This is a genomic window from Mesorhizobium amorphae (assembly GCF_014843845.1).
GTDB lineage: Bacteria > Pseudomonadota > Alphaproteobacteria > Rhizobiales > Rhizobiaceae > Mesorhizobium > Mesorhizobium amorphae_A.
Window position 1 is genome coordinate 1 of sequence record NZ_JHQS01000002.1, and the last position, 46,029, is coordinate 46,029.

At 57.9% G+C, this 46,029-nt stretch carries 38 protein-coding genes and 3 pseudogenes; 14 read left to right on the top strand and 27 right to left on the bottom strand.

Translation table 11 applies throughout. The features are described 5' to 3' along the window. The 4 genes and pseudogenes from DH08_RS00235 to DH08_RS00250 form a co-directional block, all read left to right on the top strand. A partial coding sequence (locus DH08_RS00235) for a GGDEF domain-containing protein (RefSeq protein ID WP_192177347.1) occupies positions 1-592 on the top strand: 592 nt, incomplete at its 5' end. A gap of 156 nt (positions 593-748) precedes the next feature. Continuing rightward, positions 749-937, top strand: a complete 189-nt coding sequence (locus DH08_RS00240; protein ID WP_192177348.1) for a hypothetical protein — start codon at positions 749-751, stop codon at positions 935-937. 40 nt (positions 938-977) lie between these two features. Beyond that, on the top strand, positions 978-1,439 hold the full coding sequence (locus tag DH08_RS00245) for a phasin (protein WP_192177349.1): 462 nt from the start codon (positions 978-980) through the stop codon (positions 1,437-1,439). A gap of 881 nt (positions 1,440-2,320) precedes the next feature. Next, positions 2,321-2,581, top strand: a pseudogene (locus DH08_RS00250) (SLOG family protein); the annotation flags it as partial. A 338-nt stretch (positions 2,582-2,919) separates the two neighbouring features. Here DH08_RS00250 and DH08_RS00255 read toward each other — a convergent pair. Beyond that, complete coding sequence (locus tag DH08_RS00255) at positions 2,920-3,084, bottom strand: hypothetical protein (protein ID WP_192177350.1); 165 nt, start codon at positions 3,082-3,084, stop codon at positions 2,920-2,922. A 126-nt stretch (positions 3,085-3,210) separates the two neighbouring features. Here DH08_RS00255 and DH08_RS00260 point away from each other — a divergent pair, with 126 nt between their 5' ends. Continuing rightward, the gene (locus DH08_RS00260; protein WP_192177351.1) at positions 3,211-3,366 is read left to right on the top strand and encodes a YjiS-like domain-containing protein; all 156 of its coding nucleotides are present in this window, start codon (positions 3,211-3,213) and stop codon (positions 3,364-3,366) included. Positions 3,367-3,576: 210 nt separating this feature from the next. Then, positions 3,577-3,831 (top strand): DUF982 domain-containing protein, encoded by a 255-nt coding sequence (locus DH08_RS00265; protein WP_192177352.1) that lies wholly within the window; start codon positions 3,577-3,579, stop codon positions 3,829-3,831. Between the two features lie 1,378 nt (positions 3,832-5,209). Here DH08_RS00265 and DH08_RS00270 read toward each other — a convergent pair. Beyond that, the gene (locus tag DH08_RS00270; protein ID WP_192177353.1) at positions 5,210-5,398 is read right to left on the bottom strand and encodes a DUF3606 domain-containing protein; all 189 of its coding nucleotides are present in this window, start codon (positions 5,396-5,398) and stop codon (positions 5,210-5,212) included. A gap of 301 nt (positions 5,399-5,699) precedes the next feature. On the opposite strand from DH08_RS00270, the gene DH08_RS00275 reads away from it, so the two are divergent. The 3 genes from DH08_RS00275 to DH08_RS00285 are packed head-to-tail and all read left to right on the top strand — an operon-like array spanning position 5,700 to position 8,870. Continuing rightward, positions 5,700-6,578 carry an ABC transporter permease gene (locus tag DH08_RS00275; protein ID WP_192177354.1) on the top strand — a complete coding sequence of 293 codons (879 nt, stop codon included), beginning with the start codon at positions 5,700-5,702 and terminating at the stop codon, positions 6,576-6,578. Positions 6,579-6,581: 3 nt separating this feature from the next. Further along, positions 6,582-7,814 carry an ABC transporter ATP-binding protein gene (locus DH08_RS00280; protein ID WP_192177355.1) on the top strand — a complete coding sequence of 411 codons (1,233 nt, stop codon included), beginning with the start codon at positions 6,582-6,584 and terminating at the stop codon, positions 7,812-7,814. 12 nt (positions 7,815-7,826) lie between these two features. Continuing rightward, positions 7,827-8,870, top strand: coding sequence for a polysaccharide pyruvyl transferase family protein (locus tag DH08_RS00285; protein WP_192177356.1), 1,044 nt, complete (start codon positions 7,827-7,829; stop codon positions 8,868-8,870). 41 nt (positions 8,871-8,911) lie between these two features. On the opposite strand, the gene DH08_RS00290 is transcribed toward DH08_RS00285, so the two are convergent. From DH08_RS00290 to DH08_RS00335, 11 genes are all read right to left on the bottom strand, one after another. Next, a complete protein-coding gene (locus DH08_RS00290; protein WP_246800625.1) occupies positions 8,912-9,877 on the bottom strand; it encodes a glycosyltransferase family 2 protein in 966 nt (321 codons plus the stop codon). After that, positions 9,874-10,752, bottom strand: coding sequence for a glycosyltransferase family 2 protein (locus DH08_RS35930; protein ID WP_246800622.1), 879 nt, complete (start codon positions 10,750-10,752; stop codon positions 9,874-9,876). The genes DH08_RS00290 and DH08_RS35930 overlap by 4 nt, the downstream gene beginning before the upstream one ends. Then, the gene (locus tag DH08_RS00295) at positions 10,745-11,746 is read right to left on the bottom strand and encodes a polysaccharide deacetylase family protein (protein WP_192177358.1); all 1,002 of its coding nucleotides are present in this window, start codon (positions 11,744-11,746) and stop codon (positions 10,745-10,747) included. The genes DH08_RS35930 and DH08_RS00295 overlap by 8 nt, the downstream gene beginning before the upstream one ends. Further along, positions 11,743-13,305: a glycosyltransferase gene (locus DH08_RS00300; protein ID WP_192177359.1), complete on the bottom strand. Its 1,563-nt coding sequence runs from the start codon at positions 13,303-13,305 to the stop codon at positions 11,743-11,745. Before DH08_RS00300 ends, DH08_RS00295 begins: the two co-directional genes overlap by 4 nt. Beyond that, positions 13,302-14,399 (bottom strand): NAD-dependent epimerase/dehydratase family protein, encoded by a 1,098-nt coding sequence (locus DH08_RS00305; protein ID WP_192177360.1) that lies wholly within the window; start codon positions 14,397-14,399, stop codon positions 13,302-13,304. Before DH08_RS00305 ends, DH08_RS00300 begins: the two co-directional genes overlap by 4 nt. After that, complete coding sequence (locus DH08_RS00310) at positions 14,396-15,496, bottom strand: Gfo/Idh/MocA family protein (protein WP_192177361.1); 1,101 nt, start codon at positions 15,494-15,496, stop codon at positions 14,396-14,398. The genes DH08_RS00305 and DH08_RS00310 overlap by 4 nt, the downstream gene beginning before the upstream one ends. Next, a complete protein-coding gene (locus tag DH08_RS00315; RefSeq protein WP_192177362.1) occupies positions 15,480-16,472 on the bottom strand; it encodes a glycosyltransferase family 2 protein in 993 nt (330 codons plus the stop codon). Before DH08_RS00315 ends, DH08_RS00310 begins: the two co-directional genes overlap by 17 nt. Continuing rightward, on the bottom strand, positions 16,469-17,398 hold the full coding sequence (locus tag DH08_RS00320; RefSeq protein ID WP_192177363.1) for a glycosyltransferase: 930 nt from the start codon (positions 17,396-17,398) through the stop codon (positions 16,469-16,471). The genes DH08_RS00315 and DH08_RS00320 overlap by 4 nt, the downstream gene beginning before the upstream one ends. Positions 17,399-17,445: 47 nt before the next feature. Then, entirely contained in the window at positions 17,446-18,429 is a 984-nt protein-coding gene (locus tag DH08_RS00325) for an NAD-dependent epimerase/dehydratase family protein (protein ID WP_192177364.1), read from the bottom strand. Position 18,430: 1 nt separating this feature from the next. Further along, complete coding sequence (locus DH08_RS00330) at positions 18,431-19,621, bottom strand: glycosyltransferase family 2 protein (protein WP_192177365.1); 1,191 nt, start codon at positions 19,619-19,621, stop codon at positions 18,431-18,433. Positions 19,622-20,273: 652 nt separating this feature from the next. After that, on the bottom strand, positions 20,274-21,572 hold the full coding sequence (locus DH08_RS00335) for a polysaccharide biosynthesis/export family protein (RefSeq protein ID WP_246800623.1): 1,299 nt from the start codon (positions 21,570-21,572) through the stop codon (positions 20,274-20,276). Between the two features lie 625 nt (positions 21,573-22,197). On the opposite strand from DH08_RS00335, the gene DH08_RS00340 reads away from it, so the two are divergent. Next, positions 22,198-23,361, top strand: a complete 1,164-nt coding sequence (locus DH08_RS00340) for a glycosyltransferase (RefSeq protein WP_192177367.1) — start codon at positions 22,198-22,200, stop codon at positions 23,359-23,361. Positions 23,362-23,372: 11 nt separating this feature from the next. On the opposite strand, the pseudogene DH08_RS37265 reads toward DH08_RS00340, so the two are convergent. The 11 genes and pseudogenes from DH08_RS37265 to DH08_RS00390 form a co-directional block, all read right to left on the bottom strand. Beyond that, a pseudogene (locus DH08_RS37265) lies at positions 23,373-23,540 on the bottom strand (IS21 family transposase); the annotation flags it as partial. Positions 23,541-23,584: 44 nt separating this feature from the next. Further along, complete coding sequence (locus DH08_RS00345; protein WP_192177368.1) at positions 23,585-25,456, bottom strand: Wzz/FepE/Etk N-terminal domain-containing protein; 1,872 nt, start codon at positions 25,454-25,456, stop codon at positions 23,585-23,587. 464 nt (positions 25,457-25,920) lie between these two features. Further along, entirely contained in the window at positions 25,921-26,220 is a 300-nt protein-coding gene (locus DH08_RS00350; RefSeq protein WP_192177369.1) for an exopolysaccharide production repressor protein, read from the bottom strand. A 229-nt stretch (positions 26,221-26,449) separates the two neighbouring features. Further along, a complete protein-coding gene (locus DH08_RS00355) occupies positions 26,450-27,406 on the bottom strand; it encodes a glycosyltransferase family 2 protein (RefSeq protein WP_192177370.1) in 957 nt (318 codons plus the stop codon). Beyond that, positions 27,403-28,683 (bottom strand): O-antigen ligase family protein, encoded by a 1,281-nt coding sequence (locus tag DH08_RS00360; RefSeq protein ID WP_192177371.1) that lies wholly within the window; start codon positions 28,681-28,683, stop codon positions 27,403-27,405. Before DH08_RS00360 ends, DH08_RS00355 begins: the two co-directional genes overlap by 4 nt. 265 nt (positions 28,684-28,948) lie before the next feature. Beyond that, a complete protein-coding gene (locus tag DH08_RS00365) occupies positions 28,949-31,069 on the bottom strand; it encodes a LamG domain-containing protein (RefSeq protein ID WP_192177372.1) in 2,121 nt (706 codons plus the stop codon). 54 nt (positions 31,070-31,123) lie between these two features. Beyond that, positions 31,124-32,575: a lipopolysaccharide biosynthesis protein gene (locus DH08_RS00370; RefSeq protein ID WP_192177373.1), complete on the bottom strand. Its 1,452-nt coding sequence runs from the start codon at positions 32,573-32,575 to the stop codon at positions 31,124-31,126. Positions 32,576-32,603: 28 nt separating this feature from the next. Then, positions 32,604-33,818: a glycosyltransferase family protein gene (locus DH08_RS00375; protein ID WP_192177374.1), complete on the bottom strand. Its 1,215-nt coding sequence runs from the start codon at positions 33,816-33,818 to the stop codon at positions 32,604-32,606. A 33-nt stretch (positions 33,819-33,851) separates the two neighbouring features. Beyond that, on the bottom strand, positions 33,852-34,994 hold the full coding sequence (locus tag DH08_RS00380) for a hypothetical protein (RefSeq protein ID WP_192177375.1): 1,143 nt from the start codon (positions 34,992-34,994) through the stop codon (positions 33,852-33,854). Continuing rightward, entirely contained in the window at positions 34,991-36,229 is a 1,239-nt protein-coding gene (locus DH08_RS00385; protein WP_192177376.1) for a glycosyltransferase, read from the bottom strand. Before DH08_RS00385 ends, DH08_RS00380 begins: the two co-directional genes overlap by 4 nt. A 61-nt stretch (positions 36,230-36,290) precedes the next feature. Continuing rightward, positions 36,291-37,643, bottom strand: coding sequence for a glycosyltransferase family 4 protein (locus DH08_RS00390; protein WP_192177377.1), 1,353 nt, complete (start codon positions 37,641-37,643; stop codon positions 36,291-36,293). Positions 37,644-37,940: 297 nt separating this feature from the next. Here DH08_RS00390 and DH08_RS00395 point away from each other — a divergent pair, with 297 nt between their 5' ends. Continuing rightward, a complete protein-coding gene (locus DH08_RS00395; RefSeq protein ID WP_192177378.1) occupies positions 37,941-39,482 on the top strand; it encodes a GMC oxidoreductase in 1,542 nt (513 codons plus the stop codon). 80 nt (positions 39,483-39,562) lie between these two features. After that, a complete protein-coding gene (locus DH08_RS00400) occupies positions 39,563-40,702 on the top strand; it encodes a glycosyltransferase family 4 protein (protein ID WP_246800626.1) in 1,140 nt (379 codons plus the stop codon). Here DH08_RS00400 and DH08_RS00405 read toward each other — a convergent pair. Then, entirely contained in the window at positions 40,673-41,422 is a 750-nt protein-coding gene (locus tag DH08_RS00405; protein WP_192177380.1) for a methyltransferase domain-containing protein, read from the bottom strand. The two genes, DH08_RS00400 and DH08_RS00405, sit on opposite strands and share 30 nt — an antisense overlap. Before the next feature lie 157 nt (positions 41,423-41,579). Next, the gene (locus DH08_RS00410) at positions 41,580-42,947 is read right to left on the bottom strand and encodes an exopolysaccharide biosynthesis polyprenyl glycosylphosphotransferase (protein ID WP_192177381.1); all 1,368 of its coding nucleotides are present in this window, start codon (positions 42,945-42,947) and stop codon (positions 41,580-41,582) included. A 412-nt stretch (positions 42,948-43,359) separates the two neighbouring features. On the opposite strand from DH08_RS00410, the gene DH08_RS00415 reads away from it, so the two are divergent. Beyond that, positions 43,360-44,136, top strand: coding sequence for a Crp/Fnr family transcriptional regulator (locus DH08_RS00415; protein WP_192177382.1), 777 nt, complete (start codon positions 43,360-43,362; stop codon positions 44,134-44,136). A 1,274-nt stretch (positions 44,137-45,410) separates the two neighbouring features. Here DH08_RS00415 and DH08_RS35940 read toward each other — a convergent pair. Beyond that, positions 45,411-45,584 (bottom strand): annotated as a pseudogene (locus DH08_RS35940) (CsbD family protein); the annotation flags it as partial. A gap of 25 nt (positions 45,585-45,609) precedes the next feature. On the opposite strand from DH08_RS35940, the gene DH08_RS35945 reads away from it, so the two are divergent. After that, the gene (locus DH08_RS35945) at positions 45,610-45,801 is read left to right on the top strand and encodes a hypothetical protein (RefSeq protein ID WP_246800624.1); all 192 of its coding nucleotides are present in this window, start codon (positions 45,610-45,612) and stop codon (positions 45,799-45,801) included. Positions 45,802-46,029 lie beyond the last annotated feature (228 nt).

A 46,029-nucleotide genomic window follows, 5' to 3' on the forward strand; every position in this document is an offset into this window, starting at 1 on the left:
CGAAACGATCCAGGAAACATGTGACAAGTTGGAGAAGTCGCATGCTGCCCTGAAAGAGGCGCACGACCGGATCAACTTCGTAACCAGCCACGATCAGATGACGGGGCTCCTTAGCCGCGGTGAATTCATCGCAAGGATGGACAGAAGCCGCGATGAAGGAGAATGCGACACGCTTCTCCTGATCGATCCAGATCACTTCTCCTCGATCAATGACGAGCACGGACATTCCAAGGGTGACGAGGCTCTGGTTCGGATCGCGAAGGCGCTCGTCTATACGACCCGCCCAGGCGACTCAATTGGCCGCCTTGGTGGGGAAGAGTTTGGGGTCTTGCTACGCGACGTGCGCAAAGAGCAGGCGATTACCATAGCGGAGAACATCCGTCGGCTTGTCGAAGGGGGGCCTTGGGTCAAAGGGCAACAAAATGGCGTGAGGGTGACTGTCAGCATCGGCGGTGCGGAAATCCCTCATAATGCAGATCCTCAGGATGTCCTCCGTGCTGCGGGGCGGTGCGTATTTGCAGCGAAACAACGTGGGCGGAACCGCGTTTCGTTCGACCATGAGGCAGCCAAGTTGCGAGTCATAACGCCGTAGCCGATCTGGCTTGGGAACTGATGGAAAAAGCACTCGGTGGTCTGGTTGTGCTGACAGTTTTAGGCGCGGCGGTGGCCGTTGGCGCGATGTTCGCTACTTCAATCGCGGTCCTCTACCATGGGCCTGTACGAGTGCCTTTATTTCACCGAAACAGGCATGGATTTGATTTATTCTAAGACAGGCTACGAGCGGTTTATCACCGTTGGCATGCGGGTGCGCCAGGTTCCGTTTCCGCCAGCGATTGTAGGCGCCGCCCTGCCTTCAGCGCTTGTTACCGTAGGGGAAGAAATTCATGGTGCAACGCACAAAAATGTTGCTATTGGGTTGTGCCAGTTTCATAAATGAACGAGGCGTTTTTGGGGGTGTCCACTGAAGGATGGAAACTATGTCCACCACGGAAAAAACCCCTGATACCATTGAAGGCACCGCCTTACCGGCCTTCGATCCGTCCAAGGCTACGGCCGAGTTCCGCGCTGCCGCTGAAAAGGGCGTAGAACAGTCAAAAGAAGTTCTTGCCAAATTCAAGGCGGGTTCTGAAGACGCCCAGAAGGCTCTCGAGTCGAGCTTCGAAACCGCCAAAGCCGTTGGCAGTGATCTGTCGCTGAAGACAATTGCCGTTCTGCGCGCCAATACTGAAGCCGCCTTCTCGCACTTTGAAGCCCTAGTTGCCGTTAAGTCGCCTTCCGAATTCGTTGAACTGCAGACCGCCTTCGTCCGCAAGCAGGTGGAATCGGCCGTCGAGCAGGCCAAGGAACTCCAGGCCGTCACGACCAAAGCCGTCGAGGACGTATCCAAGCCGATCAAGTCCGCCTTCGATAAGGCGATCAAGGAACTCAAAGTCGCCTAGCTTTTTCTTGGGCGGAGCCTTGGTCGCTAGCCGCACCTGATTTGCCGCACCACCATTTTTCTTCCCTGCTACCTTGCCGCACCACCTCACCCCTAAAGGGGCGGGGTGGTAGTGCGGCAGAATATGCGTGGGTAGTTTGCCGCACTTGCCGCACCACTAGTTTTCAGGGTGCGGCAGAACGGCGGCGATGTACTTTTTGAGCATTCGTTTGCTGTCCGGCCGGGTTTCAATAGTGAAATGGCCGGTGGCAATCCACGCCTTGAGCATTTTCATCGGTATCGATACCGAGAAGTTCTGCCGGCCTTTAGCCCGTCGGAGGCTGTAGTCATTCGTCGCTGAGAAAGCCCGCTTCCATCAAAAGGGAACGCAATTCAGAGTGGTAGCGTTCTATAGGCGACGGCGTTATGTGGGGCTGTGTAATGAACTCTCTTCGTGAAAAGCCTACTCTGGTGTTCCACACAGAGGCGGAACGCCACGCCCGTCTCGAAAAGAACGCCCCATCAAAGCTGGGATCAAACATCTAGCTGGGTCGTTTTGACAGTTTTCGGTGCGCGGGGCCATACGGAACCATGCGGGAAGACTTCTGATTTTTGCCCACGAAAAACACAATTAAATCAAAGATTTGAATATGTCCTCCGGGCCTACCAATTTCATTTTGGGCGGAAAGAAGCAGGATGGTGCGTAGAGTCGACATTGTATGAGGATGTCACTATATAGCGGCGGCTTCGACCGCGTACCTCTGGTTGTGCCCACGAAGCAGCAGTGAATGTGCTACGTATTGTGATACCTAATGTGATACAAATCGGTGGCTACAGCCAGGAAAAAGCGAATAGAAACAATTACGTAGGGCCGCAAGCAATCCCAGCCAACGGTACCATCGACTTCTTCTGCTTCACGGCGGATCGCCCAGGGGTGCGGAGTTGATCGTGGCCAAATGGGCTCACAATCGCAAGGTCCCGCAAATCGCGTTCAAGCCTGACTGGACCAGGCACGCCAAGGCAGCTCCCTCCAAACGCAATGACGCCATGCTCGACACGCTGCCAATCGGCGTCATCCATTTCCCTGACACCGGCATTCGGGACAACCTTGCGGACAAGGCCCGCAGGCTGGGGATCCCGGTCATGAAGTTCGGTGTCGCATAGAGGCGCCGTGGCCAGACGCCAGCATGCTCGTCGACAATTGCATCCGTCCGAGACGCAGATATCGGCCATGGCATTTCGTGATGCGACTGCGATGCATGAGAGCAGGCGAGCTCGTGCTTCATATCTCAGCGACTCCTGGAACCGAACGTGTGATCCGACACCGCGTTCATGAGCGCAATTCCTTGGTCCACCCGAGGGCCTGATGCCATCAACCCGTAAGGGGTCGGACTACGCAAAGCGTGCCGCCGTTGCGGCTTCGCCTTCACGGTGAAAGGAAGCCTGCCCGACCGCATTGTCCGCGTCTCGGCCGGTCCATGGACCTCGGCCTTCGTTTCAGCCTATATCGGCGAGATCTGGACGGTCGATGACGGCACATAAGGGTGGAATTCGTCACCACCACCGACCGGGTCGACATCGGCCGCCGTGCCGCCGACATCGGCATCCGCAGCGAGCGCCCGACTGAGCAGTGGCTGGCCGGCCGTCAGAGCGGCAAGGTCGCTCACGGAGAAGCGCCAAAGCTGGCCAAGAAGCCAGCGCTATACTTTCGATCGGCATGTGCTTCGCGCAGATGCTTTGCGCTTTCGACCAACCCAGGCGCGCGGGCGTTCCGCGCGCCAAAGGAGACGATCATGTTGTATGAACTTCGACACCGTCTTGCCCGCTGGCTTGCCTATCGCCAGACGATTGCGAGCTTGAGGCAGGTCCCGGACAGCACATTGGCGGATGCTGGCATTTCTCGCGAAGAGATCCGCGAGCGTGCCCGCCACGCCAGCCTGCTTCGTTGAAATGATGGAGGCGGGTCACGACCGTCGAAACCGCAATACCGATCCTACGCAAATTCCTCGACGGCGGTGTTGCTGCGGGGCGCGGCGACGCCAAAAGGATAGATAATGCGGCCGCTGTGGCGAGAAGCGACGGCCTGTCAGCGAGCAGACTACGCTAGCTCCGCTCAGAAATTTCTACCCAACATTCCGCTGCTCCATTAGACTTTACTAATGTCTACCCTCTCGTTCAGCCCCAAGGTCCCTGTGAAGACCAATGCCGGTCACCGACTTCTGATCAGCAACGTCCAGGCTGCGTCCAAGGAACTCCTGACATGGACCGAGCGTGGCCCGCACTGGAACCGAGCGGCACGCGTTTGCACCGCCGCCCTGACCGGCAACGCGACTCCGCAGGAGGCCAGGAGGTGCTTCAGGATTGCCGCCATAGAGAATGGTCGCCTCCTTCCCCGCATTGAAGAGGAAAACTGAACACCTGTGCCGCCTCTGCCACCTTCGTCGGTCGCTTTCTGGCACCATGGTTGGTTACGACGTTGGCAGTGCTGACGAACAACTGCGAGGCAAGGGGAGAGCGACATAGCCCTAAAACAGGGGGAAAACTGCGCCGCGGCTTTCTTAAGGAGTTGCTAATATTAGTATTGACGCTTAGCCGGCTTTGCCACCCTAGCCGGTTAGGCCCGGCGTTCACGCAGTTCTACCCCAACAGACTGTCGGGCCGCTGCGGGGACCGTTGTGCCAGCTGGGAACCGCCGACAAGCCCGGTTCGGCTTTCTCCCGCAGGAGGCTGGATCGCGTGGCAGCAAGAGCAAGCCCTCAGACGATCCGGCAGATCGTGTCGACGATCTCATTTCATCCATCCGCAAGCGCCGTGGTGCTCTCAAGAAAACGCAAGCATTGCCGCCGCACAGGCACGTTGACGATTTCAGCAGTAGGTAGTGGGGATTGCAGCATCCTAAACGGGATCCTGCTACATTCCCCCATGGCCGTCCGAATAGTGGTTGTCCTGGCGCATCTTTTTCGCCTTCGCCTACGGATTCGCAAAACTCGTCGAGCGTTATGGCGGCGCTAGGATCAGCCGTCACCCTGTGAACAATGGTCATTGTCCGATTGCGCGAGGCCAGATGCGCCGCCTGCAAAGTAGCGATACGCCCATCTGTTCCACGCCGAAACCGAAGCGCTGTTCGCTCGTAGAAGATGGCCGGCGCCCCGTTGGGCGGGGGGCTTTGGGGTAAAGGGCGCCGGCCAGGCGGGCAATCAGGTCCGCCGCCTGAGCAAGCTAACAGACGAGCCGCCGTCGCGTATAGACGTGATGCGGAGTTGACCGTCGAACGCTTGAGCCTGGGCGGGTAAGCCCGTCGGATTCAGTCCGGCATATCACCAAGTGCCGCTCAGCGGTGCGGCCATTCAAATCCAGTTGCCAAGCGCACCTTAGCCAGATCGACCGTCACAAGTCGGCCCAAGGTTCAAGGTCACTTTGCCAGCGGCATCATCGATGCGCGTGACTTCCTATCAGCTCAATGTTCTGACCCTTCTTGGCCATGCGGTCTGCTACCAAGTGCGGGAAGTCATATGAAGGGACCGCCACGCTGACGCGGTCGTCATCCATGCGCTGCAACACGGCGGCGATTATCGACATGTCGTCGCCAATGCCAATGCCTCGTTTCGATTTGCGTTTGGTTGTGATGCGTCGATTTCCAGCGGCGGCGTGTGTCCCGGCTGCTCGCCTCCGCAGGTCGCGCCAGCCGACGGCCTGGCCACGAACCGGGCAGCAGTGGAAATGTCGCTCTCATGCTTCAAGGGCTCACCATGACGCGTGCCGCCGATCGGCGGCCCAAGATCCGAGAGTTGGTCATGTTCCCGGCAAAGCCTGCGCGGCCTTGGTTAGGGTCGCCCTATTGTTGCCGTGCTGGCGGATCAGCTCGCGCACCTGTTCTGGTGTGATGTTGTTTTGCAGCGCGAAAAATTTCACCTCATACTCGTCATCCGCAGAGATCTGCTTGCGGTCCCGGAAGTCGCGTTTGCTTTTGTCGTCTGCCATGTCGGCTGCTCCTTAAAATTTGCAGAAAATTGCTATGTTCGCTCTGGCTAATATAAGCCAGCGGCCTACACTCGGATCCATGCGCAGGCGGGCAGGCGCCGGCACCAGCCGGCTGGAGTTCATTGAGCCGTTGATGCCGACCCTGGTGGAAAACCACCACAGGGTGGCGACTGGATTCATGAGGTGAAGTTCGACGGCTACCGCTGACGGAGGCTGAAACCAATAGTCCAGGCGTTCGAGCGTTCCGGAGGATAGACTACGGAGAAAGTCCTGATTGCACTGCGCGGAAAAGTAGGCCTCAATGGGCCGTCAAGGAAGGGGCGACGCCATCATAGTGTCGGTTCGGACAGACACGCTACCTGCAACTGTTGAGACGGTGATCGATCCGTCCCGCAAGCGGCGGCTGATCGACCTTCCCGAGCTTTGGCGATATCGGGAAGTTGTATTCTTCTTGGCCTGGCGCGATTTCAAGGTCAAATACCGCCAGACTTATCTAGGCGTGCTTTGGGCAATGTTGCAGCCGCTCGTTGCCATGTCGGTCTTCAGCGTCTTCTTTGGCCGACTCGTAGGCATCTCATCAAACGGCGCGCCATACCCGCTGTTTGTCCTGTGTGGGCTCGTGCCATGGAATTTTTTTTCGCGAGCGGTTGGCAGCATGACGGGCAGTCTTGTCAGCAACCAGGAACTGGTGAAGCGCGTCTATTTTCCGCGTCTGATCATTCCCGTGTCCGCTATAGCCGCGTGCCTGACCGATATGATCGTCGGCTTCGCTCTTTTATTCGCCGCGCTGCTGGCATTCGGAAGCTGGCCGGCACCGCAGGTGCTCTTCCTGCCACTGTTCGTGCTCGTCATGGCAGCGTCGGCGACTGGGCTGGGAGTGGCGCTATCTGCGATCAATGTCCGCTTTCGCGATGTGGGATATCTCGTGCCGTTCAGCCTCCAGATAGTTCTGTTCATGACCCCGGTTGTCTATCCGGGCAATCTCGTGCCCCCCTTCTGGCGGCCGCTCTACAGCCTGAACCCTATGGTCGGGGTAGTCGAAGCCGTGCGCTGGAGCGTACTGGGCACGCCCGCCGATTGGGTTATGATCTCGATATCGACCCTCTCCTCACTGGCCCTTCTCGTTGCCGGACTGGCTATTTTCTCAAAGTCCGAACGCGCGTTTCCGGACCTGATCTGAGCAATGACCGACACAGCCATTCAAGCCACCAATCTCTCCAAGGCCTACAGACTGGGGGTGGCGAACAACAGCTTCCCTACCTTGCGGGACGCGCTGGCCAGCGGCGCAAGGCGAATAATTCACGGGGAGCCAGATTTGGGTCGGCGCAACAGTGGAGACGATCAATTCTGGGCCCTGAGGGACGTCTCCTTCGAGGTGCGCACAGGCGAAGTCCTTGCCGTGATCGGACCCAACGGCGCGGGAAAGAGCACCATTCTCAAGATACTGGCGCAGATTGTGGAGCCGACTTCCGGTCGCGCGAGGATACGCGGACGGCTGGGAGCTTTGCTGGAGGTCGGCACGGGGTTCCATGCGGAGCTCACCGGCCGCGAGAACATCTATCTCAACGGAGCGATACTCGGCATGCGGCGCGCCGAGATCAGATCCAAGCTCGATGAGATCGTCGATTTCTCCGGCGTCGAGCCGTTTCTCGACACGCCCGTCAAGCGTTACTCAAGCGGTATGTACTTGCGGCTCGCCTTTGCCGTGGCGGCGCATGTCGAGCCCGACATCCTTGTCGTAGACGAGGTGTTGGCGGTCGGCGATGCGGCATTCCAGAAGAAGTGCATCGGCAAGGTGGGGCAGATCGCGCAGACTGGCCGCACGGTCATCTTTGTCAGCCACCAGTTGCCCGTGGTCCAGAAACTCTGCAACCGGGCGATCCTTATCGGCGACGGCACGATCAAGGCAGACGGCCCCACTGCAAAAGTGATCGAAACTTACCTTCGGACGATCACGGACCAGGCCGCGGAGGATCTCGCCACTCGCGCGGTCCGCTCCGGTCGCGGGCGGGTTCGCTTGATGGCGATCGAGATCGAAGGCGATACGAGCGTCCCGACCTCCGGCCAGCGCACTCGTTTTCGTTTTCGTGCCGCTGGCGACCAGTCGCTGGTCGATTGTTCTTTCACAATCTACGATGAGTTCGGTGATGCCGTGACCTCATTCGACTCTGCCGAGCATTCTGACAGCGAGCTCGTCGGCGACAGTTTTGTTTGCGAGTTCCAGCCCTTGCTGCTGCGTCCCGGCCGCTATCGCATCAATGCCGCGCTGACATCGCGGGAGGGTGCGCTCGAGGATCACGTCGAGGGTGCGGCGACCTTCGATGTGCAGCCGGGCGTCCTGGGCGGACGGCTGGTCAATGCAGAGCCAGGGTACGGCAGCATGACGATGCCTCACCGCTGGACCAGGGGAACGTAGGCTAGGATATCGATGAAGATACTGGTGGCCGGCTGGTTCAGTTTCGCGCGCGGGCACGCCACGGCCGGCGACCTGTTGTCACGCGACGTTCTTTGCCGATGGCTCGACGAAAGATCCATTGCCTACGATCTGGCGACCGATCCGCCCTTTGCCGGCGGCTTAAACTGGCGACTGCTCCATCCTGGCGACTATTCCCACGTGATCTTCGTTTGCGGTCCGTTTGGCCGCGGCGAATTTGAAGCGGAATTCCTCGGGCATTTCGCGCGATGCCGGCTCATCGGGCTGAACTTGTCGATGGACATCCCGTTGGACGAATGGAACCCGTTCGATCTGCTGATCGAGCGTGACAGTTCAGCCGTATCCAATCCGGATATGGTCTTCGCGGCGCGGCAGGATCTTCCTCCGGTCGTCGGCGTCTGCCTCGTCGAGGTGCATCCGGGCGCGGAAGTCGCGCGCACCAACGCGGCGATCGCGAAACTGATCGAAGCCCGCGAGCTCGCCGTCGTTGGCATCGACACGCGGCTCGACGTCAATGAGGGAGGTCTGCGCACCCCCGGAGAAGTCGAAGCGCTGATCGCGCGAGTCGACGTCCTCATTACGACGCGCCTGCACGGCCTCGTCCTTGCCCTGAAGAACGGCGTGCCGGCGCTTGCAATCGATACGGTGCCGGGCAGCGGCAAGATCGCCAAGCAATGCACCCGGGTTGGCTGGCCGAACGTGCTCACGCTGGACCAGATCGACGAGCGGCAACTAGCGCAGGCGCTGGATTTCGCCTTGAGTCCCGAGGCAAGGCGGTTGGCAGGAGAGTGCGCGTCGGACGCCGAGAAACTCCTGCTTCAAACCCGCGAACGGCTGTTGGACAGCTTGACCGGTGACGAGGTCGAGGCCTCGTTCCGCGCCCGTCAATTGCCCGAGCGAATGGAAGCGTTCAGGGCGGGCCTTCAGCCCGTCGGCGATTTGACAGCCGAACGGAACGATGTGGAGACGCCGCCTGCGGCCAAGTCGTGGAGACGCAAGGTTGTCCGGGGAGCTTTCACCATGCTTCGTCGAGGATGAACGAGCCGGGGCGTATCGCTGACGCACTCGCCAATTGGTGGTCACGATCCGCTGACTCTCCCGGTCATCAACCTGTAAAGGCGAGCAAGTCTTCGCGCAAAGCGATGACGAAGCCGTGCGAGCTGCATTGCGGCTTTCAATGACAGCCGATCGGCCTTGTTTCGAACGGTCGGCTCGCTGGTGTAAGGCGATCGCGCGAGGCGAATTGCGCGATCGAGCTTCGGATCCTTTATCCCGCTTTTGACAACGTATTCGGTGAGCCAGTCGAGAAAGGGTGCGCGGGCCGGATGCGAGCCCATGCGATCATAAAGGCCACGCTTGGCCGCATCCGCCGACACCGAGCCGGAGTGCTGCCGATAACGCGAAAGACAGATTGGTGTGACATAGGCCGGGTAGCGCAAAAACAGCTTAACCCACAGCGCCTGGTCCTCGTAGAGCCGGAAGCGTTCCTCGAAGCCGACGACAAGTTCGATGGCACTCCGGCGCACCAGCACGGAACAGGTGCATGGAACGTGACCATCCTGCATCAGCAGAAGCCGACTTAGAAGCCGCGGAGGTTGATGCAAACGGCCGGCAAGCCCGTCCGTCGGCTCGATCCAGTCGGGGCTCTCACCGTCTGGATACCACCATCTCGTCGGCCCGAAGATCATTGCTGCTTCCGGGTTGGCATCGGCTGCCGCCAGAACCGTCTCGAGCATATGCGGTTCGTACAGATCGTCTGCATCCAGGAAGGCAAGCAAATCGCCGCTGCTGGCCTCTATTCCGGCGTTTCTCGCTGCCGCGGCGCCACGCTTGGATCCGGGAGACCTGCGCAGCACCTTAACTCGGGGATCGGTTGCCGCAACATCATTGGCGATCTTGACACTGTCATCCGTCGAGCCATCGTCGACCAGCAAGAGCTCCCAATCCGTAACCGTCTGGGCTCGGACGCTGGCGATCGCTTCGCCCAGAGTTGCCTCCGCATTGAGGAAGGGGGTTATGATCGTCACCCGCGGCAGGGAAGTCATCGTTGAAGCCGTCTCTTGATACTTCGCTTGTTCGCTTTCCAGGTTTCGCGCGCGAGCACTTTCCAGATTGCGGAACGAATGCGGAAAGAGGCGCCCTGATCCGCCATCACGCCATTCAGCCACTTGAGAAACGCGATACGCGCGGCCTCGTCAGCGCCGGCCCTGGCGGAGGCAACAGAGCAGCTTTCAGCGTGCTGGCGGTATTTTGCCCAGATGCGGCCGGATACGTAGACGGGCGCGAATGCGAGCGCCCTGGCAAAGAATGTCTGATCCTCGAACATCAGGCGAAAGCTGTTCTCGAATCCCCCAAGCGTTGCAAACAAGCTTGAACGCATCAGGGCATTGCAAGTTGTCGGTGTCTGGACCTCATTCTGCAGCAGCAGGTCCAGCAGCACGGGTGGCTCATAACGGGCGTCTGGTTCGACGCCGAGCGGGTAGTGGAAGTCCGCACGATCAGCAGCCTCGTCCCAGCTATACCAGATCAGAGTCCGGCCATAGATCATGCCCAGCGCCGGATCGCCTTCCATGATGGAGACTTGTTCGGAAAGCTTTTCGGGCAGCCATGTATCGTCTGCGTCGAGAAATGCGACATAGTCGCCGCGCGCCTCCGCCAGCCCACGGTTGCGCGAGGCACTGATACCATGATTGCGGTTGTCGTGATGAGACAATAGCCGAACCTTGCCCGGCAGGCGCTGCTCATAGCCGCGTATGATGGCGGACGACTGGTCAGTCGAGCCATCGTCGACAACGAGGAGTTCCCAGTCGACGAAGCTCTGACCTACAATGCTATCAACTGCTTCCCGGAGATACCTCTCACCGTTGAACACGACTATAATTGCCGTGACACGCGGCTGTCCGCCTGAATTGTCAGCCATGGCATAGCACCATGCGCCGAAAGTCAGCCTCATCCCAATTGGCGACCGTAACGCGCGGCAATCGGAATGGGTCGACGCGAGGCCCAGCTTCACGCGGCAGGGTGGTTACTGCATAGTCCATGCCGGCAGACCTTACGGCGTTGGCGGTGCTGCCATCGAAATCTCCAAACGGGTATGCGAATCCCACCACCCGCCGTCCTGTAATCTCCTCGCATTTTTGGCGGCTGCCCGAAATCTCGCGCTTAAGATCGTCCCGTTTCAGTAGCGGCAAGGATGGGTGCGTACAGGTGTGGGCGCCGATCGCAACGCCATCGAAGTCGGCGAGCTGCCGCAGCTCCGAATGCGTCATGGCGCGATCGCGCCCTCGGGGACTAGCGTCGGTTCCTGCCCATCTTGCCAGCCGCTCCAGCGCCTTCTCGCGTTCGTGTGCTCTCAACGGCTTCAGCAGTGCGTGCAAGTCGAAATGGAGCTTCGTGCGGTTGATCGCGTTATTGGAGTCCGCCTGCATTGCGTCCTCCCTCACGCGCCAGTCATAGCTTCGGCCAGCGATCTCGATCTCCAGAGCATTCGGGAGAGCTGGCATTTCCAAAATGATGCGGGATAGAATATCCCACCAGAACACTGACGGATCGGTGCTCGCATGGGTGGTGACGAAGACAGTCGCAGGACAGTTCATACGCCGCAGGATCGGCACGCCGTTTTGGAGGACATCCGCGTAGCCGTCGTCAAACGTGATTGCCACCGCATTTCTCGGTGGTCGTCCCTCGCGAAGCCGTTGCGCCAGCCATTGCAGGGGAACAATGTCACGCGCTTTCGTCAAGACTTCTATCTGGCGTACGAAATTTTGCGGCGAAACCGCGAGTTCCCAAGGATCGACGAGCGGTGCTCCGACGCGGTGATACATCAGCACGATAGGTCGATTGAAGCCGGCAAGCAGGCGCCCCCGCTGCAGCAGTTTGCTGACAGTTTGACGCGCAGTCACGGCGCCGCTCATCGCCTGAAAGCCCGCGCCGCGACTATTACCGGACAGTTGGGGTCATTCACATCAAGTAATGCCGAATTCAGCTCATGTTCTGCCAGGCCGTAGAGGAATCCGGTAGCAGAATACGCGCTTCCATAGTGACTGACTTCGACGTTCTTCGCCCCGAACCTGTCCGACAGAAGTCGCCTCAGGGCAGCCGGAGTAAGCGACCAGTACCAGCTCCCACCCCATTCTCCCCTGTCAATCGGGCTCACCCAAGGCACTGTAATCAGAAGCACGCCTCCCGGCTTCAGGATCCGCCACAGGGTGGCGACCGCAGCGGGTAGATCGAAAACGAGGTGCAGGGTCTGGGTGAGCACGATACAATCGAAGGTCTCGGAGGGCAGATCCTCGCTGTTCGCCAGGTCACCCACGTAGGTTGTCAACGGGTGGCCGTCATAGCGGTTCAGAACATCGCTTGTGGTAACCCGACTGCCTCCGAAACGCATCGTATAGGCGTTGTCGCCAACCTCCAGGACCCTTCCGGATATGTTCAGCGAACAGGACGCGAGGAAAGTCTCGACATAGCGGCGGTCCACTGGCTTGCCGCGATCAAACCCGAACTCCGTGCTGAAGGGTACGGTACGCTCGAGGTCGCCGAACCGGGCGCTCGATCGGTGCCGACTTGAACGGCGCCTGATGCGATGCCGGAGCATCACGGCGGTCTGCAACGGCGCTGCAAGCGCAACGGCGATCGTGCTGCTGAATTGACCGGCGAGCGAAGAACGGGATCGCAGCGCTGTACCAAGCTGTGCCAGTTGCATGTCCGTATAATAAAGCTTCCATTTTTCGACACCCTGACGGTAGGCGGCCGCCCAATCAGGATTGGTCTGCGCGACGTTCCGCTGCCGGCGAAGGACCTTCAGCGCCGCGCGCAACATCATCGGATTGCACTTCGACATATTGCTTGCGTGCCGACGGTAATCTGCGAGGCATTCCGGAGTGCAGGCTACCTTGTTCGCCCGTGATAGGCGAAGGTAGACGTCGTAGTCCTCGCAAGCCCGCAGTGACCGGTCAAATCCGCCGGCGGCTTCCAATGTCCTGCGGCGATAAAGCACTGTCGCATGCATTCCAATCAGGTTGCCTGTCAGGAACCCCGCATACGGGTCCTCGCCCGCCGACCTCAGTGGCACAGTATTCCTGACTGCACCGACCTCGTCGATGTCGCGGTAGGCGCCGTAGACCAACGCGCAATCGGGATTGTCGTGAAACAAGGCAAGATTGGTGGCGAGCGCCACCGGGCGCAGCCTGTCGTCGGCATCCAGGAAGGCAATGAATTCGCCGCGCGCTACCGTCATCCCGGTGTTGCGCGCAGCGGCCAAACCTTGGTTTATTTGGCGGATGTAGTGGACGTCGTCATATCGACGAACAACACTTTCGGGATTGTCCGACGACCCATCGTCCACAATGATGATCTCATCCGGCTTTACGGTCTGGTTGCGGACACTGTCGATCGCTTCGGCAAGGAACCGCGCGTGATTGTAGGTCGTGATGACAACTGAAACGCTGGATGCAGCGGGGCGGGTGGTCATCTCTCACCCGCTCCGTTTCCGCAGGTCGGGTAGCCCGCAAAAGTCAACCAGCCTACCGATCGCCGACATGCTTCCTCGAAGCTGACAGCCGGTTGGTATCCCAGTTCATGCTCGGCCTTGCGCCATGGAAGTTTCGTCTGACACTGGTGCAAAAGTGCGCGCTCTTCCGATACCATGACCGTTGGGGCCATAGTCGCACCGGTCGCATTGCGTCCTGCCTTGCGCCACTCGGCATGGCCTGCCTTCAGTCCGCTGCGAACAGGCCTTGGCAGGCTTCGGGCAAGCCACCGATATCCTTCGCTTTCCTTCAGCCTTTGTTTCCAGCTCGGAGCAAATGACAAGGGCGCTGAAATCGAAATCGTGGCCAGGTCGAACCCCAGTGCCTCGGCGATCGGTCGGCAAAGATCTGCCCAACTGATCTCTTCCAGGTCTCCGATCAGATAGGTTCGCCCAGACGCCTCGGGCACTTCGATGGCAAGCTTGATCGCGTGAATGACGTTGTCGACATAGGCGCTGTTGCAGATACCACGACCGCCATCCACCAAGTAGGCTGAACCGTCAATGAGCTCGTCGGCAAAACCACCCGTCCAACGGGAGCGTGGGCCAAAGACAATTCCAGGCCGCAGCACCACTACCTGCACCGCGCCATCGCGTGACAGCTGCCCAAGTCGGCGTTCGGCATGAACCTTCGCATTGTTGTACTCGATCGTTTGATCGTCATGCAGCGCGCTCGTTTCGTCCGTCCCGGGCGGGGGCGATTGGCCATGAACGGAAGCGCTGCTGAGATAGATCAGACGAAGCACGCCGGCAGCGGCGGCTGCACGATAGACGGGCTCGATAGCATCGACGATCGTGCGGGCATCACCGGCAACTGCATGTACGACGTACTGACAGCCTGCAAAGGCCGCGGTAAGAGCCTGAAGATCACGCGCATCCGCCACCATTGCGTCAATCGCAAAGCGAGACAGACTGGCCAAAGTATCCGGCCTGCGAACGATCGGCCTGACATTCGCCCAGCCGGAAAGTTGCAGCAACTCCACTGTGCGGCAACCTATGAAGCCGTTGGCGCCAAGCACTGCAACTGTGCCGGTCATTGTCTGATCCCGGCGCAAGCGGTGATATGGAGCAATTCTTCCGGACCGAGCCAGGGCATGTCCATCAGTTTCCGTCTGGCATAGCATCCTTCGACCAGATCGAGCACATTGCGCCCAGCGCTGGCCGGCACGGAAAGGGGGGCCCCATTCCGGACCGCATCCACCAAGCCCGAAATCTGATCGCAAAATGCATCGACAAAATCGCGCGACCGGCCGTCGGCATTGGTGAATGAAGCGAAGCCTGTCGTGCGACTTCCATTCAAGGCGACCTCCACAGTCTCGGTCTCATTGACTGTCCAGGAAATCGAGCCGCGTTCGCCCTCAAGGCGGTACAGATTCGGGCGAGCCCAATCCCGGCTCAACCTGACCGTCGCGTCGAAGCCGCCAAAACGCAGCCGGACAAGGCAGTTCGCCTCGACGCCGCCCATTGCGTCATCGGCGTAGTGGATTTCGTCGGGTTCTCCAAACCACCAGGTCAAGAGGTCAAGGCAATGCGTGCCGATATCCTGAAGCACGCCACCCCCGGACTCCGAGAAGCTAAAATAGCTCATTGAAGCCACCGGCCACTGGAAGAAGCCGCCCTCAAAACAACTGACGCTTCGCAGCCGTCCGATCAATCCGCCCTCCAGCATGGCCTTTATCGAACGCGTCGCAGGGAACTGCCTTCTGACGAGCCCTGTTGCCACAAGAAGATTGTTGGCTGCCGCTGCCGCCAGGGTACGATCTGCCTCGGAGCAGTTCGTGGCCATCGGCTTTTCGCACAGAACATGCATGCCGGCTTCCAACGCCTGTATGGACTGATCAGCGTGATATCGAGGTGGCGAAGCAATGATCGCGATACCGGCGTCCATAGCCAAAAGGCTCTCGAAACTGGCCGCAACCTTGGCTGAGGGCAGCAGTGCCTGAACGAGTGCGGCCTGCTTCGCTTCTGGGTCGAATATCCCCGCGACTGCAACTTGGCCTCTGCTTTGCAGGCGTGAAAGCGCTTCCGCATAGTAGAGCTTTGTGACGGCGCCACATCCGGCCAGAACGAGCCGGACCGGTTCATCTTCCCGGTGACCTGCAGGCTGCTGCTCGGTTTCAGCCAGGATGGACAATCCTGCCTCCCTGTCTTGCAACGAGCTGCAGCATACGCCCAATTGTCGTGAGTGAGGGATCGAAGCGGAACGCTTCGCTCATCTGCGCCAGGCATCCAGCCCAATCACCGGCGCCGAGCTGTCGCCGCGCAGTTTCGAGAGCGCTTAGTGCATAGGTCCGCCGGGCCGACGCGGCGACATCGTCCGCAAGCTCGGTTGGAAGATAGCTCTTGAAAATATCGATCGCCATTCGCGTGTAGGCCATGTCCTCGGCACTTCGGATATGGCGCCCTGTGTTCGACTGGGTGTGCATCCGATAAAGTGCAAGGGCCTGCGGTTCGTACCAGACAGGAAACTGAGAAGCGATACGGACCCACATCTCCCAGTCTTCACTGCATTTCAGCCGCCGGTCGAACGCGCCGAGTTCTTCGTAGACCGCGCGCCGCACCACGATTGATGGCGTCATGATTTGCTGTTCCAGCGCCAGTCGAACCGCCGCATTCTCGAGTCGTCCGGGGCTTGACTGCATTGCAGGCGGGGTCGACAGCTCCTGTCCGTGGGCATCCATGAAGATCGCCCGACAGAATGCCGCGCCCGTACTCGGGTCCGCATCGAAGCCTCGTCCGAGCGATTCGTAGAAGCCGGGGCGGACAGCGTCGTCGCCGTGCAGGAGATGTACGAGTTCGCCCTGGGCACGATCCAGGCAGGTATGGAAGTTGCCGATATGCCCTAGATTCTGCGGCTGATGGAAAAAGCCAACGCGGTTCCCACCGATTTTATTCAAGACTTTTTGCGGATCATCGGACGAACAGTCGTCAACCACCTCGATTTGCATCTGAGCCGGGCCGGGGTCCTGCGCCAGCACGCTTTCCAGCGTTGCGGCAAGAAAGCGGGCGCAGTTATAGGCGGGGATCATCACCGACCATTTCGGGCGAGCAGCCTCCCGTGGCAACGGCGAGATCGGATCGCGATACTGGAAGTCGCGGACCGCCGTCATCTCAGCACCGAGGACTTCACAAGGTGCAGCCCCAACCTGGCAATGTCGCGTTTGGGCACGTCACGCGCGATACCACCACAGCGAAGGCTCCGCAGGAAACACGATCTGGCCGATGGCAAATCGCCTTCTACCAGATACCGCATTGACCATTCATAGAAGTAGCGGGAGCAGCCGCCACGCGCAGAATTTGCCCCCTGAGTGTCCATGACCTGCGCCATGCGCCGGTAGAATCCTTCGATCGCATCCAGCTTGCGCCGGTTTGGCAGTGCCGATACGAGTCCGCCCGGATGCAGACGGTAGACACCTGCTACCTCGTCGACGAAAGCGAGATCTGCTGTCTTCGCGCAAAGCACATACAGCGGCCAGTCAGTAATCGGAAAGAAATCAGCATACCACGACGGCACGTTTCGAACGCACGCGGTTCGCATCATGCCGGCGCAAGTTGCGAAAGGATTGCCTTCCCAGATATCCCTTTGCATCACGATGGGTTTCTGGTCCGCCGGCGTCCACCGCGTCGATGTGACCTCATCGCCATCCGCCACGACTGCATTATAGAATATTGCGGAGAGTTCCGGGTGCGCGTCGAGATGGGCCGCCTGATCTTTCAGCTTGGTCCTGGATGTCCACAGGTCGTCGCCATCGAGGATCGAGACGTAGCGCCCACGCGCCACCCGGAGTCCCCTCGCGACGACTTCGTTCGATCTCACATTGCTGCCGGAATAGATCGCCGACAGCCTTTCAGGATGGTTGGAAACATATCGCTCGACAATCTCCCGGGTACCGTCGGTCGAAAAGTCTTCACTGATCAATATCTCGACACCGAAATCGGCCTCTTGCATGAGAGCGCTGTCGATTGCGGCCGCCACGTAGCGTGCGTGATTGTAAGTGACAATAAGGACGGTCACGCGAACCGTTGATTCATTCACCTTCCGCTCCGCAGTACGTGCCGACCGCCTATTTCAGATCATGCCGATCATTGCCGGCTCTGGACCGCATGGGTTGCCCTCATGTCTGCAATTCCACCATTGCCCTCAAACCAGCGCAAGGTGCGCACGAGACCCTCTTCATAGGGCACTTTGCACGACCACCCCGGCAGGATTCTTCGGCACAGGGTCAGGTCAGGACGCCGGTTGGTCGGATCCTGCGGCGCCGGCTCATCATGAACAATTGTCGTTCCGGGAATGAGGCCAGCAACATACTGCGCGATCTCAAGCACCGAAATTTCGCGGTCGTTTCCTACGTTGACTGCTCCCACATGATTGAAGTTCTCCAGCCAGAACAGCCGTTCGAGCCCATCGACAATATCGTCGACATAACCCCAGCTGCGGGTTTGGAGACCATCACCATGAACGACGATCGGCTTGCCGGACAACGCATTGGCGATAAAGTTGGAAACAGCACGCCCATCATCGGCTCGAGTGCGCGGACCGTAGACGTTAAAGATCCTGGCAACCCGCACATCGACGCCACGGACACGGTTGCTCTCGAAGAGGAGCGCCTCGGTGCAGCGCTTGCCTTCGTCGTAGGAAGAGCGCGGGCCCGTACAGTCCACTGACCCCCGATACGTCTCGGGCAGCGGGTTGACCAACGGATTTCCATAAACCTCCGAGGACGACGCAAAGCAGATTCGCCCACCCTTTTTGAGCAGCTTCAAGAGCCGCATAGCGCCAATCAGATTTGCTGAAACGGTACGCTCGGGCTCCCGCATATAGACTGGCGGCGACGCGGGCGACGCAAGATGAAAGATCTCGTCGAATTGGAAATCGGATTTGAAATGCTCCACCTCGCAGCGGACCAGCACCAGGCGTTGATCTCGGATATGATCGACGTTTTCTGCCCTGCCGGTCCATAGGCTGTCGACCACAACCAGCATGTCCAAATCGTTTCTTTTGAGCAGCCGGTCGACCAGGTGCGACCCGATGAATCCTGCTCCTCCAGCCAGCAACAGCTTCTTCATCTCATGTCTCGAGGGGACGTAGTAGGCTGTCGGAATTCGTGTGCTCGTTGGGCATTGCAAGCGTCCCTTGTTCAGGAGGCCGCGTCAAATAGGCTCCGCTTGGTCCAAGTTTCTCGTCCATTACAGCAAGATTGCTGAGCCCCACGCGGTGGTTGGCATGCTCGTCGGAATCCGCAAACTCATGAATAGAGTAGTTCCAAAAATTTCGTCCGATCTCCGAGCTGCGGTCCTGGCTTTCCGGTTGCGGAAGCGCTCGCTTCACCCTGCGCAGGAAAATGGCCGCGAATGCTGCAACGAGTTTCGCGAACTGCACAGGTGACCGCCAGAGCATCTTGGTGCAGTGCCTGGCGACCGCAGCAAATCGGCGCGTCATTAACCCAAGCTTGGCAATCTCGACATCGGTACGGAACATCGCATCCAGCAAGTCCGGCTTCACCGCCTCTGTACAGCGGGCAAGTACGCTTTCGAGCACCAACCGACGCGAGATGAGCATTCGAACGAAATCTGCCGACATATTCCCTGGCGTTCGGCGATATCCGACAAGATGCTCCTCAACGGCGCCGAAGCGGTATTTCGAGGCAATGCTTTGTTGGATGAAGAAGTCCTCGCAACCCTCTGCACCGCTCTCGCGCAGTCGCGAGGAGTAGCCACCCATTTCGAAGAGAACATCGCGCCGAAACATCGCCGAACTGCCGTTGCCGATGAAATTTTGTCCGAGATGCTGCATGAACACCCATCCATTCGGGTGCGTCCGCTTCGGCGTCATGATCACGATATCATCGGCATCAATCGTCCGGTAAAGTGTATAGACAAGCCCTAGGTCATTGCCAGCCGCAGCGAAAACACGCAGTTGCTTTTCGAGCTTGGTCGGGTGCCAGAGGTCATCGGCGTCTACGGGCGCTATAAAGGTGCCTTTGCTAGCCCGCATCCCCGCATTGCGCGCCGACGCGACGCCACCATTCTTCTGTTGGAGCAACTTGATGCGCCCGTCGCCATCAGCCAGTCGTCGAACGATCGATGCTGTTCCATCGGTCGAACCATCGTCAACGACTATTACTTCGATATTCCTATGCGTTTGGGCAAGCACGGACGCCAAGGTACGCTCGATGAATGCTTCCGCGTTGTAGGCAGGGATGATAACCGCCACGAGCGCGTGGGCAGAGTGTTGTGAATTGCTCGGCAACTCCGCCATCCCTAGTCACGCCAGAACGAAGAGCACTGCGATCGTCCCCAGATTGGCCAGAAATGACTTGACGGACAGAGTGTCATCTAAACCCTTCTCCGCTGGTGTGCAGGCGTCCGCAAAAAACCGCTGAATGTCTTTGTTTTTCAGCGTTCTTCGTCTGCTGCTATCCGCCGCAACGCTAGGCACAGAGTTGCTGGGATGGGTCGTTTACTGCACATATTAGCTGAAACTACTATTCGTGCCAAGGAGTTGAAACCGGGCGATAGAGCGACGCGGTGCGTTCTATCTCCGCGTAAGAAAGGCGGAACCAAGTCCTGGGCCGTCGTCCACTTCAAGGGCTCTGGCGCCGGCCGCGTCTGGAAGGAAGCCGGACTCGTCTCCTTAGGCCCGGCGCCAAGACACGAGGGCAGCAGCTTGCAGGCTTCGTCCGAACGCCGTAGCGCGCCTCGCGAACCCGTGGTCGCCCGTTGCGCGTCAATTCGAGACCGGCGAGGGGTTCGGTATAGAACCCTGGCGCTGCCTGCTGACGATCTAACGCGGCGTACCAGGCATGCGGCAATCACGTCTTTGCCCCCACCCTGAGCGGCCACTCTTTTGGCCCGGATCACATCTCGATAGAACACCGCTGCGCGCCGCCTCTAATACAATATTTAGCTAGCTAGTTCGCGACCGCCGCTCCTGGCGGGGCCTGCAGCGTAATTGTGATGGTGTCACCCGGAGCGAGCAGGGTATCTTCAGTCGCCCCGGTCGTCTCTGCCTGCCCTTCATTGGAACGGGTTACACCTATCGTAACCCGCCGGCTCCCTTCGGCCACAAGGTCACTGCGCAGCTGCCTCACATAGGCGATTTGTTTGGCCAACGAAGCCATCTCAGCGCGCATTTGCGTCATCGCCGCGCTTTCCGTCTGCAAGTTAGCCAGCAGGTCAATTCGACTTTGGTCGGCAAGCTTCTCAAGGCTTCGCTGCAAATCGCCTTGGTCGCGTTCAAGTCGAGAGATCTCAGCGTTGGTTTGCAAAGCGCGGGTCGCGGACAATAGCACTGCGCGTTGAGCATCGTTGACCCTGGTGATCTGGATCAGACCTTTTTCGAAGAGCTTCTTGAGGCGAACAAGTTCCGCCGCATCCGCTGCCGCACCCGCCTGGTCTGTCTTCTGCTGCTCCTTCAGGTAGCCCATCCGTTCCGCCGCCTTGGTTGTGGCCAACTTGATCGAAGCGCGCTCCTTCTCCTGATCGCCATAGAGAGCTTCAAGATGCTTCTGCTCCTGCTGCAAAGCTTCGTCGCGACGAGGTTTTAGGCTCGGGTCACGTTCTGCGTCCGGAACCTCAATCGCCCTGGCGCCGCTCAGCTGTGCTTTTATGCGAGCAGCTTTGATTTCGCTTTCCTGATACTTGATGCGCAGAACGTCGAGGCGGCCGCCAAGGTCCGCCACTGTCAGGTCAGGGTTTTCAAGCTCACCACGACCGAGCTTATAGCCGCCGCCAGCCGCCACAGCTTGTCGGACAGTCATTCCTGGTCTGAAGGCCTGAGTCCCAGGAGAAGCAATGTCCCCGTCAATAAAGACGGGTCGGTATTCCTCAATATCAATTATAATCTGATCTGGGTAGAAATTAGTCCAATTCTCAGTGCCGTCGGCGGATCGTTGCGGAAGGGACTTCGGTTTTAGAACCTCGATTACCTCCTTGCGTACATCCTCTATTGTCTTCTGGAGAACGTTTAGGGGGCCCAAGACCGGCAACACAATTATACCGCTCTGATCGATAACAGCTCGCTTTTGCATCTCGGGATAGCCTATGACAGCGAAGCCGATCACGTCGCCAGTCTGCAGACGGTACTTGTCGACATTGTGCTCCTCAGCTAGGGCAGGGCCATTCGACAGATTCGCGCATGCGAACCACAGAAATATGCACGCGGGCGCGGCGCAGCTGCCTGCCTGCCACCGCGCCGATCTATTCGACATTTGCGCTCACCCAATTCAGCCCCTTGTCGCAACCCATTCAATGGATTGAGCAGTTACGCATCGAGGAGGATATCAGCTGCTCCAACCTGTCATGAAAATATCGAGTTCACTGTGCCCTCGGTCACAGCGTGTCTGTCCGATATGCCTCACTTATCCCAGGTAAAGCTCGGTACAAAAGTCGCCCAGGCGGAAGAGTTGGACGGGATCGGCGTGACGGACAGAAGAGCTAGCGTCGTTCCCGCAGGTCTATCGTTGAAGTAGTGGCGTGTAGCGGCAGGAGAGAAGGACACCTATCCCCGGTCAGGCAGAAACATGGAGCTGGACGGCAACGCAGCCCTTCGAGTTGATTGTTTTCGGCCTGCGTCGCGCATCCGATGCTCATTGGCAGGCAGTGGAGATAAACAAAGCCATACGATCGCGCCTGAAAGGTCAGAAACCGGCCATCTTGTGGTCTACCGGTCTTTCAGGCGGTTGCGAGATCTCTTAAGGCGGCAGGAACCGAGAGACCTCCCAGGCCGCACCACCGGCCCCTCACCGCAAGCGGCGGAGAAGTCCGCACAAGATCGGCCAGTTATTTGCGATAGTAGATACGAGGTGCAATATTATCGGAGCGCTTCACTATCACATGCGAATTCTTTACTTCATCTACGGATTCGATCCCGGTGGCGCCGAGCACGGGCTGCTCACCTTGTTGCGAGCAGGATTTTTCAGCGGCCACCAGCTGAAGATTCTCGCCTGTTGCCGTGGTCGCGGGGGGGCTCTTGCCGATGAAATTGCCGCACAGATCGGAGAGCACAATTTTATCCTGACTTCGCAGAGTGAAGAGACTTCGTTGCGCAACTTCGTGGGCTCGTTCTTTGTAGTATTACGCCTCATCTGGGAGTGGCGGCCGGACATGGTTGCGTTGTCGCTCAAACAGGCCAATCTCCTGGGACGGCTTGCTGCGATGTTCGCTCCTCGGCTGCACTGCGTTTCATTCGAACACACCGCCCGCTACCGCTACCGCTCCCGGCGCGCTGCAGGCGTTTATGGCCCTGTGCTCAAGGCGCTGTCCTGGCGCGTCGACGAAATCTGGGCTGATTGCGAAAGTACGCTGCAGGAGACGCAAGCATACTTCCTGCCGCGCAGGCGCCGGTCGCATATCGTGCCTCTGTTTTGCTCCGATGAGGCTTCCAGCTACAAGCGCGATTACGCCCTTCACACACCCTTGCGCCTTGCTGCTGCCGGACGGCTTATCCCGCTGAAGAACTTTGACCGCCTGATCGAGGCCATCCGAATGCTCCAAGACCGCAGCGTTTCTGCAAGCCTGGATCTTTACGGCGACGGGCCTGAACGGCAGGCGCTTACGCGCAAGGCGGACGAGCTCGGCATCGGAGATCGCGTGCATTTCCATGGCTATGTCGCGCGCTGGTTCGAGCTAGCCTGTGATCGTGACATGTTCGTCAACCTGTCCGATACGGAAGGGTTCTGCATCGTCGTCGCCGAGGCGATGCTTGCCGGCCTTCCGGTGATCGCGACCGACGTCGGCGGTGTCCGCGATTACGGCAAGGATGGAGAGAATATGCTGAAGCTTACTGTTCCCTCAGCGGAGATGGCGGTGACGCAAGCCCTGGTGTTCGCGGGCGATGAAACGCTCCGCAAGAAGATCGGAATACAGGCACGACAGAATATGCTGCAGGCCTATTCTCAGGCCGCTTTGCGCGTCCGCGCTGAGGCGGTGTTGGGCGACGGATGTAAGGACCGGCAAAGGATTGGCGACCAAGATAACCGGGCCGATCGTGAATTCTGACGGCTCCGCATCTCGACCTGGCCCTTCTCCCAGCCCGATGCCAGCGCACAGGCCGACGAACACCGTCTCCACCGCCGTGTTCTTGTTGTCGTAGATGATGCGCGCAGACTCCGCCTAGAAGGCGAACGGTCATACGCGTCGAACACCATTTCCTGCGTCTCGCGCGGATAGGCCCTGACAGACAATTCGTCATTCTCGGCTTAAAACAATGCTTACTCCACAACTAAGACTGGTAATACTGACCATAACGTTCACTGTAAAATTCGGCACTGCCGAACTTTTGATACAGCTTGATTCTTTTGATATCGACCTTGTTGAGCAGAACGCCGATACATTTATCCGCAAGGATCGGATTGTTGTTGAGGCATTCGCGCACGAATGTACGAGCGGTCACGCCCCATTCAACAACCAGAACAAGGCCGTCGAGGTGCTGGACGAAGGACCTCACGTCCGCGACTGGAGCCAACGGGGGCAGATCAACGACGACGTAATTGAACGTGGAACCCGCCTTGATCAGAAAGTCGCCCATTTTCTCGATAGGCTGGACGGTCTTTGCGAGCTTTTGTTGGCTCTGGTTCACGCCGGGCAGGAACCTCAATGGCAATGATTGATGGGCCAGCATATCTCTCGCGTTGAAGTCTCCAGCCAACAAGTTGGCCAGGCCCCGTTCCCAGCCGTTGGCTAACATAGGGGACAAGCCCGGATTGTGGATGTCGGCATCGATCAGCAGCGTCCTACAGCGCTGCATGGCAAGAACCATCGCAAAATTGGCCGCGACCAGCGACTTCCCTTCTCCCGGGAGGCAGGAAACGATGCCGATCGCCTTGGTGCTCTTCCTTGGTATCTCGACATCAACAGCGACTTTCACCGTTCGCATCGCTTCAGCGAATTCCGAACGCGGATGCTGCTCTACCCAGTTAAAAGCGGTGTTCCCCACCTCAATGAATGACCGCTCTCCGGCCTCAGGATCACGCTTGTTCCGGCGAATTGGCTTCCCGTCCAGCAACGGGATCATTCCGAGCGTGTCAAGTCCGAGCTCATCGCGCACTTGACCCCTCGTGCGGAAAAAGCGCTCCCGGTACTCCCGAATTCCGCCCACACCGGCGCCAATCATGCCGCCGAGCACGGCGCAGATCGCCAACGTAACAATGCTGTTCGGAGAACTCGGTCCGCCGGGGTATGACGCTTCCGAGATAATCCGCGCCTCAGTCAACGCCATCGAAAGGTTCTGCAGGCTCGCTTGGTACTGCTGCAGGACCTGTTCATATTGCGACTTGAGGGAAGACGCTTCAAGTTCGAGCTGGCGCAAGGTAACCAGCGTTTCCTTGGTCAGCACAGTGTTTGTTCGGAACCTGTGGACCGCGAGCTCGGCGTCGACCGATCGCTTGCGCACCGTCTCGACTTCTTCCGCCAGGGCACTGCGAGCCCGGATGATCGACTCATCTTTGGCTCCAACTTGGTCAGAGATATAAATTTCAGCATATTTATTGGTTATTTTTTGCGCAATTTCAGCGCTAGGCGACTGAAATTGGATTTGCAGAATGTAAGAATCGCCTACGCGAGCTACCGTTAAATTTTCAGCCAGAGTGCCAAATGCCTGCCATCGATCAGGCCCTCGCGCAGCGCTCGGTTTCACTGGCGCTCCTCTCTCTTCGGAACTGCCAATGGATGACCGCACCCAAGCGACCAATCCTGTGAAACTGTTGAGCAACGAATACGGCGCTGACAAGAAAGCGCGATCGGTAGCGAGACCGAGGCTGTCAACGACCTTTAGCCCGATCCGGTCGGAACGCAACAATTCGACCTGGCTCAGCATCATCGGGTCAAGCTGTGTGGAGCTTCCGCTCTCTGTCAACTTCGTCACGACGGATGGCTGGTTCTTGTCGATCAGGATCCTGGCCGTCGACTCGTACAGGGGCACCTCGGCCGCAAGGTACGCCAGCCCCAGCACAAGGCCCGCGAGCGCGCATGTAAGGACGAACCTCAACTGCCGTCGCGCTGCCGCCAGGAGTGTTTCGAGATCAATCGTTCCCGACAGAGGATCGCCGAATATGAAGGCAGCATCCGGGTGCCGATTTTCAACTTCGCGGAGCATAAGCCTTCAAACCCGTGGGATGAGACTGGCAGCGCATGAGACAAACACCCTACCACACTACCTGACTAAATGTCCGCAAATTCAGTATCGGCGCCGGCGGGGCACAGGGGCACACCGCTCGGGGCAGGCATCCGCCCACTTCTCGGCAAAGGCGCGAATTCCTAACCTCTGATTGCAACAAAACAAAACTCACGCGGCCCATGCTCCCCTCCAGGTCGAGCGATCCAATTAAAAGAAGAAACTGGGTCGTATTGCCAAATGGCAACATCTGAGCAAGAGATTTCGGGCCTAGGTTGAGCCTGTCCTGCGGGAAACAGGGATGTCGATTCGAATGACTCGTCGATCACAGGCGCGCGATAACGATCATAGCAAGAGGTCTGCGCGCATTTGGCGCCTCGCGGAACGCCTCTCCAGTGCCCGAATAAGACAGGGTGCAGTCACATTTTGTATCGTGGTGTGGGGTGTCATCGTGCTGATCGTCCTCCTCTAGGCGGAAAGTGGTCCGCCTTATTCACCAAGTGGCTAGGCCGTTGCTCCCTTTCGGACTCATCGCGCGCGATGTGTGATTTCGGAATCTCGGATTCTTTGGAGACCGAGCGCCACACAAGCAGCATGACAGCAACAAAGTACCCAATCTGGATCAAGATCCCGCAAATTACCGTTTGGACAAACGTGGTCCAGAGCGAGCCGGTAACCAAGTATGTACTGATGGCGAATGCCAACAGGACTATGATAAGGCCGCGCAAAAATAGCAAAAAGGACATCGCCGTCCCACTCGCAGCCGCTCGCGTGACGCGCTCCTTGGCTATCGACTTCTCAGCGCGTTAACCATCATAACATATCGGAACGGGTCAGAGCGGTAAAATATTAGGAAATGCGAATAAACGCGCCTGCCGTTTTGCCAGGACGCTTTCGGCGGATTTGGCGGTGGTGGATCGCCGGGCTGCCGCATGAGATGTTCGAACTCTTCCCAATCCGCTAGCATCTTCAAGGTCAGCAAAGTTTTTTGCGCATGACGCGGTAAAACAATAGCTTGGCTGCGCGGCGCACCTGCGGCTCCATGCCTGCAGGCAGGGCGCAGAGAAAAATGTAAACGTATACCCGCCAGGACAATGGATCGTGCAGTATCGCGCGAATGAGTAGGCGCGCTCCGCGTTTCTTTTCGCCTTGAGCCACGCAATCATTGCCGGCTTTTGCGTATAAACGCGCGTTGCGCCGCCGCGCGAGGTGCGCAAGCTCCGGCCGTCGGATGACCCATTCTCGCGTGAGGTGTTCAGCTACCGGCAGAAGCGCGTCGAGTCTGCGGGTTGTGTTTGAGCCATGACGCCGTTTGTAGACGAGTGCTCCGGCCACATGTTGAAATGTCCAGCGCTCGGCTACGCGCATGCAAAACTCTGTATCCTCGCCAACCCTTATTGTCTCGTTGAACAACCCGATATCTTCAACAATCTCCCGCCGCATAACGATACTGGAAGGAACAATCGGCCCATCAAGCAGAAAATATGTCGCCAGCGTATCGGGTTGATCCGCGCGATAGCGGCCAACGGCGACGGGCACAGCATCGGAAAGATCTGGAGCGGAAAAGTCGACTAAATCACCATAGACGAGAGCTGCCTTGCAGCCATTGTCGAAGGCGGTCAATTGACGCTCAAGCTTGTCCTCAGCCCAGAAATCATCGCCGTCGAGAAATGCAATAAAATCACCGGTAGCATGTCTGATGGCAAGATTCCTCGCCGATGAAGGCCCAATGCCCGCCGTAGTCAGGACATAGATGCGCGGCTCCCGATCGACCAACGACGCAATCACTTCGGTCGAGCCGTCCGTCGAGCCATCATTGACAATGATGATCTCTCTGATGCCGGCCGAAGCGGTCTGATTGATCACGCTTTCCACTGCCTGCACAATGAAGCGTTCCTCATTGTGGCATGTCAAGATGACCGAAACACTCATCTTGTGCTTTCTGGCAAGGCGCGGCCAGGAAATCGAGGATGACTAGTGCTCGTCGGGTGGCTCCTCCGAGCCCTGTGCAATGCCAGGCAAAGCCCGTGCCGCGTCAATTCCGGCAGGAGCGAGACAAGGATAAGCGTGACGAAAGCACGTGTGCCGGAGGCTTCTGTTCCAACATAGAAAGCACAGGGAACAAGGATCACGAGGGGCAGAAGCCGTGCCTGGGCTGCTCCGATCAATTCGTGGAAAAGTGCCCAGCTTAAAACACGGCTTAACCGAAGCCATGCGGCGACCCATATCAGAATATAGAGGCTGAGCCCAATGATGCCGTTCTCGGTGAGTATGCGTTGAAACTCGCCATGGATTCCCAGCCGCAACTCGTCAGGAAGATGGCGGAACTCAGTATCGATAATATTTTTGAATTGGTTCGTGCCCACGCCCATTAGTGGATGTTCGGAGATGAGCTGTCTGGACAAAGTGAAGGCAAACGAGCGCTGGACGTTGCTCGGCGTATCTCCAGGGGCATATTTCCCTTTTGCGGCCAGGTATTCGTACTGGCCCATGCTCAGCGGATCGAGCATGGTCTGCAATTGCTTCTCGATATAGGCGTTGTCGATGGTGGTCGATAGCACAAAAAGACCCACGAAGCCGGCGGCGATCGTCGGTACCATCGCAGCCAGCCTGCCGCGTGTCAGAAGCGCAGCGGTCAGAAAGAGATAAATCAAAAAAGCCTTTCGCTCCCCAGACAGCACGAGCAGGGGGAGTAGCCCTGCCCATGCAAACCAAAGGTTGCGCCGCTTGGCCCGGCTGGCGAAGAGCAGTAGCCCCGCAAGCGCAATTGGAAGGAAGGTGAACACGAGCCTTGGATCGAACAGATGTTTCCAACCGACCGAGTAGCCATGATCCACATGCCAGGCGATCGTATAGGCGAGGATCAGCACCATGCCGAAAAGCAAGATATTCACTGTCTGGTGTGTATCGAGCCGTCTGGCCTCCTGAGCGAGGACGAACGCAAAGGCGCCCACGGCGGACATCTGCAACAGCTCGCGCAAGCCGTTCTCTATGTCCACGCTTAAGGCCGAGACCATGTGCCAGCACAAGAAGGGCAGGAGGAGTAGAAAACCGGCTGGAAAAGCCAAACCTCGCCAACGCCCCGTCGTCAGGCCAATGATGAGCGACAGCAATGTGATCAGCTCGAACGGACGCAGCAATACAAGACCCGTCTCGAGCCTGATTGGCAGGAAAAGGCTTAGTATCGCGAATGTGAGGAGATAACGCATCATAGCCCCACGCGGCGCGATATCCTTTTAACATGTTCTCTCTCCCGGAGACAGAATCTTGTTGGTATGCCGGCGGGCGGAGAAGATTTTGCGCCGTTTCATTGGTGTGTCGACGACGAAAGGGGCGGTGAGCCCATGACAGCGCAGCCAGCGATGAAGGTCTGCGTCTTCCAATGTCCAACGGTGCCTTCGAGCGTAGGGTAGAACTCATCAGGTAGTCGACGGAGAGTGATGGCGCATCGTTACGGTGCGCAGTCGATGCGGCCTAGCCGACGGTCTCGCTTTCCGGGGTCCAGGCTTCTGGCTGGTCGAGCACAGAGACTGCGCGAACATGGCAGCGAATCTTATGCCCCATATCCTGCGAGCCGAGCTCATACCCTTTGCCGGTTTCGCCCACGATCGGAACGCCGTCACGATACCAGAGACATTCTATTTGCGACGCAACCACGTTAGGTACGACGGTCAACGCTTGGCTGGGTGAAGCCCGGCCCGACAAGGTCGGCAATGCGCTGAAACCCGGCGGGACCCTAGCCAGATCCGTTTCCGTCTGCCGGACCCTTATATAGTCAATGACCATGTCATACGTCTGCGACGGGTCCGGTTGAGCACGCCCCTTGTTTTGATCGTAAGCGAAATCCACCATGATGTATTTTTTCGCTGCGAGTTCCGGGCTCGTCGGAACACGCGCCACTTCCAAGCCATCGATCACGAAATAGCTATAATCATCCTCGATCTGGGCGTACCAAGTATGAAATTCGCCATCGTATATGTCGATTGTCGCTGGAAAGCCATTTGATGGATCGACTTGATAGCCGGCTATCTTCCGATGCACGCCACCTGTCGCGATTTGTGGATCTGCATAACCGAGTTTGGGTTTGTGCACGTGCTGGCTTATGTTGATGTAGGCCCCATTGAGACCATCATATTCCCAAAAGTCAGTCTCAAGCCGATTGCGCGTCCTCCAGAACAGATGCTCTTTGCCATACGCCCAAAAAGCAGGAAAAAATCCGGGGCGGGGCGCTGCGATCTTTGGAAGTCTGGCGCGGATCTCAAAGATTCCCTTTCCCCAACACCGCCCTTGGCCATTGTTGTTCACTGAAGAGAACGCACCTGTTCTCCAGCGGCCCTTATGTAAGAGCCGGAGCGCCAGCGTGTGGCTGGCGGCGTCGTGCACATATGAGGAAGGCGACCCCGAGATCCGCTGGGCATTGGCGTCAACGCCGACATTCGCCAAAGAGGTCGGCGCATACCAGATGCTGGCTTGGGCACCTTTGGAATCATCGACAACCGTGTTGGAATCGAAATCATCAAAAAAAACCGTTGTGTAACCGCGGATCGGTGGCGCCGCCTCTCCACGATGAGCATATCGCTCATTGCCGATGCCTGCCCAGGACTCCCACGAGACTGAGTCGAATGCGTAACGTGCCGGTTTGTTGTTCGCATCCACGGATGAAGGAGGGCGCTGGCGATAGGGATGATCGCTGGGCAGGGCGGATTGCCGGCCGACGCGCCACATGCCCCATCCCATCAGCATGTCGATCAGCGAGTCATCTAGTTCGCTTTGCCCGATGATGACGCAGTCGATCGCCACATCGGCCCTCATCGGATTGATCACATCGCCCATGAAGCTCTCCGATTTCATCCGGTTGGGTGCCAATGCATAAATCGTCTGACCGGCCGTCTTGACCCCATTCACCACGGCCTGCATCACGAATCCGCGGCGGTACCCGACCATCACATTCCAGCCGCCAAAGTCCGTCGAGCATTTCCCTTCCTCGCTCTTGATCTTGCCATCATCGACCTGTGAAGCGAACGTGCCTGATGATGGCCTGAAGCAGACCCGCGGCTGGCGGTGCACCGAACCACCCTCGGCGCCATTGACGCACAAAACAGAAACGTTGTTCGCATCGGCGTTGGCTGCGGAATCGCACCGGGCGATCACGAGCCACCAGCGGTGAAGGTATGGGGCGTCGTTATCGGCGGGCCAAGTCAATGCCTGTTTCGTGCCCTTCTCGAAGACGACGCCACGACTATTCGGAAGCCTTGTCGGGCACAGAGAGGGCTCGGCCTGCACCGCAGCCACGGGCTTCACGCCGCCGGATTGCCACGAGGAGACCTCGCCTTCGGCCAGATCCTCCTGATACCAGGATTTCACGATCATCTCCGGGAACAGATCTGGATGCCAAAGTTGCGAGCCCTGGTCCGGACCGGCGGCGAGAGCATCGCGTCCTGGGCGACCGGAAGCCGTCAGCAGAAGGGCGGCGCATGCGCCGCGCGCCAGATCCCGGCGGGAAATGCGGCTGGTCATCGTCGTGGTGCCGGCACGGGATTCTGCCGCGGACACCCGCTGCCAACCATTGCGCTTCTTCAGACTCGGTACATTCATGATTCATCCTCGGATGGGCGGCCGGTGATGCGGCGAGAATGCAGCTACATTGAACTATGCAAATCTGACCCATTTCGCGTTCTTGGACGTCAGCGTTTGCAGGACTTCCGCACCATACTTCCCGAAGAGGAGCGACGCTCTCAGATAAAGAGTAACGCCAGACAATGTGCCTATAATGAGAAGACCGGTCGCGAGCACTAGATAGTCGGGCAATCCGGCAAGCAGCATTTTGACCGCCAAGCCAGTGGCGAAGACCACGGCGGCAAATGCGAGAGGTGGTACATGGACGAGCGCGAAATCCAGAACTGACAATCCCGTCATCCGACAACTGACCGCCGCATAAAGGAAGAAACTCGTCGCAATGGCGCCGGACACTGCAAAGGCGACCGCGTTCACGCCGTGGGGCGCCGAGAAGAATGCGGATGCAGTGATAAGGGCCATGTAAATGAATTGCATCAAGGCCGTTCGGTAACTTCGACCTGTGGCTAGCGTCACGGCTCCGCATACTTTGTAACCGACGCGGAAATAGATTACGGCAGAGAATGCGACCATAGGAGCAACGGCGCCGATCCAGTTCTGGCCGAGGACCGTCAGGACAAGCTCTTTCGCAAAACAGCATAGAAACGCGCTGGTCGGCAGGGCAAGCGCCGCCGTCAAAGCATAACCCTTAAGCTGAGCTGTGCGGAGCCTCACCTTGTCGTGATGAACCTTTGACAGCAGGGGGAAGACCACACTCTTGTTCAGATCGCCGAACAGATTTGCCGGCATCGCGATCAGATAAAATGCTCGCGAATAGATGCCCAGTTCCGAGGTGCCGATCAAGCGCGCGACAATAACATTGTCGATATATTTGGCGGCGAAGCTCGATATACCTGCCAGCGAATAGCCCAGGCTCTGGCTGCGGATATCGCGGTAGGACTGCATGTCGAAACGAGGACCCACGAGATAGTCCCTGGCAATGAAGAAATAGATGCCGGCCAGGATGAATGCCTCGGCCATGTACGCGACCACCAAGGCCCAATAGCTGAGGCCAAAATAGGCAAGCGGAATGGCTAGGCCGACATTGGAAGCAATCCAGGCGACCAGCCTCGCTATGGAGGATATTTTGAATTTCAGATGCCGTGACAAAATGGCCTCGGCGGTCAGATTGAACGCGTTCGCAATCATCATCACCGCAAGGATGCGCGAAACGAGAACCAATTCCGGCACATGAAGAAAATCGGCAATCTGCTCTGCAAACACCCATTGAAGCAAGCCGAGGATAAGAGCGATTGTCAGCGATAAGGAAACTATGGTTCCGATATGGCGCTCTTCGATGTCCGCTCGCTGTACCAAGACCTGCGACATGCCAAGGTTGGCAATGTTACTGCCGATGGCCACGATGATCAGCGCAGCGCCAACAATACCGTACTCTAGGGGGGAAAGCAGGCGCGCGAGAACGGCCGTGACCAGGACATTCAACAAGGTTCGAGCAAGCAATGCGGTACCTGCCCACGAGAGGCCCATGGCTGCCCTTCGTGTCAGCTTCCTATGTTCAGCTATTTGGTCCAAGTTGACATGACCCAGACTGTCCAATTGGTCGGCGACGCTTCAGTGCATGCAAGCGAGCTGCAATATCGTCAGCTATTTTTCTCGCCCACGCTTCGCGGGTGAATTCACATTGCATTCGCCGTCTCGCGTTCTCCCCAAGCCGCCTCCGCAACTCTTTATTGTCGCGCAATTGAGTCAGCGCGCGGGTCCAGTCCATAAGGTCGTCCGGGGAGCAAAGGAGGGCGGTTTCGTCGGCCGTAAATATCTCTCGCAAAACCGGCAGATCGCTGCACAGAATGGCTTTTCCATGCGCCATGTATTCGAATGCCTTCAAGGGCGACATCCAGTCCGCGAGGTTCGTCGTATTGTTGTCGACACCTCGCACAACCCGCTGATAGGGCGCGAGCACCACGTCGAATGCCGCCAGGAACGACGAGATCCGGGCATGTGGCACATATCCGTGAAAGACAATATTTCTCTCGGATTTTGCCCGAGCCCGCCATTGGTCGATGTCACGCTGCGCCCCACCGACGATATGAAAGGTGGCCCAAGGGCAGGCTTGCGCAAGAGGAAGTATGACCTCCATTCCTTTTCCGGGATAGAGTTGCCCTGCATATCCGACATTGAAATTCCCGCAGAGCGGGATCGCGTCTTCCTCCGGCGTTGAAACGAGATTGCCACCGAGCGGCATGGACAGGATGCGACCTGATAGCTCGGGCCACCGGCTTTCAATGTGTTTCCTCAACGCTTCGCTGATGACAACGAGCGAAAGAAGGTTTTTCGACTTCGCCAAGTTGTCGAAGCGCCTGATGACGGCCTGGTGCTCGGTATCAATCGAGCTATGCAGTTCCAGCACTGTCGGAACGCCGGCCGCAACCGTAGCCCTGGCAACGGAGATCGACCGTGTGATCACGGCATCGCGCGCCGTCAGCCATGCAAGCAACGACACGGCACCGCCAAAGGCGAGCTTTCGGGCTGGAATATGATCGAATGGTATGTGCCACAAACCAAAACGACGCTCTGGATCGTAGGCCTTCCTGATTTCGCCCCACTTGTTGGTGCCGGGTCGATCAAGGGGAATTGCAAGGACGGTTCTGCAGCCGATTGCTTGGAACGCGCTGCATGCCTTCACGACCTGTACGGCGTTTGCCGCCTGGCTCGGAATAGGCACGGGATGCGCATAGACAAGCTTCAAATTACTCATTCCTTTGGCGCCCAATCACCGTTTCCGCGGTCACTTCATCAAGCACCGTCATTGAAACCGGTTTGCCGCCTGCAGCAGCAGTCGGCGTATTCCGCTGGCGCGTGCAAAATCGAGAGGCCATGAGAGAAATGGCAGCCGCCCGCGCACCAACGACGCCGCCCGTATGAGAACGCGTTCCAGGCGGAAGGAGACCTGGCGCTGAACGGCCTGGTAGTGGAATTCGATCTCTCGCTTGTTTTTGAGCGAAAGTCCTGGATAGGGTTGCCAGGACGCCCTGGCCGCTTCGAGGTTGAACTGTGGAAAGGGCGGCAGAGTAAATTCGGTTCGCAGACGCTCCATCGACGGTTCCAGCATCGAAAGGAGCTCGGCCCTTTTATCGGGTGAGAGATATTCGTGATTGTTGTTGGGGCTTGCTATTCTCTGGTCTACTGCTGCAAAGATCCTACGTTCCAATTTGCGCTCGGAATATCGAATATGTTCATTTCTACACCGCTTATATTCCAGGAGATCTCGGCTTAGCCGCTCATTGGCACGAAGATTCGGTTTTGTGAAAGAGGAGATATCCTCAATTCCGAGAACATGCCGCACGAAATCATTGATCAGATTCGGCAGAGCCGCTTCGTAAGGGCGCACCGAGCAAGCGGTGCTCCCAAAGACATCGCGCCAGATCGATAGGTAACGATGATAGTCAAGCATGTCATAAACTATGCTGAGAAAGTCGCCAACATCGCCGCTAAACAGAGCGCCCTTCTTTACATTTTGATTGTAAAGGGACTCAAGATAACAATCTGGCCTTCGTACGTAGCAAATTATATGGCATTCCACGTGGGCAGGAATAGCGGCGTGCAGACGCTCAATGAGACTGCGCTCTTTCGCAAGGACCTCCGCGCTCGTTTTCTGGGTGTGGAAGCATTCCAGATACCGCACCATAGCATAAAGATTTTCGGAGCTTGCGATGATTGTATCGCCTCCGTCTTGCTCTGCCTTTCTCAAAATCTCAAGAATGAAATTCCGGAGTCTCTCTTGCCCATCTACCAAAGGTGCGTTCACAAGACTATTGCAATGGAACTCGTGTGCTGGTGACGCGTAGTACATGCCATGCTCGCCCAATCCTTTTCCGTTTGCGTAAAGGAATTGCTGCAGCGCCGTGCTCCCTGTCTTATGCGTGCCGATATGGAGGATGAGCCTCATGTTACTTTTGCCGGCAGGTGAGCTGGCGCATGGCGATCTTTCTGCATAAGCGTAGCGATGAGACTGATTTGCCGTGTTGCGACGCTTTCCATGCTGAATTGCGCAGCGACAGTTCGTATGGCGCGGCGCGCCATCGCATTGCGCTCGGCTTCCGATAGGCCAAGCGCGCGAAGCAGGAGCCCGCCATACTCCACATGCGAGCGAGCCAAAAAGCCGCTGCGCTCATGCTCCACAATATCGGACGCACCGCTGACATCGGTGATGATCGGGACCACACCGCAACTCATGGCCTCGAGCAGGGCGTTTGACATGCCTTCCGACACCGAGGTGGAAAGATAGAAGTCAGCCTTCCACAGGAATGGAAAGACATCTTCGACCGCGCCGGCGAATTTGACCCTGCCGGAAAGGCCCAACCGCACCGTCTGTTCCTCGAGCGCGGCGCGACACTGGCCATCGCCTAGGACGGTGAGTTGCGCCTGCGCCTCGGCGGGAAGGGCCGCGAACGCGTCGATCATGTGCTCGAGGCATTTTTCCGGCTCGATGCGGCCAAGGCAAATGAAGCGTCGGGTGCCATCTGTGCTCGGCTGGCGGCGCGGCTTGTGGGGCAGATCAATCCCATTTGGAATCATGTGAATGCGATCCGCCTCGATGCCATGTCGCTTCAGGTCACCTGCGATTTGGCGGCTATTGGCGATGAAGGCCGTGACGTGCCGTTTGATCACGGACGACGCCCAGCGACCGACAATTTTCTTTTCGCGCACAACATCGAGATCGAAACATCGTCCGCCGCGGCCCATTTTTGCGAGAACGGGCTTGCGCAGGAGGGCCCCTGCCAATGCCGCCGGAAGGGCGTGAAGTCGGGCATGGATGATATGCACAACATCGAATTCGTCGCGACGGCGCAGCATCCAGATCACAAGCTGGACACACCACGACAGGAACGACAGCATATGCCGCCCGCCCAAATTCGGCGCGGCATGCAAGCGAAGGCGCTCGATGGGCACTCCGTCGATGGCGGACCGTTTCGGCGTCGAGTGTGACAATCTGGGTGCCAAAATGGTTACGGAGACGCCCCTTTCGATCAGCACCCGAGCAAATCGTCGCGTCTGTTGCTCGGCGCCGCCATATGACTCCGGAAAATAGGTGGAGAGCACGAGCAAAATGCGTATGCTGTGAAGGGCTTCGGCTCGCGGGGTAATCATCGGGTGAGCAGAGGCAACTTCTGTTACATTCATATCAATCCACCGAATTTACCGCCAACAAATCCGGCAATCTGCCCGATTTCTGTAGGGCACTTCATCGCGGAAGCGCCAGATTTCGAACAGGAGGCCTAGTCGACGCTCCCTTGCTCGCCAGATGCTGGTTGAGAGCCTGGCGGTAAATGGAGTCGATCCGCTTGCCAATGCGATTGGCGTCCCAGTTCGAAAGATCCGTCGCTGCGGCACCTCGGGCGAGGCAAGCCAGTCTTTCGCGATCCTTCAGGAGGGCGGCCGTGGCGTCGGCCATGGCGTCCAAGTCGTCCGAGGGTGTGATCACGCTATTGGTCCCAGGACGGAGCACTTCGCGAAGACCTGGCAGATCGCAAGCGACGCAAGGCTTGCCGCCGGCGAGATATTGCATGAGCACGCGGGGCAATCCCTCCCGTATGGAACAGAGCAGGCAGAGATCCGCGAGTGCGATCAGCCGCTCGGGGTCGTCGCGATAACCGGCAAAGACCACTCGGCGTTGGAGCCCCAGCCGGTTGACTTGCAATTCGGCGATCGAACGAAGCGGCCCATCGCCTGCAAGCACAAGTACCGTGTCGGGTAAGCGGGCGGCGATTTTCTTGAAAACCTCTAGAAATTCCGCGTGTCGCTTGCGTTGCTCGAATGCCGCAATCATCAAGAGCACAGGCGGGCGCGGCGCGTCCGGTGTCAAGCGCAACAACTCACGCCAATCGGCAGGCGGACTGGCGTTGCGAAAGCGATCGAGATCGAATCCGGAATAGACGACATAATGCTCGTCAGCACGTCCCACTCCCGCGCTCATGCATAAGTCACGGATGCCCTCGCTCACACTGATGAATGCACTGGTAACTGGCGCCGCCAGTTTTTCCAAGGCGAGATAGGTGAGCCGCTCGGCGACGCCGACATTGACAAAAGGCACGATATGCACGCCATGAATGATCACTGGAACCCTCGCCGCCCATGCTGCGAAACGGCCGAGAATACCTGCCTTGCTAGTATGCGTATGTACGATGTCGGCATTCAAGGCGCGGAATCTCCGGGTAAGCGCCAACAATGCCCTCACGTCGGAGGCAGGCGAAATGGACCGGGTCAAGTCGGGGATGCCAATGAGCTCCACCCGCGGGTCTACTTTAGCTAAAATTTCTGGGTGAACCGCCTCGCCGTGCAGCAGGAAAACATCGTGTCCTCGTTGCGCGGCCCAATTGCAGGAATAGACGGTATTCTCATCAGCGCCGCCATTGATGAGACGAGTAATGACATGAGCGATACGCAGTCGATGCGCCGCGTCAATTTTGCCTTCCGCATTCCGTGATTTCAAATCGCCGCTACCGGGCTCAATCCATCCGATGGTGGCGCTGCCCCCCCGGGCGCCCTTTTGGTTTGCTGACCTCCCGATAGCGGTGATAGTGCGTTGGAGTGGCATGTCACGTCCTCGGTAAGTGCATGCCGTATGGAGACAAACCCTGACTCCTGGCCCACCCCGTCTCTCTTGGGGTCGCACCTCTCCTATCCATAAGGACAGGTTCCAAACGGCTTTCAGTTGGTCAGATTTGATTCATGTTTTAGACGTCGCACAGACGTGTCGCTGTTACCGCGGGCACAGCCGGGAGCCTATTCGTCGTATAGTTATGCGCGATACTTTTCTCCTTTGCCGCGCTTGTGTGAAGTCGGACCGGACTCGTTCGAAGAGGCAGTCAAGGCAACGGGATGTGCCTCGCATATGAATTCGCTTCTGGATGTGACGACAACCGAGTTGACGTGCCAAGCCTGCGTCATTGGTTCCGGACCCGCCGGAGCGCTCGTTGCCCTCCCCCTCGCCGAACGGGGGATGGATGTGATCCTGGTGGAGGCGGGAAACCTGGATCCGACACCACTTTCATCTGCGCCCCTGGCGCAACTCGACGTCGATGGTGCGGTTGATCTGTCTTACGCCCAAGCTTTGCAGCTCGGCGGATCTTCAAATCTTTGGGCCGGTCGCGTGGCGAGAATGGACGAGGCAGATTTCGTGGAAAGGCCGGACATTGGTGCACCGGCTTGGCCATTTCCGCTGTCCGAACTTTCTCCATACTACGAGCGTGCGTTGGACATCTTGTGTATGCCTAGTTCCGAACACTACAACGAATTGCCACGCATGCCTCGTAGCTGGAAGACGTTCGCGGCGAGCGATCGGGTTGACATAAAATATCTCATGTGGTCGCGACCGGCCTTCAAAGTCGCCGAGCTCGTGACAAAATCCGACGGAAATCTCGCCAATCTACGGGTTCTGACTGACGCTCCCGTGTTCGACGTCACACCTAATGGAGATCGGCGGACTATCGAAAGCGTCACCGTCGGTCGTCGGCAAAACCACAAAAGAATCAAAGCTCAGGTGTTTGTTCTCGCCGCCGGTGGGATCGAAACCACTCGGCTCTTGCTGGGCTATGCGCGCCGTCACTGGAGGGATGAAGAGGGGGCAATCGGTCGATATTTCTCGACGCATCCCAAGGCGGACTTGGCCGTCCTACGGGCTAAACAACCGGTCAGTGCGGAGCATCCGTTGTTTCGAGAAGCTACGAGCAACGGGGTGCAGGTACGAGCGGGTATCGGGCTCTCCACGGCTACGCAAATCTCCATCGGCACATTGAACCATTGCGCGCGTCTCTACCCCATTGCCGAATACAAGGCCGAAAAGGTCTTCGAGTCTATTAAGAGCGCCGCATTCCGAGGCGCGCCGATCGTGAATCGAAGCGCCAGGTTACGACGTCTTCTGATCGCCTCGGGCAAAATGGCGTTTGACCGCCTAGGACAGGCTGCACGATTGCAGGCCAAAACACATGCCTTCGTGGTCCGATTGAACTTGGATCAGCATTCGAACGCCGAGAACAGGCTGACCCTTTCCGAGGACTGCGATCGGGAAGGGCGCCAGCTGCTCAACCTGAGATGGCGATATGATCTAGCGGATCGCAGGTCGGCTATGACCTTTCTCGACATGTTGAATCGCTTCCTTCGTGCACATGATGTTGGCCACCTCGATTACTCTTCCCTTCGCGATTCGGATTCCTGGCCCCTCACAGCTGTTCACTCGCATTTCCTGGGTACTACGAGAATGAGCAACGATCCCCGCCAAGGAGTCGTCGACCAGAACTGCCGTGTCCACCGGTTGCACAATTTGTTTGTTGCCGGACCTTCCGTCTTTCCGCGATACGGGAATGCCAATCCGTTCCTGACGATCGCCGCTCTATCCCTTCGATTGAGCGATCATTTGAGCCGTGTGCTGGACTGAGAGTGAGATCCGTGCGGATAATGTACTTAACCGCGACGCCTATGCCGGGACCGCAGGCGCATACCGTCAATATCGCTAAGATGTGCAGCGCGTTCTCCGCTTCAGGTGCGGATGTGACCCTCATTATCTCAGGTCGACTCCGTCGGCGACTGCAAGGCAAATTGGCAGAACACTACGGGCTGGAGCACGGCTTCAGGGTGTGGACCATAGGGCTTCGGCAGCCCAACTCCCGTTGGGTTATCATGTTTGGAGTTCTGCTGGCGCGTATCCTTCGCATTGACCTCGTGTATACGAGAGAGCCACGCTTCGCGCTGTGGCTTGCGCGTGCCGGATTTCCCACCGCGCTGGAATTGCATCACGACCATCTTTCATTTGGGCCAAAGTCCAAGGCCGCATTTGCGGCGCTGACGCAATATCCGCGCCTAAGGGGTTTGGTCGCCATTTCTCAAGCAATTGCCGACGCGGTACTCAAGGATTTTCCCTCTCTCGCATCCAAGATCATCGTGGCTGCTGACGGCGCCGACGCAACGATATCTCCTCCCCAACCGATCGAGGCGCCGTCGCGTTCAAAGCTCTTGGTCGGATATGTCGGACACCTTTACCCCGGCAAGGGCATGGAGATTATCGCCGATTTGGCACCTCTATGTCCGTGGGCCCATTTCGACATTGTGGGTGGGCGCCGGGAAGATGTTCAGTATTGGAAGGAGCGGACAGCGACACTCCCCAATCTGACTTTGCATGGACCCCTGCCTCATGCTGCTGTTCCTGCCAAGCTTGCTCATTTCGATGTCGTCCTGGCGCCGTACAAGCGTTCCGTAATTGTGTCTAGCGGCCGCATGGATGTGGCGTCATGGATGTCTCCGCTGAAAATATTCGAGTACATGGCCTCGGAGAAAGCCATCATCGCTTCGGATTTGCCTGTCTTGCGCGAAATCCTGACCGACGGCGTTACCGCACTGCTCTGCGATCCTGATGATGTCAGATCCTGGGCGGCAGCGCTCGAGCACCTTGCTCAGGATCCCGCAGAACGACGACGCTTGGGGCGCTCCGCGCGCGAGCTCCTGCTATCGGGCTATACTTGGAAACAGCGTGCGGAGAAGATCCTAATCGCCCTGGGTATGGTGGCAGCGCCAATACCACTGGATTGCAAATCCGCGCAAGAGATTGGACATAGTGCGCACGCAAGGAAGTCACTTCACCACCACCGCCTGCAGGTTTGACGGCAACATGGAGTCGATTCGGCTTCGCTCATCCAGGAATTGACGCGTCTCGTACTGTCTCACCACAAAGACGTCCAAGACCCTGATGGTATGAAACAAGAGCTCGATAAAAGGCCGGGCGAGCGGGAAAATGTCACATTGCAAGTGAATGCGCTGGATCAGAATTCCGATCGTTTCAAAGGGTTGGCTCGAGCCGCGGAGCATATCGAACCGCGTCCAATCCTTGAACAGCAGCTTGAAGCCATAGGGGGTGAAATGGAAAAAGTTGTCCGGGCATTCATGGAATGAAAACACCGCGCTCGCGGAAATGACAAGACGACCGCCAGGCTCAAGAATGCGCCTCATATCCGCGACGATGCGTTCGGGATCGGGTATGTGCTCGAGAAGGCCCGTGCAGACGATGACGGGATAGCTTTCCGAAGCGATCTTGCTCAAATCCCGGTAGTACAAATCGACATGCATGTCCGCCGGTTTGTCGGGTCGCTTCGTGACGGTGAATGCGTTGGGGAAATGGGGCTTGTAGTCGACGTCTTCGGAATGGATCACCAGCGTCCGCTCAGCGGTCGCAAATTCGCGACACAGTCGGTCCAGATTCTTGGTCGACAATTTCCTCTTGGTGAACGTGAAGCGATAGAGACGTCTGCGGACTCGTTTCCATAAAGTCGGCGCCTGCGCAGCAGGATTCTGAACCCCGGCTATATGCTCGACGTCGGACACCATCAGCTCTCCGTTGCCGCACAAAACTATAAAACTTACACGAAAGAGAGGGCCATGCGGACGGCTCGCAATGGGCTGGCTCTGGTGTGGGCGCACATAAGCCAGGCGAGCGGCGGCCAATCGCATCGAACCATGGAGAGCCCTGAGAAGGTGCTATACATCAATAGACATCACGATCCGAAAGCAACAGCCAAGCGGTCGTCCAAATTATCTTAAGATCGAGCCGCACGCTCCAGGACTTTATGTACCAGAGATCATGCTCAACGCGTTTTTCCATCCGCCACAGCTCCTTCGTCTCCCCTCGGAAGCCGTTGATCTGAGCCCAGCCTGTCAAACCGGGTTTCACACGATGGCGATAAGCATAGCTCTCAATAATCTTGCTATAGGTGTCGTCATGAGCGACGGCGTGGGGTCGCGGGCCTACCAGGGACATTTCTCCCCGAAGCACGTTGAACAATTGCGGCAACTCGTCGATGTTTGACCGGCGCAATATACGGCCAAGTCGGGTAACTCGCCCATCATTACGCTGAGCTTGGCGAATTTTCGTACCGTTCTCCTGCACGGTCATCGATCGGAACTTGTAAATATTGAATGGGTTGCCACAAAAACCTCGCCGCGTCTGCTGGAACAGCACTGGGCGACCGTTCTCGAGCGCTATGGCACATGCGACTACGGCCATCAACGGAGACAGGAACAGCAGTAGCAGTGATGCAAGGACAATGTCGAACAACCGCTTCAGCAAGCGTTCGGCAGGTCTCAAAGGCGCGCGCTGGACTTCGAAGGCTCGCTGCCAGCCGGTGTGCAGGGGACATCCGGCCAGAATCTTATCTGTGTGGGCGTCAGCGAAAAGATAGATCGGCAGCGGCAGGCGGGACAATTCCTCCAGGGTGCGTTTGATCAACTTCCGCTGATCCCACGAGCAAAACAGATAAACTGCCCCATATGGATCAAAGCGGAAAGCAGCCTGTGCAGCTGCGACGCCGGCGCGCACCGATTGTGCTGCGATCATGCCATTACGGTTCTCGATTTTCGAAACACCGCAAACCGCGATGCCCTGTTGCCCGAGCTTGCCAATTATCCCCTGTTCCATTCCAGGAACGCCAGCGTAAAACAGATACGCTGTGCGCAAGACGAGCTTCTCAGCGGCCAGAAGCCGTTTGAGCACACGCGCTAGAGCCAAGTGGCCAGGCAGCAGGATTGGAAATCCGGCCGCAAACGCCAGAGTCAAAGAGCCGCGCGAGAACGTCGACGTGGTCTTCGTGAGAAAGGCGATCCAGAGAATTGCAAAGAAAGCGAACAACCACCCGGTGACGAGTGTTTTGATCACACGGTGATCGTCCAAGATGCCACTAACTGTATAGGCGCCTCTGGCAGCCATGAATGCGACAAGCACTAGGCCGGCAGTAACGCTTAGATAAATCGTCTCCCAAATATCTGACGGACTCACGCCGAGGTGCCTATGATAGACCTCATTTGACGCAAGAAGTATCGTCTCTGCCAGGAGGAAATCAGCAGTTGCAAGAAACACGCAAACTGCTCCCATAGGAAGCCGTAGTGGTTCGCTGCTCCGCTTCAAGAACGCAAGCGACGCCTGGGTTGATGCATGCCGCATCTGGGTTGGTGCATGCCGCATAGAGACAAGCCCCCGAATCCTGTTGCGTCCCTTCTTGGGTCATGGCAGCACACGCCGTCCCAGAAAAAGGGGTTATCTCAACGGCTTCCAGTCGGTCAAATTTGATTTAATCTCTCTCAGAAACGTGTCGCTGTTACCCCGGGCACAGAGAGGTCACTATTTTGGTGGTATCCTAATATGCTAATGTGCTAATATTTCTGGCTAGCGCGTTTGCGCGAGAACGGCTCGGAGTCGGATCCGTTCTTGGGTAGTGAAGGCAATGCTTTAGGGACCGGGGCGCTTTACCCTTATCAAGGGGGCGGGAGCCATGGCATTGAGTAGCGCTGAGGTTCGGGTCAAACAGCTCGATAAAATACGCTTATTTCGGCTATTTGGGCAAGATATTCTTAATGAACTGGCGAAAGGGGCCGTCCTACGAAGGATTCCTAAGAATAAAATTGTAACTCACCTCGGTGACATACCAAGTCATATTTACTACATAATTCAAGGGAAAATTCGGCTTAGTGCTCCACTTTCAGACGGTCGAGAATTCATCTTTTCCGATCTCGGTCCGGGCGATACTTTCGACCTGACTAGATTGTTCGTCACGCGACGCAGTAACATGAATGCTGCGTCAGTTGTGGATAGCGACTTGATGCAAATCGAAGTAGCTTTCATGGCTAGGGTCTTCGACAAACACCCCGATCTCGCATTAAAGGTGATCCCGTATTTGTGCGAAGCAACGCACGACGCGGAAGAGCGAGTGATCCACAGTGCGGCCAGTGCCCTCTCCACTCGATTGGCGAGCACGCTCTTGCGATTGACAGAGAGGCCGCACAGCATGGCTACCGTGGATGGAACTCGGAGCATCCACATTTCGCAGACCGACCTCGCGGCAATGGTCCCGGCTTCTCGAGCGAAGGTGAATCGTTGCCTGAGAGAATGGGAACGGCGGCATCTGACACAATACGACCACGGCTCGCTGACGATCCTCAATCGCGCCGCGTTAGAGTCTGTTGCTCTTGGCGAGATCGCCTTTGACCGTTCGATGATGCATATCCCACGTGCTCGGGCATCTCCATGGCATGCTGCGGGCAGACAATAAACCGAAGTGGTGCCGGTCGTTCGCGCGTCCCTCGCTAGAGCCCTTTTCGTCGGCGTCGTAAGTCGTCGCATGGGACAAATGCGCCTTCTCACCGTATCGCTTCGGTGTGCGGCTCGCCGAGGAGATTTGGCCGGGGTTCCGGCCGATTCTGGCGCGTCGGGCTAATCGCCGCCGAACTCATCCGCAACGCCGCGCGCCATGGCCGCCGGCCGCCATCCGGGTCTCGATCGCCGAGGCCTCCGGCTGGGCGAGTTGCGAGGTGGTCGAGAACGGAGGAGTCAAGCGTAGCCAGGCCGGGTCGCAGGCTGGCCGAGGCGTTTGGCCAAGGAGGAGGGCGTCGTGATCTCAGAAGAAGCAGGGCGGGTGGTGGAGTATCCAGATTGCGGCCGTGCGGCGGCAAGCGCGTCGGGCTGATCTCCGCGCCCGACGCCCGGCTAAAGGCCAGACGGGCGGTGACACCTTCACATTGTGTACGAAAAATCGAGCGCCACACGGAACTAAATTTCCAGCTTGTCGTTTGATGCCTTGGCCGGAAACTCTAATGCCCCCCCTTGTTCCGGCTCACCCTGTACGGCTCGCTGCTAGCCAGGCAGCGGGCCGTTTCGCGCTTGAGCACTGCCGTCAGCGGAGCTAGTCCACTTTGTCCCTTAGCGGCGTCCTGTGCGTAGGCGCCCGGTACGTCTCGACCAGCCTGACCACGCCGATATTGACCATCACCAGCGGACCCAGAGCGAATCGTCCCGTCTCGTCGTCGAAGTGCGTGACTTCTCCGGTAAGCTCCATCTGCCATGCAGGCGCTGAAGGACATGAAGGACGGCAAGCCGGCTCCGACGGATCCGACCTATGCCGGACTTGACGTCTGCACGCCGGAGACGGCTGACACCTGATCGCGAAGTTGCCAGGAGGGAGAAATCCCGCCCCCGGCGGTTAGCCGTTGGAGATCGACCTTCATACCATCGCTGAGCGCTCTGATGACGTGGCCGCCCAAGAGCCTGTGGTCGTGCCTCTCACCATTTGTGTGATTGGGCTTCGTACCCCGCGGCCAACGGGGCGGCAATTCGGCAGCCTGGCAAAAGACAAAAGCCTTCAGCATCGATGAATACGAACTGCTTGGCGTCGAGCGCGAGGCCGGCAAAGCCTGCCTTTGCCCTGGCGGCTGAGCGCGGCACCGAGCCGCGCTCGTTCGCCTTGGGCGAAGGCTTTGGCATCTGCCTGGGAACGGAAGCCCTTGATGCTTACCGCGCCGTTCTCGATGACCCGCACATAATGCAATTTCACCAGCCTTGGCGGGTATACCAGTCGTCAATATCCCGACGCACGCGATCCTTCTCGATCCCCTAACGTTCGTGGATCCTGCCTTCGAGTTGGTCGCGCTTGCCGGCGATGCGGTCCAGATCGTTGCCCCGCTGTTCCTTGACCTGCTTCCAGTTTCCTTCAACACGGTTCCATGTCGATCAGGCCGGGCTGGAGGGCATGGTATCGAAGCGGAAGGACAGCAAATATCGAAGCGGCAATTCGACGGCCTGGCTGAAGACGAAAGCCTACGCGATCGACGAATACGAGTTGCTTGGCGTCGAGCGCGAGCCAGGTAAGCCTGCCTTCGCCCTGATGGCCGAGTGGCACTGGCCGCTATGTCGGCTCTGCGTTCATCACCTTGAACCGTGAGATGTGGGAACGCCTCTGGGAGCGCGTCCAACAGCACGCAGGCACGGCACCGAAGGGCATGATCGGCCGGCGACGCAAGTGGGGTCAGGCCAGGCTGATCGGGCGTGTGAAGCACCTACGCGGCGAGGAAGTCCTACGCCATGCGTCGCTGCAGGATTTCAGGGAAGAACCGGGCTAGCATCATATGAAAGCCTACCGGGTCGAACAGGTGGGAACCTTTGCGAGCAA

Excerpts from the sequence above, each read along its gene's own strand:
- DH08_RS00240 (WP_192177348.1), top strand. The coding sequence starts at position 749 with ATGGATTTGATTTATTCTAAGACAGGCTACGAGCGGTTTATCACCGTT.
- DH08_RS00245 (WP_192177349.1), top strand. The coding sequence starts at position 978 with ATGTCCACCACGGAAAAAACCCCTGATACCATTGAAGGCACCGCCTTA.
- DH08_RS00260 (WP_192177351.1), top strand. The coding sequence starts at position 3,211 with ATGTTGTATGAACTTCGACACCGTCTTGCCCGCTGGCTTGCCTATCGC.
- DH08_RS00265 (WP_192177352.1), top strand. The coding sequence starts at position 3,577 with ATGTCTACCCTCTCGTTCAGCCCCAAGGTCCCTGTGAAGACCAATGCC.
- DH08_RS00270 (WP_192177353.1), bottom strand. The coding sequence starts at position 5,398 with ATGGCAGACGACAAAAGCAAACGCGACTTCCGGGACCGCAAGCAGATC.
- DH08_RS00275 (WP_192177354.1), top strand. The coding sequence starts at position 5,700 with ATGGGCCGTCAAGGAAGGGGCGACGCCATCATAGTGTCGGTTCGGACA.
- DH08_RS00280 (WP_192177355.1), top strand. The coding sequence starts at position 6,582 with ATGACCGACACAGCCATTCAAGCCACCAATCTCTCCAAGGCCTACAGA.
- DH08_RS00285 (WP_192177356.1), top strand. The coding sequence starts at position 7,827 with ATGAAGATACTGGTGGCCGGCTGGTTCAGTTTCGCGCGCGGGCACGCC.
- DH08_RS00290 (WP_246800625.1), bottom strand. The coding sequence starts at position 9,877 with ATGACTTCCCTGCCGCGGGTGACGATCATAACCCCCTTCCTCAATGCG.
- DH08_RS35930 (WP_246800622.1), bottom strand. The coding sequence starts at position 10,752 with ATGGCTGACAATTCAGGCGGACAGCCGCGTGTCACGGCAATTATAGTC.
- DH08_RS00295 (WP_192177358.1), bottom strand. The coding sequence starts at position 11,746 with ATGAGCGGCGCCGTGACTGCGCGTCAAACTGTCAGCAAACTGCTGCAG.
- DH08_RS00300 (WP_192177359.1), bottom strand. The coding sequence starts at position 13,305 with ATGACCACCCGCCCCGCTGCATCCAGCGTTTCAGTTGTCATCACGACC.
- DH08_RS00305 (WP_192177360.1), bottom strand. The coding sequence starts at position 14,399 with ATGACCGGCACAGTTGCAGTGCTTGGCGCCAACGGCTTCATAGGTTGC.
- DH08_RS00315 (WP_192177362.1), bottom strand. The coding sequence starts at position 16,472 with ATGACGGCGGTCCGCGACTTCCAGTATCGCGATCCGATCTCGCCGTTG.
- DH08_RS00325 (WP_192177364.1), bottom strand. The coding sequence starts at position 18,429 with ATGAAGAAGCTGTTGCTGGCTGGAGGAGCAGGATTCATCGGGTCGCAC.
- DH08_RS00330 (WP_192177365.1), bottom strand. The coding sequence starts at position 19,621 with ATGGCGGAGTTGCCGAGCAATTCACAACACTCTGCCCACGCGCTCGTG.
- DH08_RS00335 (WP_246800623.1), bottom strand. The coding sequence starts at position 21,572 with ATGTCGAATAGATCGGCGCGGTGGCAGGCAGGCAGCTGCGCCGCGCCC.
- DH08_RS00340 (WP_192177367.1), top strand. The coding sequence starts at position 22,198 with ATGCGAATTCTTTACTTCATCTACGGATTCGATCCCGGTGGCGCCGAG.
- DH08_RS00345 (WP_192177368.1), bottom strand. The coding sequence starts at position 25,456 with ATGCTCCGCGAAGTTGAAAATCGGCACCCGGATGCTGCCTTCATATTC.
- DH08_RS00350 (WP_192177369.1), bottom strand. The coding sequence starts at position 26,220 with ATGTCCTTTTTGCTATTTTTGCGCGGCCTTATCATAGTCCTGTTGGCA.
- DH08_RS00355 (WP_192177370.1), bottom strand. The coding sequence starts at position 27,406 with ATGAGTGTTTCGGTCATCTTGACATGCCACAATGAGGAACGCTTCATT.
- DH08_RS00360 (WP_192177371.1), bottom strand. The coding sequence starts at position 28,683 with ATGCGTTATCTCCTCACATTCGCGATACTAAGCCTTTTCCTGCCAATC.
- DH08_RS00365 (WP_192177372.1), bottom strand. The coding sequence starts at position 31,069 with ATGAATGTACCGAGTCTGAAGAAGCGCAATGGTTGGCAGCGGGTGTCC.
- DH08_RS00370 (WP_192177373.1), bottom strand. The coding sequence starts at position 32,575 with ATGGGCCTCTCGTGGGCAGGTACCGCATTGCTTGCTCGAACCTTGTTG.
- DH08_RS00380 (WP_192177375.1), bottom strand. The coding sequence starts at position 34,994 with ATGAGGCTCATCCTCCATATCGGCACGCATAAGACAGGGAGCACGGCG.
- DH08_RS00385 (WP_192177376.1), bottom strand. The coding sequence starts at position 36,229 with ATGAATGTAACAGAAGTTGCCTCTGCTCACCCGATGATTACCCCGCGA.
- DH08_RS00390 (WP_192177377.1), bottom strand. The coding sequence starts at position 37,643 with ATGCCACTCCAACGCACTATCACCGCTATCGGGAGGTCAGCAAACCAA.
- DH08_RS00395 (WP_192177378.1), top strand. The coding sequence starts at position 37,941 with ATGAATTCGCTTCTGGATGTGACGACAACCGAGTTGACGTGCCAAGCC.
- DH08_RS00400 (WP_246800626.1), top strand. The coding sequence starts at position 39,563 with ATGTGCAGCGCGTTCTCCGCTTCAGGTGCGGATGTGACCCTCATTATC.
- DH08_RS00405 (WP_192177380.1), bottom strand. The coding sequence starts at position 41,422 with ATGGTGTCCGACGTCGAGCATATAGCCGGGGTTCAGAATCCTGCTGCG.
- DH08_RS00415 (WP_192177382.1), top strand. The coding sequence starts at position 43,360 with ATGGCATTGAGTAGCGCTGAGGTTCGGGTCAAACAGCTCGATAAAATA.
- DH08_RS35945 (WP_246800624.1), top strand. The coding sequence starts at position 45,610 with ATGGTATCGAAGCGGAAGGACAGCAAATATCGAAGCGGCAATTCGACG.